The organism is Paenibacillus sp. EB106-04-04-XG159, assembly GCF_058791835.1.
In genome coordinates this window covers 57672-100270 of the sequence record NZ_JBYTDY010000018.1, presented here as the reverse complement: position 1 = coordinate 100270, position 42599 = coordinate 57672, and the positions used below count along the sequence as shown (strand labels likewise).

Annotated in this window: 41 protein-coding genes; 15 read left to right on the top strand and 26 right to left on the bottom strand. The window is 45.5% G+C overall.

What is annotated here, in order from left to right:
- Positions 1-333 precede the first annotated feature (333 nt).
- The 4 genes from AC3WTP_RS19275 to AC3WTP_RS19260 form a co-directional block, all read right to left on the bottom strand.
- Positions 334-1095, bottom strand: a complete 762-nt coding sequence (locus AC3WTP_RS19275) for an ABC transporter permease (protein WP_492396260.1) — start codon at positions 1093-1095, stop codon at positions 334-336.
- Between the two features lie 71 nt (positions 1096-1166).
- Positions 1167-1865 (bottom strand): ABC transporter ATP-binding protein, encoded by a 699-nt coding sequence (locus AC3WTP_RS19270; RefSeq protein ID WP_492396259.1) that lies wholly within the window; start codon positions 1863-1865, stop codon positions 1167-1169.
- Between the two features lie 82 nt (positions 1866-1947).
- The gene (locus tag AC3WTP_RS19265) at positions 1948-2472 is read right to left on the bottom strand and encodes a PadR family transcriptional regulator (protein WP_492396258.1); all 525 of its coding nucleotides are present in this window, start codon (positions 2470-2472) and stop codon (positions 1948-1950) included.
- A 154-nt stretch (positions 2473-2626) separates the two neighbouring features.
- Positions 2627-3334 carry a class I SAM-dependent methyltransferase gene (locus tag AC3WTP_RS19260; protein WP_492396257.1) on the bottom strand — a complete coding sequence of 236 codons (708 nt, stop codon included), beginning with the start codon at positions 3332-3334 and terminating at the stop codon, positions 2627-2629.
- Positions 3335-3484: 150 nt separating this feature from the next.
- Between AC3WTP_RS19260 and AC3WTP_RS19255 the strand changes: the two genes are divergently transcribed.
- Entirely contained in the window at positions 3485-4759 is a 1275-nt protein-coding gene (locus AC3WTP_RS19255) for a DUF438 domain-containing protein (protein ID WP_492396256.1), read from the top strand.
- A gap of 79 nt (positions 4760-4838) precedes the next feature.
- On the opposite strand, the gene AC3WTP_RS19250 is transcribed toward AC3WTP_RS19255, so the two are convergent.
- The 6 genes from AC3WTP_RS19250 to AC3WTP_RS19225 form a co-directional block, all read right to left on the bottom strand.
- Complete coding sequence (locus AC3WTP_RS19250; RefSeq protein WP_492396255.1) at positions 4839-5300, bottom strand: DMT family transporter; 462 nt, start codon at positions 5298-5300, stop codon at positions 4839-4841.
- A 20-nt stretch (positions 5301-5320) separates the two neighbouring features.
- Positions 5321-6019 carry a Crp/Fnr family transcriptional regulator gene (locus tag AC3WTP_RS19245; protein WP_492396254.1) on the bottom strand — a complete coding sequence of 233 codons (699 nt, stop codon included), beginning with the start codon at positions 6017-6019 and terminating at the stop codon, positions 5321-5323.
- 55 nt (positions 6020-6074) lie between these two features.
- A complete protein-coding gene (locus tag AC3WTP_RS19240; protein ID WP_492396253.1) occupies positions 6075-6500 on the bottom strand; it encodes a DMT family transporter in 426 nt (141 codons plus the stop codon).
- Between the two features lie 154 nt (positions 6501-6654).
- Positions 6655-8262: an extracellular solute-binding protein gene (locus tag AC3WTP_RS19235; RefSeq protein ID WP_492396252.1), complete on the bottom strand. Its 1608-nt coding sequence runs from the start codon at positions 8260-8262 to the stop codon at positions 6655-6657.
- Positions 8263-8300: 38 nt separating this feature from the next.
- Positions 8301-9221, bottom strand: coding sequence for a carbohydrate ABC transporter permease (locus AC3WTP_RS19230; RefSeq protein WP_492396251.1), 921 nt, complete (start codon positions 9219-9221; stop codon positions 8301-8303).
- Between the two features lie 17 nt (positions 9222-9238).
- Positions 9239-10162, bottom strand: a complete 924-nt coding sequence (locus tag AC3WTP_RS19225) for an ABC transporter permease (protein WP_492396250.1) — start codon at positions 10160-10162, stop codon at positions 9239-9241.
- A gap of 265 nt (positions 10163-10427) precedes the next feature.
- Here AC3WTP_RS19225 and AC3WTP_RS19220 point away from each other — a divergent pair, with 265 nt between their 5' ends.
- Together AC3WTP_RS19220 and AC3WTP_RS19215 are read left to right on the top strand one after the other, a co-directional pair.
- Positions 10428-12242: a sensor histidine kinase gene (locus tag AC3WTP_RS19220; RefSeq protein WP_492396249.1), complete on the top strand. Its 1815-nt coding sequence runs from the start codon at positions 10428-10430 to the stop codon at positions 12240-12242.
- On the top strand, positions 12239-13846 hold the full coding sequence (locus AC3WTP_RS19215; RefSeq protein ID WP_492396248.1) for a response regulator: 1608 nt from the start codon (positions 12239-12241) through the stop codon (positions 13844-13846). The genes AC3WTP_RS19220 and AC3WTP_RS19215 overlap by 4 nt, the downstream gene beginning before the upstream one ends.
- Positions 13847-13912: 66 nt before the next feature.
- Here the strand turns inward: AC3WTP_RS19215 and thrS are convergent, their stop codons facing one another.
- Positions 13913-15826, bottom strand: coding sequence for a threonine--tRNA ligase (gene thrS / locus AC3WTP_RS19210; RefSeq protein ID WP_492396247.1), 1914 nt, complete (start codon positions 15824-15826; stop codon positions 13913-13915).
- A gap of 515 nt (positions 15827-16341) precedes the next feature.
- Here thrS and AC3WTP_RS19205 point away from each other — a divergent pair.
- Positions 16342-16812, top strand: a complete 471-nt coding sequence (locus tag AC3WTP_RS19205; RefSeq protein WP_492396246.1) for a ferritin-like domain-containing protein — start codon at positions 16342-16344, stop codon at positions 16810-16812.
- 102 nt (positions 16813-16914) lie between these two features.
- Positions 16915-17934 (top strand): LacI family DNA-binding transcriptional regulator, encoded by a 1020-nt coding sequence (locus tag AC3WTP_RS19200; RefSeq protein ID WP_492396245.1) that lies wholly within the window; start codon positions 16915-16917, stop codon positions 17932-17934.
- Positions 17935-18027: 93 nt separating this feature from the next.
- Here AC3WTP_RS19200 and AC3WTP_RS19195 read toward each other — a convergent pair whose 3' ends face one another.
- The 4 genes from AC3WTP_RS19195 to AC3WTP_RS19180 all read right to left on the bottom strand — a co-directional run bounded on the left by AC3WTP_RS19195 (position 18028) and on the right by AC3WTP_RS19180 (position 24193).
- Positions 18028-20478, bottom strand: a complete 2451-nt coding sequence (locus AC3WTP_RS19195; RefSeq protein ID WP_492396261.1) for a glycoside hydrolase family 31 protein — start codon at positions 20476-20478, stop codon at positions 18028-18030.
- Between the two features lie 84 nt (positions 20479-20562).
- Positions 20563-21405: a sugar ABC transporter permease gene (locus AC3WTP_RS19190; protein WP_492396244.1), complete on the bottom strand. Its 843-nt coding sequence runs from the start codon at positions 21403-21405 to the stop codon at positions 20563-20565.
- Positions 21402-22793 (bottom strand): carbohydrate ABC transporter permease, encoded by a 1392-nt coding sequence (locus AC3WTP_RS19185; RefSeq protein ID WP_492396243.1) that lies wholly within the window; start codon positions 22791-22793, stop codon positions 21402-21404. The genes AC3WTP_RS19190 and AC3WTP_RS19185 overlap by 4 nt, the downstream gene beginning before the upstream one ends.
- 116 nt (positions 22794-22909) lie before the next feature.
- Positions 22910-24193, bottom strand: a complete 1284-nt coding sequence (locus tag AC3WTP_RS19180; protein ID WP_492396242.1) for a sugar ABC transporter substrate-binding protein — start codon at positions 24191-24193, stop codon at positions 22910-22912.
- Positions 24194-24468: 275 nt separating this feature from the next.
- Here AC3WTP_RS19180 and AC3WTP_RS19175 point away from each other — a divergent pair, with 275 nt between their 5' ends.
- Together AC3WTP_RS19175 and AC3WTP_RS19170 are read left to right on the top strand one after the other, a co-directional pair.
- Positions 24469-25497, top strand: a complete 1029-nt coding sequence (locus tag AC3WTP_RS19175; protein ID WP_492396241.1) for a LacI family DNA-binding transcriptional regulator — start codon at positions 24469-24471, stop codon at positions 25495-25497.
- Between the two features lie 42 nt (positions 25498-25539).
- Positions 25540-27288 (top strand): alpha-glycosidase, encoded by a 1749-nt coding sequence (locus tag AC3WTP_RS19170; protein ID WP_492396240.1) that lies wholly within the window; start codon positions 25540-25542, stop codon positions 27286-27288.
- A gap of 88 nt (positions 27289-27376) precedes the next feature.
- On the opposite strand, the gene AC3WTP_RS19165 is transcribed toward AC3WTP_RS19170, so the two are convergent.
- Positions 27377-27955, bottom strand: a complete 579-nt coding sequence (locus AC3WTP_RS19165; RefSeq protein ID WP_492396239.1) for a hypothetical protein — start codon at positions 27953-27955, stop codon at positions 27377-27379.
- A 263-nt stretch (positions 27956-28218) separates the two neighbouring features.
- Here AC3WTP_RS19165 and AC3WTP_RS19160 point away from each other — a divergent pair, with 263 nt between their 5' ends.
- Positions 28219-30006: a methyl-accepting chemotaxis protein gene (locus AC3WTP_RS19160; protein ID WP_492396238.1), complete on the top strand. Its 1788-nt coding sequence runs from the start codon at positions 28219-28221 to the stop codon at positions 30004-30006.
- Positions 30007-30085: 79 nt separating this feature from the next.
- Here the strand turns inward: AC3WTP_RS19160 and AC3WTP_RS19155 are convergent, their stop codons facing one another.
- The gene (locus AC3WTP_RS19155) at positions 30086-30400 is read right to left on the bottom strand and encodes a MazG nucleotide pyrophosphohydrolase domain-containing protein (RefSeq protein ID WP_492396237.1); all 315 of its coding nucleotides are present in this window, start codon (positions 30398-30400) and stop codon (positions 30086-30088) included.
- Between the two features lie 142 nt (positions 30401-30542).
- On the opposite strand from AC3WTP_RS19155, the gene AC3WTP_RS19150 reads away from it, so the two are divergent.
- Positions 30543-32090, top strand: coding sequence for an FAD-dependent oxidoreductase (locus AC3WTP_RS19150; RefSeq protein WP_492396236.1), 1548 nt, complete (start codon positions 30543-30545; stop codon positions 32088-32090).
- Between the two features lie 320 nt (positions 32091-32410).
- On the opposite strand, the gene AC3WTP_RS19145 is transcribed toward AC3WTP_RS19150, so the two are convergent.
- From AC3WTP_RS19145 to AC3WTP_RS19130, 4 genes are all read right to left on the bottom strand, one after another.
- The gene (locus AC3WTP_RS19145) at positions 32411-33100 is read right to left on the bottom strand and encodes a PspA/IM30 family protein (protein ID WP_492396235.1); all 690 of its coding nucleotides are present in this window, start codon (positions 33098-33100) and stop codon (positions 32411-32413) included.
- 82 nt (positions 33101-33182) lie between these two features.
- Positions 33183-33443 (bottom strand): PspC domain-containing protein, encoded by a 261-nt coding sequence (locus AC3WTP_RS19140; RefSeq protein ID WP_492396234.1) that lies wholly within the window; start codon positions 33441-33443, stop codon positions 33183-33185.
- Positions 33444-33488: 45 nt separating this feature from the next.
- Positions 33489-33794 (bottom strand): LiaF transmembrane domain-containing protein, encoded by a 306-nt coding sequence (locus AC3WTP_RS19135; protein WP_492396233.1) that lies wholly within the window; start codon positions 33792-33794, stop codon positions 33489-33491.
- A 249-nt stretch (positions 33795-34043) separates the two neighbouring features.
- A complete protein-coding gene (locus AC3WTP_RS19130; protein ID WP_492396232.1) occupies positions 34044-34760 on the bottom strand; it encodes an AraC family transcriptional regulator in 717 nt (238 codons plus the stop codon).
- 274 nt (positions 34761-35034) lie between these two features.
- Here AC3WTP_RS19130 and AC3WTP_RS19125 point away from each other — a divergent pair, with 274 nt between their 5' ends.
- The 5 genes from AC3WTP_RS19125 to AC3WTP_RS19105 all read left to right on the top strand — a co-directional run bounded on the left by AC3WTP_RS19125 (position 35035) and on the right by AC3WTP_RS19105 (position 38315).
- Positions 35035-36315, top strand: coding sequence for an ArnT family glycosyltransferase (locus tag AC3WTP_RS19125; RefSeq protein WP_492396231.1), 1281 nt, complete (start codon positions 35035-35037; stop codon positions 36313-36315).
- An 8-nt stretch (positions 36316-36323) separates the two neighbouring features.
- Positions 36324-37046: a glycosyltransferase family 2 protein gene (locus AC3WTP_RS19120; protein WP_492396230.1), complete on the top strand. Its 723-nt coding sequence runs from the start codon at positions 36324-36326 to the stop codon at positions 37044-37046.
- Positions 37043-37378 carry a DUF2304 domain-containing protein gene (locus tag AC3WTP_RS19115; protein WP_492396229.1) on the top strand — a complete coding sequence of 112 codons (336 nt, stop codon included), beginning with the start codon at positions 37043-37045 and terminating at the stop codon, positions 37376-37378. Before AC3WTP_RS19120 ends, AC3WTP_RS19115 begins: the two co-directional genes overlap by 4 nt.
- On the top strand, positions 37371-37715 hold the full coding sequence (locus AC3WTP_RS19110; RefSeq protein WP_492396228.1) for an EamA family transporter: 345 nt from the start codon (positions 37371-37373) through the stop codon (positions 37713-37715). Before AC3WTP_RS19115 ends, AC3WTP_RS19110 begins: the two co-directional genes overlap by 8 nt.
- Before the next feature lie 438 nt (positions 37716-38153).
- A complete protein-coding gene (locus tag AC3WTP_RS19105; protein ID WP_492396227.1) occupies positions 38154-38315 on the top strand; it encodes a hypothetical protein in 162 nt (53 codons plus the stop codon).
- Positions 38316-38489: 174 nt separating this feature from the next.
- Here AC3WTP_RS19105 and AC3WTP_RS19100 read toward each other — a convergent pair whose 3' ends face one another.
- The 4 genes from AC3WTP_RS19100 to AC3WTP_RS19085 all read right to left on the bottom strand — a co-directional run bounded on the left by AC3WTP_RS19100 (position 38490) and on the right by AC3WTP_RS19085 (position 41361).
- Positions 38490-38963: a COG4315 family predicted lipoprotein gene (locus tag AC3WTP_RS19100; protein WP_492396226.1), complete on the bottom strand. Its 474-nt coding sequence runs from the start codon at positions 38961-38963 to the stop codon at positions 38490-38492.
- Positions 38964-39002: 39 nt separating this feature from the next.
- Positions 39003-39806 carry an extracellular solute-binding protein gene (locus tag AC3WTP_RS19095; protein ID WP_492396225.1) on the bottom strand — a complete coding sequence of 268 codons (804 nt, stop codon included), beginning with the start codon at positions 39804-39806 and terminating at the stop codon, positions 39003-39005.
- A gap of 349 nt (positions 39807-40155) precedes the next feature.
- A complete protein-coding gene (locus tag AC3WTP_RS19090) occupies positions 40156-40527 on the bottom strand; it encodes a VOC family protein (protein WP_492396224.1) in 372 nt (123 codons plus the stop codon).
- Between the two features lie 105 nt (positions 40528-40632).
- Positions 40633-41361 carry a hypothetical protein gene (locus AC3WTP_RS19085; RefSeq protein WP_492396223.1) on the bottom strand — a complete coding sequence of 243 codons (729 nt, stop codon included), beginning with the start codon at positions 41359-41361 and terminating at the stop codon, positions 40633-40635.
- Between the two features lie 319 nt (positions 41362-41680).
- On the opposite strand from AC3WTP_RS19085, the gene AC3WTP_RS19080 reads away from it, so the two are divergent.
- On the top strand, positions 41681-42046 hold the full coding sequence (locus AC3WTP_RS19080; protein WP_492396222.1) for a hypothetical protein: 366 nt from the start codon (positions 41681-41683) through the stop codon (positions 42044-42046).
- A 130-nt stretch (positions 42047-42176) separates the two neighbouring features.
- Here AC3WTP_RS19080 and AC3WTP_RS19075 read toward each other — a convergent pair whose 3' ends face one another.
- Entirely contained in the window at positions 42177-42596 is a 420-nt protein-coding gene (locus tag AC3WTP_RS19075; RefSeq protein WP_492396221.1) for a VOC family protein, read from the bottom strand.
- Positions 42597-42599 lie beyond the last annotated feature (3 nt).

The window sequence follows — 42599 nt, the reverse complement described above, 5'->3', positions numbered from 1 at the left end:
ACTCGAAATAACGAGCTATTCAATGCACGAGTAATTACTGTAGGGTAGGACTCCAGATTAAAGGGGCTTAGCCGCTTCGTACAACATTTCTACTGAAATTCTCAAATCGGACAGGCTAATCTCTCTTCGATCTACCTCCTTACGATGGCAGCCGTAACGAATAAGTGCGTGGCTGCCGTCAATGGCGATCGGGCGTGCCCCTCAAGATGATGCTCGACCCACTGCGGCGAGATAGATGAACTTCCCAGCGTTAACGGAGGTTCTGCCTCAACTGTTACGATCACGACGTCAATATCACTCGCTGACGGAAGCTCAAATACTTATAGACGCCATTCACGTCACCTGAATATGCTTACTTCCGCGCGCCGCCGGACGCTCATGATCCCACCGGAAGGTTAGTGCGGCGATGACCAATAAGGCAACCGTAAATAAAGAAAGAATGCCGAGCGGCGGCCATATGTCCGAGATCGAACCCGCAGGATTCAAGGCTATCCCCATCGCCTTAACTAGATAATAGAACGGCTGAAGCTCACCGATCACACGGATCCATTGCGGCGCATGCTCAAGGGAATAGAATGCCTCACTCGTAAACAGAAGAGGAAAGCTCATCAAGTTAGAAATCATGTTGACGTTGCTTTCATCTCGGGAGAGGTTTGCAGCTATGAAGCCAAGCGAGGTAAAGCATATCGTTCCGATCAGCAGTACGATCAACATAAGCAGCAAGCTGATGGGTTCAAGCTGAATATCAAGAAAGACAACGCCGGTCACAATTACACATACGCTTACGAGCAAAGCGAGCACCGTTCTTGCCCCAGTCATTGCCGTTATAAACGATAAAGTAGAGAATGGTGTTACCCGCAGCAATTTAAAGATCCCTCGATTGCGATGAGACATCACATAGAAGGCCGTCACCATCGTAGCGCTGAACAGCAGATTCGTCGTTAGCACACCGCTAAGCAGTCGATTCGAATAGTCAGGATTGTCAAAATAGAACCCCAGCCCCACCAGCATGGCGATCGGAAAAGCGATGTTCCACACAATCGTATGGATGTCGCGAATAATACCTTGCAGAAACGTTGTTAACACAATAAACATCCTCGTGTTCCTCCTCAAAATAGGAATTAGCAAATGGTTGGTAAGCTGCTAGTCACCCTCAAGGCATCCTATCAACCTCCGGTTAACGAAATGTACAGATCTTCCAGCGTGTTCATCTTGTACTGGTCAAGCAGTGATGCAGGTGATCCCGATGCTTGGATCCGCCCATCCTTGAGCATAACGATACGATTGGCCAGCTTGTGCACCTCCTCCATATCATGAGAGGTGAACACGATCGAGGTTCCGCTTGCAGCGAGTGACTGGATCAGCTCGCGGATCTCGCGACGAGCCCGAGGGTCAAGCGCAGCGGTCGGCTCATCAAGAAACAGCAGCTTCGGTTCATGTACAAGCGCCATGGCGATAGCCAGCCGCTTCTGCTGTCCGCCCGATAATCTCAAAGCATTTGTTCGTGCGGCTTCAACCAGACCGCAGCGTTCTAAGTGAACCATCAGCTGCCTATCCTTCAATCGAAGACCATAGAAGGCAGCGAACAATCTTAGATTCTCGATAGCCGTAAACCCGGGAAAGAAAGGGGTAGACTGCAGCTGCAAGCCTATATAACGGTTAGCCTCAGACGTCCAGTAGGCTACGGAACCTTCATCTGGACGCCGAAGTCCTAGAATAAGATCTAATGTGGTTGATTTCCCAGCTCCGTTAGGACCAATGATCGCAACTACTTCCCCCTCTTCAATCGCTAGATCCAGTCCATTTACGACCTGCTTCTTGCCATAGGTCTTCACTAGCCCTTGCGCTTTAATCAATGTGCTCATTAGATTCATCTCCTTTAACCAATGTTTATTATCCAACGTTGGATATATGCTTAAAATAAAAATCGCTCTTAACAAGCGACTTTTATTGCTGTAACAGTGAAATAATCTGCTTAAGGAAAGCAATATCCTGTTCATGCAGCGCGATCGCATTATCGAAAGTGGCAATTACAATTGGAGTCAAACCATGCTGCCCCTTAATCTCCTTGCCTAATTTCCACTGTGCCAGTGATTGCTCAACTTGTGCCAGATTCTTTTCAAGCAATTCAATCGCTTCTGGTGCCGGAATATCCTCTATCCAAATCAATCCGAGCGAGAAGTCTGATTTGGCGGAATGGGGGGTATAGGTAAGCGTTTCTCGGATCATTTGTTGATATAACTGCTCGCCTTGCTCCGTAATTCCGTAAACCTTGCGAATTCTTGCGCCGGTTCGTTCTTCAGCGACAGCTTCAATAAGTCCCTCATTCTCCATCTTATTCAATGCATAGTAAATGGAGCCTGAGAGCACATTCGCCCACACATCCATTCGGCTCAACTGGATCAGCTGTTGAATCTCATACCCGTGCATCTGACGTTGTCGTAAAAATGAAAGTATGATTAGATTAATCACCCGTATTACAACCTTCCTGTATCAGCCATTACCTCATAAGCTTGAATACATAACTTTGTATATCCAACATTGGCTATTTGTGTAATAATCACACTATACTCCATTGTGGATTTTATTGTCAATCCCATAGTTTACTTTATGCATTGGCCGCTCCTTACTTATGAGCAGCTAAGACCAATGCCGGTGCTTCCGGCGTATACGGTGCCTTCTCGAAGTTAGCGTAAGCTTCGATATGATGATAACCGCACTGTTCGAGTATCGGGAGCAGTTGATCGCACGTGACCGGGAACAAGGGAACGGTATTGCTTATCGCCTGATCATTTGCAGTCAATGTTGTCGTGAACAGCACTTTATCGCCAGCCAGCTCATAGCTTCTCTCAAATGTGAAATGCTCCTTGCGAACGACAGGGAACTTGAAGCCGTCGCTGTTCAGCACTTTATCGTAATTGACGATCTGAATGAGCAATGTGCCTTCTGGCCGCAGTCTCGTATATGCATGCTGCAGGAATTGGCTGATCTCCTTCAGATCTTGAAGGTGTACAAGCGTATTCCCAACGCAGTATATGCCATCAAAGTAATCCGTCAGCTGATCCAGCTCCTGCATGGAATGAGGGAGCACTTGAAGCCGCTGTCCATAGCTCTTCGATTTCTCTCGAATACGAGCGCACATCATTTCCTCTGGTTCCGCGGCGGTAACAGAATAGCCCGCTTCTGCCAACGCACATGCCATATTGCCTGTTCCCGCACCCATATCGAGCAAGGAGCTTCCTTCTGCATAATAGGATGTTATATATCGAAGCTGTTTCTCATTCACGGGAAAGAGCTCATCATAATACGGTGTTAAATCTTGATAGAACGCCATGTGGAATATCTCCCCTCTTCGTATAATCACAGATAACTATATCGAAAAACTTTCACACAAAGTGTGATTAGGATCAAATAGTCGCAGTTTTTTTCCTGCTATCATTAAGCATGCATTGATAATAAATCTCAATGACAAAGGAGCTTAATGATGAGTGAACTAATAAACAATCGTGAGAACCACACCTTACATCATACAGAACGACAACAACTTCTCAAAGAGATCATAAAGGAGCTTCATAACGGCCAATCCGAAGAAGCTGTGCGAGAGCGATTCAAGCAGGCGATCGGCAACGTTACGGTCCAAGAAATATCGCAGCTGGAAGAAGCGCTGATGAAGGAAGACGGCATACCTCTGCAAGAAGTACAGCGTCTGTGCTCTGTGCACGCTTCCGTATTCGAAGGGTCAATCGAAGATATCCATCGTTCAGATCGCGCTGAAGATCAACCCGGTCATCCGATCCATACATTTAAGCTGGAGAATAAAGCGATCGATCAACTCGTTAATTTCAAGATCCAGCTTCATACCGAGCAGTATGCCAAGCATGCTTCAGAGCAGACTCGCTACAAGCTCTTGAATGACTTGAACTTGCTCATGGATGTAGACAAGCACTACAGCCGCAAGGAGAATCTGCTGTTCCCTTATCTCGAGAAATACGGAATCTACGGTCCGACGAAGGTGATGTGGGGTGTTAATGATCAGATACGAGCAGCGATCAAGGAAGCTAAGAGTCAATTGATGGAGAGTTCACCTAATCAGCAGGATGTCTTGGATCAGCTTCGTATCGTCATGCATGAAGTGACAGCCATGATCTCGAAGGAAGAGAATATATTGTTCCCTATGGCTCTAAACGCTCTGACAGAAGATGAATGGCTGAAGATCGCACATGAGAGCGATACGATAGGCTACTGTTTAGTGGAACCAGCGGGAGTATGGGTTCCAACACGTCATCCTATTAAAGACTCGCCTGAACAGGTTAGCTCGACTACAGAGACTGAAGAAGCGAAAGAAACAGCCATTGACGGTTATATTCGTTTGGAGACAGGGATTCTATCTGTCAAGCAGCTGGAGTTGATCATGAGCCATCTTCCTGTTGACCTTACCTTCATCGATCAGGATGATGTCGTTCGGTTCTTCTCTCATGGCAAGGATCGTATCTTCGCGCGTACGAAGGTCGTCATCGGTCGGACAGTTCAGAACTGCCACCCGCCGCAGAGCGTCCATATCGTCAATGAGCTGTTAGCAGACTTCAAGGCCGGCAAGAAAGATGTCGAGGACTTCTGGATCCCGATCAAGGATAAGTTCGTCTATATTCGCTACTTCGCTGTAAGAGATGATGCGGGGCAATATATGGGGACATTAGAGTTCACGCAAAATGTAAGCCCAATCCGCGCACTAGAGGGACAGAAGCGTATCATGTCATAGTTCAAGCGGTAAGCACAATTGAAGTATACAGTAAACGGCGAAGACACTGAGATCGAATCAGTGTCTCTTCGTCATACTCTTAACTCACGCTCACTTGCTTCACACGTGCGCCGCCTAATTTGAAGACCAGAATGCCGCACGCGATGACCATTACACCTAACAGCTGTTGAAGCGTAAATGGAACCTGCTCCAGGCCGAACAAGCCAAGTGAATCCCACAGCAAGGCGAACCCAAGCTGCGAAGTCATAACGATAGAGGTGGCATACGTAGGACCAAGCAGCTTGATCCCATTCATCATGCAAATGACCACGCCGACGCCTATCATTCCGCTGAACCAATACCATCCCTGCATATGCTGCAAGTTGAATAGATTCCCTCCTTCAACAATCAAGCCAATCGTCAGGGAAGCCGCGAATCCTAAACCTAGCACGACGGCAGTAGCGGTCCAGGACCCGGCATGTTGATTCATTTTACTATTAAAAATGTTCTGCACACTAACTAACGAACCTGCGACCAATGCCATCAGCAAACCTGTAATCATGACCATCACCCGCCTTTCCTTTATTCATAAATATTGTTACCAGCCAGCGCACGCAGCCCTTCCTTGTTCTTCACGATGATGCAATCCTTGTTACGCTCAATCAGTCCTTCGGTACAGAGCTGATGGATGACTCGATTCACATGTCTGTAGCTCGTTCCGATCAGGCCCGCAGCATCTCTCAGATTACTCGTACTAAGCTGTCCTATGAAATGCTTATCTGATTCATCAAACGAGACCGACAACAGATAGCTCGCCAATCGCACTTCGACCGGATACATCAGATTAAAGCTCAACGAATTGGATTTCATGCAAAACTTCTGGGTAATGATTCGCAATAAGAACTGCAGCAGCGGCGTATAGTCACTTCCATATCTCTTCAGCCAGCGTTGATGAATCCCGATCATATGGACCTGTGATACAGCCTCTACGGTATTGATCATGTCGTTGCCCGCTACGTATTCAATCTCCCCCACCACATCAAGCGGTTTCTTAAAGGATACAATCAGCTTCTTGCCTTCAGGCGAAGTCACATAAACTTTCACCTTACCCTTCACCAGTATATATAGAAGCTGCGAAGGTTCTCCTTGTGAACAAATAATTTCCCCTTGATCAAAGTGGTACAGCGACAAATGAGACATTAACTGTTCATTAAATATATCCTCGATACCATAAGCACGCAGATACTGCAGCAGCTGCTCCCGATCTTGAATCTCTTTCATAGCTTAGCCCCACTTTCTCTTCTTGCATGACTTCTACGACAAAATAAATACCTGTTCAAAGCCCTAATATCACTACGCCCGTTATCATCATGCCTATGCCGATGAACTGCGGCAGCCTCATCTGCTGCTTCAGCATCCCAAACCATCCCCGACTGTCGATAAGAAAGGTTAGACTTAACTGGGCAATCAATACAGCGGATATTGTAATCGTAGCACCAACCTGGTGAATAGCTGTAATATTACTAGAAATAATGATCGCCGCAAAGGCTCCGCCCGACAAATATAACGGTCGTACCTGTTTTAGCTTCCGCCATTGTCCGTCACGTCTAAACAGCAGAATTAGCAAGACTGTCATGAATCCAGTCCATTGCGTCAATGTCGCCGCTTGCCAAGTGCCAATATCTTGGCTGATCCGCGCATTGGCAACACCCTGCAGCGTTATAAAAGCTCCCGCCATGAATGCGAATAAGATACCTCTCATGCTGCTCTCCCCCATATCCGTTATTTTATTATTTAATAATGGATTCGAGGATTCAGGGAAGGACATATGTCCTCTGCTAATAATCGATTATATACAAATAATGCTGCCCCGCAGCAGCATTGTGCGGGACAGCATCATAGTTGACAAGTATATCTTATTTTACACTCATGTAACGATCATAGGCTTCCGTACGAATCTGCATCAACCGCTCAAGTCCCATATCGTTAAGCTTCTTCACATAAGCATCCCAACCTTCGTCGATCCCGCCTTTGGTTACCCACTGCGCACGCGTCGTAGTCACATAGCTGTCGATATCCGTAGTCAGGGTCGGAAGCTCTTGGAATTCCTCAGCGGTATACATAACTTGCGGGAAAGGTGTCGTTACATATTCGCTGCCCAGCTTGTCTATCTCCAGCTTCAGCCCGTCGCCTGCCTCTGGGTTCAGAACGAGGTTCTTCTCGAAGGAAGGGCTCACATATTTCGGTCCGAAATCTCGTAGAGACTGCTCCCAATACCAAGCATCTGCGCTGGTGCCTGCCGGTGGATCCATCAGCGTGTATGTTCCGTCATCGTTCTTCTTCACGACAGTTCCGATCGCTCCCCAGAAGTTCTGAATGCTTGCTTCGTTCGTGTAGAACTGGTCTGCCCAGCGTGCAGCTATCTCTGGGTTTTGGCAGGAAGTTGTGATGAGCATCTCGTTGCGTCTAAAGCTCAAACCGTTCGGATCTCCTGCCTGGTACCGTTTCCCGTCTGGCCCGCTGATCGGAGCTATCGTCATATATTGATTGCTCCACTTACCAAATACCGCATCCGGCGTCCATTGGTAGGACAAGCCAACTATCGGAGCTTCCGCATTCTGCTGCTTAGCGAGCTTCATGCTGTCGTCCTGGGTATACAGCTCTCTGTCAATTAATCCTTCTGTATATAATTGATGTGCCCACTTGAGGCCCTCTTTGTATTCCTCTGTAATAGGGATGTACGTCGGCTTGCCATCCTTGATCATCATATTAGTGCCGCTCATATCGGGGATGCCGAATGGATCTAGTAAATTGCCTAAGCCCTTCTCCGAATAAGGAATCTCATCCTGCTTGTTGTTTCCATTCGGATCTTGCTCTTTGAAGGCTTTTAGCACATTATGAAGATCGTCCAGCGTCTCTGGTGCCTTTAACCCCAATTGGTCGAGCCAGACCTTATTAATAACAGGTTGGGATTGGGTCTTAGGACGCGCGGGTAATCTCGCGGGCAACGAGTACATCTTCCCGTCAGGAAATGTGCTGATCTTTCTCAGCTCTGGCGTCTCTTCCATGGCTGCTTTAAGGTTAGGCATATATTGATCGATATAATCATCCAGCTGGCGGAAATAGCTCAAGTTATTCACGATATCGGAATCCGAGAATGTCTGATTGCCTAGGATGATGTCAGGAAGCGTGCCGCTGGCGAGCATAATCGACTTCTGCTCATTCCAGTCATTAGAAGATACAACCTGCCATTCGATCTTAACATTCGTTTCCTTCCCCAGATCTTTAAGCCACTGGTTCTCCTTGAAGCTGTCCCCCATGCTTCCCCAACGCATAGTCAACACTTTAAGCGTCACAGGCTCATTTACAATCGGCAGCCCTTCTTTGTTAAAGCTGCTTGCCTGGCTGTCTGCGGACTTAGCGGTATCTTTGCCGCCGCATCCCGCAAGGCTGAATAACATCGTGGTCGTCAACAGAATCGCAATCAACATTTTGGCTGATATTTTATTGGCTTGTATGCTCATTCATCATTCACCCTTTCCCTTTATCTAAGAAGTTGGCTCTACTCTTTCACTGCTCCGATCATCACCCCCTGATTGAAGTACTTCTGTACGAACGGATACACGCACATGATCGGGACAGTTGCAACGATAATGACAGAGTATCGCATCATGGTGGAGAGACGAAGCGCGATCTGCGCGGCTTCACCGCTGCCTAAGCTGGATTGCATCTGATTCGTGATCAAGATGTTGCGCAATATTAACTGCAAGGGATACAGATTCGGATCTTTCAGATAGATCAAGGCATTAAAGTAAGAATTCCAATAGCCAACGGCTATCCACAACCCTATCACCGCTAGAATCGCTTTCGACAGAGGCAGCACTATTTGAACAAAGTATCGAATGTTGCCGCAGCCATCGATCTGCGCCGCTTCCCACAGATCATTAGGAATGCTAGTCTGGAAAAAGGTTTTGGCTACAATAATATTAAACACAACAACGGAGAATGGAATAACCATAACTAGAAATGTGTTATACAAATGGAAGTCGCGGATCGTCAGGAAGGTAGGAATTAACCCGCCGCTGAAAAACATCGTAAAGATAAAGAACAAGGACAGAAACTTCCTCCCAACAAGGTCTTTTCTTGACAGTGCGTACGCTGCCGATATATTAACGACCAAGCCGATTGCTGTGCCAACCGTTGTGTACAAGATGGTGTTTCTGTAACCGATCCAAATGCCTTCATGGCGTAGCAGTTCTCGGTAGCCATCCAACGTGAACCCCTTAGGAAACAGCCATACCTGGCCGCCCGCCACCGCGTACGGATCGCTGAACGAAGCGATCACGATAAAGTACATCGGATATATCAAGATTATCAAAAATACAACCGCAAATACGTAAATCAGAACTTCCATAATCTTATCCGATAGCCGGTTCTTGATCTTTCCTTGCTTCTTATTTGCTACAGATGCTGCTAGTTCCATATTATCCTGCCTCCCTTCTACCACAAGCTGTTTTCACTGTATTTTTTCGATAACTGATTGACAAGAATCAATAGGATAAAGTTAATGACGGTGTTGAACAGGCTGATCGCCGCAGAGAAGCTGTACTGGCTGCTGAGAAGCCCTATCTTATATACATAAGTAGAAAGAATCTCGCTTGAGGAAATGTTCAGATCGTTCTGCATCAGATATACTTTTTCGAATCCGACACCGAGCAGTCCACCGACACGCAATATTAGCAATGTAATCGCGGTAGGCATCAGCATCGGAATATCGATATCACGAACCTTGTGCCAACGGCTTGCTCCGTCCACAGTAGCCGCCTCGTACAGGCTGGGATCGATTGCAGAGAGCGCGGCGATATAGATAATGCTGTCCCATCCGACATGCTGCCACACATCCGACCATACATACAGGCTGCTGAATAGGCCGGGGGAGCCCAGTAGATCGGGAGCCTCTTTGCCAAATAAATGATACAGGTTACCGAGCAGACCTGTGCTTGGAGAGAGCAATATCATCATCAGTCCTACCATAACGACGGTTGATATGAAATGCGGCATATAAGACACGGTCTGGAAGAAACGCTTAAACCAGTTGGTTCTCATTTGGTTGATTAATAGCGCCAGCATAATCGGAATCGGAAATGTAACTAGGCTATAAAGACTGATGACAATCGTGTTCTTAATCGTTGTTGAGAATTGATAGGAATTAAAAAACTTCTCGAAGTACTTGAATCCCACCCAAGGACTGCCATCGATTCCTAGAGCCGGGCTATAATCTTTGAATGCTATGATTATCCCGTACATTGGCTTGTACGCGAACAATAGAGTAAGCACCACAGCGGGAAGAAGTAGCACGTATAGTCCCCAGTTTCGTTTAATCCGTCCGAACGTACGCCCCATTGCTATTTGACCGGATCTCATGATGTTCCCTCCTTATGATCTATAAACCGCTTTATTGTTGTACGGGTCTATGAACATCTTCAGTATAAGCGTCCTGCTTCCGTGTTTACTGGACATGATAGAAGTGCAAAACAGACTTTTGCGTACCGCTTCGCTGCTCCGTGTTGAACCATACTCTCCATATCGGATGACGCAATAGCGGGATTCCGACTTTTCGTTGTGCTTTCCGGACTTTGATGCGAATCTGCACCATTTTGTATGTTTTTTTAGATATAGAGGTCTTATAATGAATTTGTTGCCAATAAAGCGCATTCATAATAGTAGAGTCGCACGAAAGGACGCGGGTGCTTTGGCCTCTAGTAGAACAACAGGAAACAAACCGTATCCAATCCGGCATTATGTGAAAATTATGCTCTTTATTTCATTCGTCGTGCTTATCCTGGACTTCGTCATCAGCATTGCTTCCATATCCATAGTCAAGCAGCAGTCCGCCCAACATCTGCAGGATACAGCTGATATGTACATCGATCGCATTAATCAAGATTTTACTTACTTGACTCACTATATGGGGTGGACGCTTGCGAACGATGAAAGCCTGAGTACGATGAATACTTATTCTGAGAACAGCAGCGAGTTCTTGAAGTCGAACGAGAATCTGCGTAAACGGTTCACTGAACTGCAGAAGAATTATGGGAAGGATTATAATTTCTTCTATTACTTAAAGGACAAGTCATTCTTCATGAATTGCGCGCCGCTCAGCATTCCCTATAACGACTACCAGGAATTGAAGAAGCAGGTCATGTCCTATGCGGAAGATCAAGATGTGTATGAGAAGTTCTATTCGAGGTGGCAGCCTGTACTTATAAACGATACCTACTACGTTATGAATATCGTTCCTTACTATGACAGCTACATGATTAGCATGATCTCCGCAGATCATCTGATCTCGCCTTTGCGCCAGATCAATCTAGGAGAACACGGCTATGTTTCCTTGATAAGTGAGGACTTGCAAACCGTAACCAGTCCCGTATCAAACAGCGGCAAAGTGCTGAACTTGCAAACGGAACGCTCATCGTTATTGAACCTGCTGCAGATCAGGACGACCGTTAACGGCGAATTTACGAACGCAGCTTTCATCGTGAAACTAGTCATTCAGATCGGGACGTTCGAGAAGATCATGATTGCCCAACTGCTCATTGTTCTCTTAGCTGTGATCATTGCCTGCAACCTTTGCTTCATCATGCTGTATTTCAAGAAGAAAGTATTGATACCAATAACTAGATTCTCTTATAACCTTGCACATTGGACCGATGATCATGAGTTATTGGATATCGAGAGCAGCAACCTTGTCGAGCTGGAGAAAGCGAATAAGCAGTTTATACACCTAGTTTCACAGATAAAGAATTATAAGATTGATATATACGAACGCGAGTTAGAGAAGCAGAGAATCCAGCTGAATTATATGAAGTTGCAGATCAAACCGCATTTTTTCTTGAATTGTTTAACGAATATTCACAGTATGGCGCAGATGCAGATGTATAACGAGATTCAACAGATGGCGTTGTCTACATCGAAATATTTTCGGTATATCTTCCAGAACGATCAAGACTTCGTCAGATTAGAAGATGAAATCGAACATGTCAGAGTTTATCTCGAGATCCAGAAGCATCGTTACCGAGATGCCTTCATCTATCGTATCGAGCAGGCTGAGCACATAAGGAACGTGAACATTCCGCCGTTGGTGCTTCAAACGTTCATAGAGAATGCGATCAAATATGCGATTTCAAGGGAACATGAAACGCAGATCTCGCTTACTGTAGATCGCCTGCCGACGGAGGGAGAAGAGCTAACGGTTATCCGCATATCCGATTCCGGACCTGGATTCCCGCTAGATATATTAGAGAAGCTTCAGCATGGGGAGCCTCTGGAGCAATCGAACGGTACACATATCGGCATTATGAACACGATTCAAAGACTTGCGTATCTCTACCAGAATAAAGCCAAAGTCTCCTTCTCCAACATGGAACGCAGCGGCGCATGTGTCACCTTATACCTTCCGGATCTCCCGAAGGATTATACGGAAATGGAGAACAGCATATGAATGTATTGCTTGTTGATGACGATTATTTCGTCGTAACCGCATTAGAACAGAAGATAGACTGGAAGTCGCTTCACATCGAAACTGTACTTACTGCCAATAACGTTGCTCAGGCACGGGAAATATTCAAGAAGCATCCTGTTCAGATTCTGATCTCTGATATTGAAATGCCGCAAGGAAGCGGACTGGAGCTACTGGCGTGGATACGTGAGGAGAAGTACAACGTTCAAGCTATATTTCTGACCAATTACGCAGATTTCAACTATGCCCAGAAGGCGATTGAATTGCAGAGCTTTGAATACTTTCTCAAGCCGATTGAGTTTGACAAGCTCATGCTTATCATCCAGAAAGCTGTCGCACGAGCTAAGGAACAGCAGCACAATGAGAAAGCGATACAGGAAGGCTACTTCTGGCAGAAGAATCAGTCTAAGATCGTCGAGCACTTCTGGCGCAAGCTGATCACCAGCAGTACCTCTCATCCTATTAAACCAGAGATAATAGCTTATTCTATTGAAGAACAACATCTCTCCTATCGCATGGAAGAGATCTTTCAGTCCTTATTCATCAACATATTTCCTTACAATGGGAGTATGGGAAAAGAAGAAAAGGATCTATTTGATTTTGCGCTGCTTAATGTGCTCTATGAGCTATTGATAAGTCCTAGCTTTATCGTCGAAACCATCATAGAGCATAGAGATTATAACTGGATTGTCATACTGAAATGGACTCATACACCGAGTGCAGAATCGCTTGAAGAGCTCTGTTCTTCCTTTATTCAGAAAGCGAACCAGTATCTAAAGTGTGATGCATGCTGCAGCATCGCCCTATCCGAAAGGCTGGAGAGCATCGGCCATAGAATCAAGCAGCTGCTGACGATGAATGACGACATTACGAAATGCCGCAATCACACCTATTTCGTTGATGATTTCTGCCTAAACCATCAAGCGAGCTACACACCGCCAGATATGGCGCATCTAGAAGAGTTGCTGAACCATAACCAACCCGCTGCATTTCTGAACGAAACGACTCAATATATGAGAGGCATGTTGAACAAGAACTCGATCCATACATCTGTCCTTAGCTTGTTTCGGTTGGATATCGTGCAGCTCGTATATTCCTTTCTTAAGATGAAGGGGATACAGGCTCATAAATTGTATACCGGCAGGGCCAATGATCATTTACTAACGCATTCTTTATATTCTATAGAGGATATGGAGGAATACCTAACCTATCTCGTGAATACCGCCATGGAATACCGCGACTTTGCCGCGCAGCCCAAGTCCGTAGTAGAAGAGATCAAGCTCCACATTCATACGCACTATGGAGACGATCTGACCCGAAACAATCTGGCGGAAATCGTCTATCTCAATCCTGATTATCTAGCAAGGATATTTAAAAAGGAAACAGGCATTTCATTAGGAAACTATGTGATTCAAGTCCGAATAGAGACCGCTAAGAACCTGTTAGAAACCACTAATCTATCTGTATATACCATTGCAAATAAGATAGGGTACGCTAACTACTCTCATTTCTCTAAGCTGTTCAAGCAAGAGGTCGGCCTTACTCCAAATGAATACAAGAAGGAGCACAGCTCTTGTTCGTTATAAATAGGATGTAAAATGAGCTGTCCCAATGCTAGTTATCTACCATTGGGACAGCCCTGCAGCATCTATTTACTTTCTTGAATGAATATCTGCTTTCATCTGCACGATCATCTCTTCTATACTTACGATGCCGAGGTCACCTTCACCGCGCTTTCTCACGGATACACGACCCGAGCTCTTCTCATTCTCGCCAAGCACGAACATGAATGGTACTTTCTCGAGCTGTGCTTCGCGAATCTTGTAGCCGAGCTTCTCATCGCGCGCGTCTACCTCCACCCGAATCCCGGCATCGTCCAGCGACTTCTTCACTTGGAAGGCATAGTCAACATAGTTCTCTGACACCGGAAGCAGCTTCACCTGAACCGGAGCCAGCCATAGAGGGAATGCCCCTGTGAAATGCTCGGTAATGATCCCAATAAATCGATCAATCGAACCATACACGGCTCGATGGATGACGACCGGCCGGTGTTTAAGACCGTCCTCACCGATGTATGTCAGATCGAACTTCTCAGGCATCTGGAAATCCAACTGTATCGTCCCGCACTGCCAGCTCCGCTTCAATGCGTCTAAGATGTGGAAGTCAATCTTAGGACCGTAGAATGCCCCATCGCCTTCATTGATCCGATATTGGATGCCTCGCTTATCTAATACGTTCTGCAGCGATTGCTCCGCTTGATTCCACAACTCTTCCGAGCCCATATAGTCTTCAGGTCGAGTGGACAGCTCAATCTTGTATTCGAAGCCGAACACATGATAGATATGGTCAATCAGCGCGATGACACGGCTAATCTCATCTTCAATCTGCTCCAGCAAGACGAATAGATGCGCATCGTCCTGACAGAATGTGCGGACTCGCATCATTCCGTTGAGTGCGCCGGAATATTCATGGCGATGCACTTGACCGAATTCCGAGAGACGGATAGGCAATTCCCGATAGGAATGCAGGCTGTTCTTGTATATAAGCATATGTCCCGGACAGTTCATCGGCTTCAGCGCATATTTCGTATCGTCCACGTCAGTGAAGTACATATTGTCCTTGTAATGATCCCAGTGACCGGACTGCTCCCACAGCCGATTGTTCATCATCAGCGGTGTGCGCACCTCTTCATAATCCCGCTGTCTCTGTATTTCACGCGAGAAGTTCTCCAGCTCTGTGCGAATCGTCATCCCTTTCGGCAGATAGAAAGGCATCCCGGGCGCTTCCTCCGAGAACATAAACAGTCCCAGCTCTCGGCCGAGCTTACGGTGGTCACGCTTCTTCGCTTCCTCAAGAACATGCAGATGCTCTTCCAGCTGAGCTTTCTTCGGAAATGAAGTCCCGTATATTCGCTGTAGCATCTTATTATTGGAATCCCCGCGCCAGTATGCACCCGCTACATTTAACAGCTTGAATGCCTTGATTCGTCCAGTGGCTGGGAGGTGCGGTCCTCTGCACAAGTCCAAGAATTCACCCTGCTCGTATAGGGATAGAACTTCATCCTCCGGCAGGTCGCGGATCAGCTCCAGCTTGAGCGGCTCTTCCAGCTTCTCGAATAGTTGAATAGCTTCTGCTCGGCTTACGACTCGACGAACGATCGGAATATTCTCTTGGATGATCTTCTCCATCTCACGCTCGATCGCGACAAGATCATCCGTAGACAGCGGATTAGCGATGTCGATGTCATAATAGAATCCATCTTCGATTACTGGACCTATTCCGAGCTTAACAGCCTGGACTCCATATATTCGCTTGATCGCTTGAGCCATCAGATGCGCTGTACTGTGTCTATATATATCTAAGCCCTCTTTACTGTCGAGTGTGATTATCTCAAGGAGGCAATCATGCTCAATCGGTTGATTAAGATCAACGAGCTTGCCATCCAGTTTACCAGCTACAGCCAGCTTCTTCAGTCCGGTACTAATAGATTCCCCCACTTGCATAATGGTCGTTCCTAGTTCTACCCTCCTAATTGTTCCGTCTGGCAAAGTTACATTGATCTCCATGATTGTGCCTCCATTTCTCCATTACTGGTTATCGTTGAACGCAAAAAAACGCATCTCATCCGCCAAGGGACGAGTGCGTTCAACTCGTGGTTCCACCCTAATTCGACCTCCAGCATGTCATTCGATGGCATCCGCCAACGCATGCAGCAGCAAGGTCCTTATTAGAATCCGTTAACGGGGATGACTCGGTGCCGCTTACAGCCGTGATCTATTCCGATCCACGGGTTCAACGCCACGGCTACAAAGGGGTAATTCCACAACAGATAACTGGAGAAGCTTTCAGCCTGAACTTCTCTCTCTGGACAGCTCGCATAGGGAATCATGTCTTTGGTCATTGCCTTGTATGTGATTATTGGATCAATAATACATATTACTCTTGTTAAAGTCAAGGTTAAGAAGGAATAGCTCTGAAGAAATAGTCGACTGCACCTTTGAATGCGAAATGAATAGGATAATGTGAAATGCCTAGAAATTGAGGCCTTCCGTGACATTCGATCCTTGAGGGGGTATTAACATTGTATTGGGGACATTCGTATTATTACCGTGCTAATTTTCAGCCGGTATGGGCAACAACTTATGCTCAGGCATTGGAAGCTATCTATCATGCCGTTCAGGGCGAGAAGCATGATGAATTATTTTACGATGATCTGATCAATATGGCGCCAACGAAGGAACAGAAAGACATCATCACATCGATCCGCAATGACGAACGAGGCCATAATCATATGTTCCGAGAGATGTACACGGAACTTACCGGCCACCATATTCCAGTAAGCACGAATGTGTCCTATACGAAGCCCGCTTCTTATATCGAAGGACTGGTTACGGCGCTGTTCGGCGAACTCTCAGCCGTTGAAAATTACCGGAAGATATGGTCCGGTCTGCCCGCTGGCATCTACAAAGATACGGTACTCGGAATTATTATGGACGAACAGAAGCACGCATCGAAATACAATTACTTATATGCATTGAATCATTCAACTTAATCTAATGCCAACTATTCATACCTCTCTATAGGTGTAACGTTTGCGCAATACTAGGATATAACTTATACTCGGAATATATTAAGCTAAGCGAGGGTAATCCAAATGGCAGTAACTATTGTAGATGTAGCGCAACAAGCAGGTGTGTCGCCTTCCACGGTATCGCGCGTCATATCGAATGATGTACGCATTAGCCAGAAGACGGTCCGCAAAGTCCGCAAAGTAATGGAAGAACTCGGCTACCACCCTAATATGCTGGCAAAGAGTCTTGTCACCAAGACGACCAACAACATCGGCATCGTACTGCCACGACCCGCAGATGAGTTATTCCTGAATCAATTTTTCTCCGAGATCATACGAGGTATTGTCACTAGGGCAACCGCAAGCGGCTATGATGTGCTCATGACAACGGCAACGAATCAGATTGAAGAAAAACAGGCCATAGAACGTCTTGTTCATGGCCGATACGTAGACGGCATTATCCTGCTGTCATCACGCCGCGATGACCAGATCATTTCATTTCTGCGAGATAAGAAGTTTCCGTTCGTACTTGTTGGACGAAGCGAACACTATACCGACATCATTTCGGTAGATAACGACAACGTCGCAGCCTCCTATGATATGACACGCAATCTCATCCAACGGGGGCACCGCAAGATCGCATTTGTGAGCGGTCCATTTAACCTAACTCTGTCCAAGGATCGGCTGGACGGATACAGCAGAGCATTGTTTGAAGCAGGCATTCCAGTCTGCAAGGAGCTTATGTATGAGGGTGAATTCACGCAAGAATCTTCTATACATATAGCGGAACACATTGCTAAGCTGGAAGATCGGCCAACCGCTATAATTACAATCGATGATCTTGTCGCCTTAAGTGTGATCCGCACCTTAAAGAATAACGGATTGCGCGTGCCAGAGGACTGCAGCGTGGTCGGCTTTAATAATACGCTATTCTCCGAAATGGGCTCGCCTCCGATCTCAAGTGTCGATATCGGTATCTATAAAATGGGCAGTTCAGCCTCACAGGCGCTCATTCAGTCCATAAAGGGAGACGGCTTCGACCAAGCGCGTATTATTGTCCCGCATAAGCTCGTATGGCGGGAGTCCGTAAGCTCGGTACAGTAAACTAGTAAACTATATATTCACATGCAAACAGCGATGGACATTATCGGTATAAACCGTTATATCCATCGCTGTTGTATTATTTCCTATTTATGATTACAGCGTAATGTTCAACTCATGACCGCCAGCGTTCTCTGGCAGCTTCACAAGCAATTCACCGCGTTCCGCATCATACGCCCAGCCTGTCGCCAGACCAGCAAGCTGATCCATCTCTACCTTCTCGCCCATACCCGCAATCGCGGAAGGCGCGGAGGACAAGCCGATCAGGCGGAAACGCAAGCTATCGCGCTTCGGCTCATATCCATGTGCAGTATAAGCTGCCTTCACGTTCAACGACTGTGCAGACTCTGTCACTTGGATAAGCATCGTGTTCCATTGCCCGTCTTCATAGGCAAAGGTCAGACCATCATCCTCGTACCATTCCAGCTCGGAAGTCCCGCTTCCGCCCTGCAGATAGACAGATGCCGTAACGTACTCGTCGGCGACCGTTTCCTCCGCATGCTGGCGAACCGGTCCTTCAAGCAGCACTGCGCCTGCGCGCACATAGATCGGAAGCTTCGAGAGCGGCGCGTGCACATGAATGTGCTGCTTGCCTGCATAGCGCTCTCCGCTCCAGTAGTCGACCCACTCGCCTTCCGGCAGGTAGACCGAACGCCATTCCGTATTCGGACGATAGATAGGCGCTATCAGAACTGAATCGCCAACTAAGAACTGGTCGCATAGGTTATACACCTGCGGATCGTTAGGATATTCAAGCACCATCGGACGCATAACCGGAAGCCCTGTCTTAGAAGCTTCATAGAACCAATGATACAGATAAGGCATCCATTGATAACGCAGGGCGATATACTGCTGGCAGATGCGCTCGATCTCTTCGCCGAAGGACCAAGGCTCTTGGCGAAGCATATCAATGGCGCTGTGGTTGCGAACGTACGGGAAGAAGACACCCATCTGCGTCCAACGCGCCAACAGCTCGCCGCTTGTATGATGGGCGAACCCGCCGATATCAGGACCGGCAAATGGCACACCGGACATCCCCAGATTCAGTACCATCGGCATAGCCATCGACATATGCTCCCAGAAGCTGCGGTTATCGCCTGTCCATACAGCCGCATAGCGCTGAATGCCGCTGTATCCAGCACGTGTGAGCACGAACGGACGCTTGCCGTCGAGCAACGCCTTCAGCCCTTCATAGCTCGCCTGCGACATGCACATCCCGTACAAGTTATGAAGCTCGCCATGTGTCTTGCGATCGCCTTCATTGCCGTGCATGACATTCACGTCCATCGTCTTCGTTTCATTGAAGATCGCAGGCTCGTTCATATCGTTCCAGATACCGTCGATGCCAAGGTCCGTATAGAAGCGCTGGTTCTCCTGCCACCATTCCCGCACACGAGATTCGGTGAAGTCTGGGAACGCACTCTCTCCTGGCCATACCGGCCCTGTATAGATGTCGCCCTCTGCCGTCTTGCAGAAGTAATCGTTATCGACGCCTTCCATATAAACCGCGTACAGCGGATCTTTCTTCACGCCTGGATCGACGATCGGCACGATGTGGAATCCAAGCTCACGAAGCTGATCCATCATCTGTTTCGGATTCGGGAAACGGCTCTCATCAAATGTAAATACCCGATACCCGTTCATGTAATGAATGTCGAGATGGATGACATCGCATGGAATCTCCTTCTCACGGAACGTATGAGCCAGGTCCAATACTTCCTTCTCATCCATATAGCTGTAGCGCGATTGATGATAACCCAGCGCCCACTTTGGCGGCAGCGGCATGCGTCCTGTCAGATCGCCGTATCGAACAATAACGTCCTTCAAGGTTGGACCTTCGATCCAATACAGGTCGAATTCTCCCGTCCACGATTGAAGCATCGCCATATCCGCATAGGTGCGCATATCGAACACCGTCTTACCCGGATTATCCAGGAACAGACCGTAGCTTTTACCTTCACTCAACACCGTCAAGAAAGGAATCGATTGATAGAGAGACTCCATCTCCGGCACATGCGGCGCATATACATCGGAATTCCACATCGTATACCGCTCGCCGCGCTTGTCGAGGAATCCAGTCTTTTCCCCTAGTCCGTAGATATGATCCTCTTGATTTAAATTAAAAAATGCTGTATAGTCCCCCACCGCTTCACGATTGCGCTGCAGACCTGCGATCTCCACGCTCGGCTGTGCTTCTGTTCTAATACTTAAAGTACCTGTACGACGGTTAACTTCAACCGTAGAACTGCCTATCGTGATCAACACTTGCTCATCGTTCTCCGTCCAGTGCAATGGCGATGGCTTACGAGCTTCTGAAGCGATGACAGCCTGTGTGGTCTTCCAATTCGGTTCTTGCCCACGATACGTCTTGAAACGAATGACGCCGTTGCCTACCGAAGTGATCGCCAGATTAAACTGCTGTCCGACAAGCAATACCGATTGATCTTTCTCTATAATATTCGTAATGGTGCCAAGCTGAACGCCGGTATGACCTTGCGTCTGCTGTGCCGCATTCTCAGGATGTATAGCTGCGCTTGTATCTTGCATCATATTTCCCCCTGCTCCCCAATCCTATAAGGTTTAGCTCTATTATTTTAAGTAAACTTCTGTTCTATCTTTCGTATGACTTCCTTAGCCCTTGCTCGCCCCAGCCGTCAACCCTTCTACTAGGAAGCGCTGCAGGAACAAGTAGAGAAGCGCGATTGGTATGGCGATTAAGACAGCCCCAGCCGCAAACATCGTAAAGTTAGAAGATGCGTTGTTGACCATATCCCACAGTCCGATCGCAAGCGTCCATTTCTCTTTCGTGCGCAGAACGAGTCGAGCAAAGATGAAGTCGCCCCAAGCGCCTGCAAATGTCATCAGTCCAATGTACGTAAGCATCGGCTTCGAGAGCGGCAGCATGATCTTTATAAATACCGTCCAATGAGTAGCACCGTCGATACGTGCCGACTCCTCCAAGCTCTTTGGAATCGTATCAAAGAATCCTTTTACGACAAAGGCACCAAGCGGCGCTCCCGCTGAGTACACCAGAATCAAGGCAAGATGCGTATCCAGCAAGTTCAATTGCATCAGTAAGATGTAGATGGCAATCATACTCATAAATCCAGGGAACATCCCTAGTACTAGCATACCTGACATCAGATTTTTCCGGCCGTAGAACCGGAAGCGAGACAACGCATAAGCCGTCATCACGACCAGAATAACGCCGAAGATCATATTAAACGTCGCAATCTTTAACGTATTGAGATACCATCGCCCATATTGATACTGCTCCGATGTAAACAAGTTGATAAAATGTTCAAATGTCGGCTCTCTCGGAATAAGCGTCTCGCTGTAGATGGATGTCCCCGGACGAATCGAAGACATCAATATCCAAAACGTCGGATAGAGGACGCAAAGCGCTATGAGGATAAGCAGCAGATAGCTGAATATTAGACGAATACGCGAATTTTTCTTAGCACCTACACTCATTGGATGAGATCCTCCTCTCGGAACGATTTGGTACGACGATAGCTCCAGATCGATAACGAAGCTACGATGATAAAGATGATAATACCGATGGCCGCTGCCATGTCGAACTTGTTATTATCCAGAGTCAACTTATACAACCACGTTACGAGCAAGTCCGTACTGCCTGCATACTGGTATTCACCGTTCGGTGGATTACCGTTAGTCATGAGGAAGATAACGTTGAAGTTGTTGATGTTGCCCGCGAATTGTCCAATCAAAATAGGAGCTGTTGAATACATAATCATCGGCATCGTGATGGCTCTGAACTTGTGCCAAGCCGTCGCGCCGTCGACGTCTGCCGCTTCGTACATATCCTTTGGAATGGTCGTTAATATACCGATAACGAGCACCATTGTAACCGGGATACCGACCCACATATTAACCATTAATACCGTTACCTTCGCCCAGAACGGATCAGACAGCCACGGCAGCTTGCCTAAGCCGAAATAGCTCAAGTACTGGTTAATCGGTCCAAACTCGCCATTAAACATGTTGCGCATAATCAGGAACGATAACATTTGCGGAATGGCATATGGAATGATAAAGATCGTGCGCCACATCGTCTTGAATCGAATACCCGCTTGTTGTACGAGAAGCGCTACTAGAATACCGCCAAAGTAGCAGCTAAATGTAGCGAGTACTGCCCATATAATCGTCCACGTCAATACGCCATAGAATGTACTGCTCCACGTACCAAGCTGAAGCAGATCTTTAAAGTTCTGCAGGCCAACCCAATCTACAAGCTTCGCAGGCGGGATGTGGTCAGGTGCCGAATAGTTCGTAAATGCAAGCAGAATCATAAATATGATCGGCATTATCGTAAAGAACAACACCGCCGCTGTCGGCAATGCCAAGAACAGATAAGCGAATTTCTGCTCTTTCACATATTCCAAGCTTTGCAGGAAATTGTTCGGTTTTTCGCCTTTAGACCGCGAGCGTCCTACCGCATAGGCATCCTTCACCACAAGCACATACACCCATACGAAAATAAACAGGACAACCAGCGTTATTAATCCTTTAATGATCAAGTGAATCGAATGGTCGCCAGGGACCATCTGGTATATCTTGCCGACTTTCTTCATCTGAGAAGGTGTTTCTCCGAGCGTATATAATCCCCATATCGCCCGCGGTAAATAGTTAATCAAATAAATCAAGCCTAAAGCTTCGATCAGCATGAGCAAACAACCTTTTAAATATTGACGGTTGAATATTTGCCCAAGACCCCAGAATACACCTGAAAGCAATGCAGCTCTCGTTGCGGTATTCGATCGTGTATCACTTGGCGACGGCTGAGGTGTAGAACTGTTCTTCACAGCACCGTTGGATATAGCCGAATGTATAGTTGCCATGAGGTCCTCTCCTTTTTTCGCTATCCATTATCGTAATCGCATGCGCATATCCGCGACTCTCTCATGAAACGACCCGGACAAGCATTAGACACTTCCCCGGGTCCCCCTTATCTTGTTTACTTAACTGCGTCTTTTATTTGTAGTACGGCGTTATCAAGGGCCGCTTTCGGATCTTTGCCTTTGTTAAGCACATCTGCCAGACCTGCTGCCATTGGGCTCCATACTGTACCCATCTCTGGGATTGAAGGCATTGGGTAGGAATTCTTGAATTGCTCAAGTACAGCTAATGTAAATGGATCGTTAGCGACTTTAGGATCAGCTGACGCTTCCTTATTAGAAGGAACAGCACCAGTCATTTCATAGTTTTTCAGCTGTGCTTCTTTAGTAGATGCGAATTCTGCGAACAATTTGGATGCGTTAGGATATTTCGTATAAGAGTTCACATACCAGGATTTAACGCCTGAGAATGTCTTGGACGGTTGGCCTTCAATGCTAGGAATTGGCGCAGCGCCGAGGTTCACGCCAGATGCCTTCAGGTCTGCAATCGCCCAAGGACCATCAATATTCAATGCCAATTGACCGCTTGCGAAGAGTCCTTTCTTCACGTCATTCGTTACATCGGATGTTGTCAACGGAAGCACTTGCTTCGCGAATTGCTGCAGGAACGTCGCGCCTTTGATCGCGCCTTCGTTATTCAAGCCGATATCCGTCTTATCGCTGCCGTTGTTGCCGAATACATAACCGCCAGTTGATGCTAGGAACATGTAGTCAAAATAGAAGTTGCCGATCTCCCACATGTAGGTATATTTCTTATTCTTTACATCGTTCATCGTCTTGGATAGCTCCATGACCTCTTCCATCGTCTTAGGTGCTTCAGCAATCAGATCTTTGTTATAGAACATGATGAGCGTTTCTACCGAACGCGGATAACCGTACAACATGCCGTCGTAGGAAGATGCATTAACCGCCAACTCGGAGTTCTCAGCACGCGTCTTCTCTTCGTAGAAGTCATTTGGCAATAAAAGCCCTGCTGTTACCGCTTTGCCCAGGTTATCGTGCGGGAACACGACGACATCTGCTGCAATACCAGCCGGTCCATCATTTATAAGCTTGTTCACTTGGTCAGGTGCTGCGACTTCCTCGTATTTCACTGGAACGTTATATTTTGCAGTAAATTCCTTCGCGATCGCTTCAGCGTATGAACGAGCTTCTTTACTCTCCCAGATGACAAGACTTGCTCCATCCTCTGGCTTCAACTCATCGCTTTCTGCTGCTCCATTGTCTGTCGCTGCTTCTGTTTCTGTCGTTGTCTTTGTCTCCGTAGAAGCATTCTTGCTGCCGCAAGCCGTAATTGAAAATACCATCATGACTGACAACATCATTGCTACCCATTTCTTCATGTTCTTGATTGCCCCTTTCAATTCTGGTTCATATTGTGGAACATAGCGCGCAAAGGTTAGATAGAACAGATATGATAGTTTTGCACGAAGTTTATGCAAACCTTTGCACAAGTGTTTAAAAAAATATTGTCTTTCTATTAACCCGATTGTAAGCGGTTCCGCCTAAAACGAATTATACACACAGCCCTATATCTTGTAAACCGTTTGCACAAAAAAATAATTCACTCTATACTTTGACATTAGTAGGAACAGTATTGTTAAGCGAGGTATTACCTATGGCAGTAACTATTGTAAATGTTGCAGAAAAGGCTGGTGTTGCTCCCTCGACGGTGTCCCGTGTCATCTCCAATGACTCGCGCATCAGTCAGAAAACGAGCAGAAAAGTACGTAAAGTGATGGAAGAGCTGGGCTATCATCCGAACATGCTGGCGAAGAGCTTAGTTACGAATACAACTCACAATATTGGTATCGTGCTCCCCCGTCCCGCCGATGAAGTGTTCCAGAATCAATTCTTCTCAGATATTATTCGAGGCATTGTTGCGAAAGCCGCTTCATCCCAATATGATGTCCTGATGACGACCGGAGCGAATGGAGAAGAAGAAATAAAGGCCGTAAAGCGATTAGTGCACGGTCGCAATGTCGATGGCATTATTCTGCTGACCTCACACATGATCGACGACAACATCTCCTTTTTGCGGGAAAAGAAATTCCCGTTTGTGCTCGTGGGTCGCAGTGAGGACTACACTGACATTACCTCTGTCGATAACGATAATATCGCAGCTTCGCAAGCGATTACACGCCATCTCATTGAGCTCGGCCATCGCAAGATTGCATTTGTCAGCGGCCCATTTGAGCTGACGGTATCCAAGGATCGACTCGATGGATTCAGCAAAGCGCTGATGGAGGCGGGTATTCCGTTTAATTGCGACTATGTATTTGAAGGTACATTCACGCCGGAATCGGCCGAGCAGATCACGGAACGTATTCTAGCACTGGAGGAACGGCCTACTGCGATCATCGCAATCGACGATGTCGTTGCGTTTGGCATTATCCGCGCGCTGTGGAATAACGGCTTAAACGTACCTGAAGATTGCAGCGTAGTCGGCTTCAACAACACATTGCTGGCTGAAATGTGTCTGCCGCAGATCTCAAGCGTAGATATCGGCACTTATCAGATGGGACAATCCACTGTCCAGGCATTAGTGCAGTCCATTAAGGGTGAGGGCTTCGATCAAGCGCGAATCATCATCCCTCACCAGCTCATATGGAGAGATTCCGTCAAAGCACCAGTGATCCATGCATAGTAGTCAATAATCCATAATCCAACATCAAAGGAGAGTCACATTATGCTGCTGGAAGCTATCTATCACCGCCCTAAGCAGAACTGGGCGTACGCTTATGATCGCAATACGATTCATGTTCGAATTCGCACGAAGAAGAATGATGTTAGACGCGTAACTGTGTACTATGGAGACAAGTTCAACTGCTGGGGAAGCTTGGACAAGACGGAATCGGTGTCCATGACCCGCTTGTATCAGGATGAGTTGTTCGACTACTGGCAAGCTGAGGCCGTACCTCCTTTCCGCCGTCTGGCGTATGCCTTCAAGCTGGAGTCCGAATCAGACACAATGTGGATGACGGAGCGAGGATTTCAGAAGGACGAGCCTGAGCCAACAAAGAACTGGTTTGAGTATCCTTTCCTGAATCCTGCGGACATCTTTACTCCGCCTGCTTGGGTGAAGGATGCGGTATTCTATCAGATCTTCCCTGAGCGTTTCGCGAATGGAGATAAGAGCAACGACCCGGAAGGCGTGCTGCCGTGGGGCGGCGAACCGGAGCCGGACAATTACTTCGGCGGTGATCTGCAGGGAGTTATCGATCACCTCGATCATTTGGAGAAGTTAGGCATTACGGCTATTTATTTCACACCGATATTCGAAGCGACTACCAATCACAAATACGATACGAAGAACTATCTGAAGGTTGATCCTCACTTCGGATCGAACGAGAAGCTGAAGGAACTGGTTGAAGCATGCCATTGCAGAGGCATTCGGGTACTGTTGGATGCGGTGTTTAATCACTGCGGTTATAAGTTTGCGCCCTATGTCGACGTGCTGGAGAATGGAGAACAGTCCGCCTATAAGGACTGGTTCCACGTCCGTCAGTTTCCGTTGGAGGTCATCGACGGCATCCCTACCTTCGACACGTTCGCCTTCACGCCGATGATGCCGAAGTTAAATACAGAGAATCCAGAAGTGAAGAAATACCTGCTCAATGTGGCCCGCTACTGGATCGAAGAAGTCGGCATAGATGGCTGGCGTCTGGATGTCGCCAACGAGGTGGATCACCAGTTCTGGCGGGAGTTCCGGCAGACGGTCAAAGCGATCAACCCGGATGCATACATCCTCGGGGAGATGTTCCATGAAGGCATGATGTGGCTGCAAGGAGACCAGTTCGATTCGGTGATGAACTATCCGTTTACATACGCCATGCATGACTTCTTTGCGGAAGGAACCATCGATGGTCTGCAATTCGCGCAGGCGATTGAGCATCAGTTGGCATCTTATCCACAACAAGCAAATGAAGTGATGTTCAACCTGCTGGACAGCCATGATACAGCGCGGCTTCTGACTTTGTGCGGCAATGACAAGCTCAAGATGAAGCTTGCATCGCTGTTCCAGTTGTCGTTCTTAGGTACGCCGTGTATCTATTACGGCGATGAAGTCGGGATGGATGGGGACAATGATCCCGGGTGCCGCAAGTGCATGGAGTGGGACGAAGCGAAGCAGGACCAGGATCTGTTGCAGCATTACCAGGACATGATTGCGTTAAGACATAAGTATTCAGCGATGCGAAGCGGCAGCTTCCGATTCTTGTACGCGAAGGACCAAGATCGAGTGATAGCATATGAACGCGCCGATGAACATAGTCATGTTGTGGTGCTGATCAACAACGGCTCCAGCGAGCGCTCCATACTCCTGCCGATTGCTGAAGGAAACTGGAAGAACGTGATCACTGGAGAAACGGTCGAGGTTACAGGCAGCAGCGCACTGCTCCCTATTGACCCGATGAGCGCAATCATCTTACATCGCTAATCGATTCAACCTTATCCTTCAATCACACGAAAGCCCTGAACGCCTCCTATCGGAAGCAGTCAGGGCTTTGCTTGGTGTTATATAAGAATTATTCGCTTATCTTGAAATTCTTCTGAATGTCTTTGATGCCCGCTGCCATGTCGTCGAACTTCTTGTATTCATCGGATTTTTCTTCATAAGGATTCGATTGCGGCGTAGTCAAGACCCAGACATACTTATCGTTTTCGGCTAGTTTATCGCCAACTGGGGGTCCTTCTTCTTTCAACATCTTATCGTAGTTTTCTTTAGTCATCTTACTGATGGTCACTAGAGCTTGAGCGTTTTCGTCTGCTTTTCCGTTTACAACAAGATGGAAGGATGTTTGCCACTCTGCATCTGGTATTAGTTCACCTTTTCCTTCAACAGCGCTAACGTTGTTTTTCCACATTTCCGGTTGCACCAAGGAGAAGCCGCCTTCTTTGCTGGTAAAAGTCTCAACGTCAGCCTTGTTCTCATGACCGTCCTTATGCTCTTCTTCACTTGTTTGCTTGTTGTCTTGCGATTCTACTTGCTTGTCAGGCGTTTTTGGTGTTTCTGCCGATTTATTATCCGTGCAGCCTGTGACGAGCACGACCGTCAACGCCGCTAAGATTGTGATGATCCATTTGTTTCGTTTCTTGTTATTCATTCGTATGTATCCTCCTATTAGTCCACAACATGTGCTGTTATGCAATAAATATATCAATTCATCTGTAAGGAGTTGTAACAGACCAGTTAAAGAAAGATAACAATGTAATGATAATTTGGTGAAAACTATGTAATAATTTCAGATATTGTGAAAACTTTGTTGAAATCCATCGGAAAAGCTAATATATCTCATTCTATTTCCGATAAAAAATGAGTGAAACGTGTAGAACGAAGAAACCATTAATCTGTGTGCAGGGGAGCTATATGAAACTTAAATACTTTAAAACTATTCAAGCAAGAGAGAAAGGTAAGGATTCTATGAAACAGAAGAGTTTAAAGAACTCCATTCTTAGTGTAGTGCTTGGCATTATCGTATTATTTCTAGCTTTAAGTATCACCTTGCTGTACCTCAATACTGATTCCTCCATCATCAAAACATTTCAAAAGTATGGCGAGAAAAATGCAGAACGAATTGCATCTAAAATCGATGGCGATAAGTATGAAGCCTACCTCAAAAATCCAACCGAAGATGCAACATACCATGAGTTTTCAGATCAATTGAATAAGATCCGTAAAGGTTCCGGATATCTATATGTTTACACGTTAGCGGTAGTTGATGAACAATTGAGCATTATGATTGATGGAAACGATATACCGGTTCCGATTGGTTCTCAAGTGACCGGTGCGGAGTATGAGCATGTTAAATCTGTGGTACAAGAGGGGAAGCCGAACAGCAGCGAATTAATCACCGATAAAAGCTTTGGCGCTTACCTATCATCGTTTGCTCCTATTAAGAATAAGAGCGGTGACGTGGTAGGAATCGTAGGAATCGACATAGATGCCTCTATCGTAAATGATGTGGATTCTTCCATTATGAATAAAATGTTGCCTCTTGTTATCTCGATCGTTGTCATATTCAGTGCTATTATCTTAGTCTGCATGTATCTGTATCTGAGTAAGAAGTTGAATCCATTATCACACTTGATGAAAGTTACTCAATCCATTACCATTGGCGATATTTCAGAAGCCAAACAGTTGATTAATGAAAAGGATATTAAAGACCGAAATGAAATCGGATCCTTGTATGAATCGACAAAAACGATGACCAATACCATTGAACAGCTAATCGGAAATATGAGTGTGATTTCTCAAACCTTAAACGAAAAAAGCACCTTCTTAAAAGGAGCATCTCAAGAGGTCGGCGAAGGTGCTCATCAGGTTTCGAGAACGATGGAGGAAATGGCCTCCGCTTCGGAATCACAAGCCCATCTAGCCTCTACTTTGAACGATGCAATGGTCGAATATACAGGCTTATACGAACAGACAAGTACGCAAGGAAATGCAATTGCTGACGCTACACAACAGACACTGAATGAAGCTCAAACAGGTACACAACTGATGAATGATTCAAGAGAAAAAATGGATCAGATCTATTCGATGATTCAGGATTCCGTTGCACAGATTATGGTTGTAAATAAAGAAAACCAAGAAGTATCTGCCCTTGTGGAATTCATCAAAGGAATTGCCGATCAGACCAATCTCTTATCCCTTAATGCCTCAATCGAGGCAGCCAGAGCTGGGGAGCATGGCCGCGGTTTTGCGGTGGTAGCGGGTGAAGTCGGAAAGCTTTCCCATAAAGTCTCTAATTCCGTAAATGGTATCGATACGATCGTGAAGGATATCATATATAATTCCGAAAAAATGGTTGAAATGATGGAAGCAGGATTGCAGAAAGTATCGGACGGCCGGGAGAATTTATTGCAGACTGGCGAGACGTTCAATGCTATATCAACGTCACTGGAATCGATGAACGAGCTTGCATCAGATATGCGTGATCAGCTGAGATTGGTGAAGAAGAAAGAGACCGAAATCAAAGCATCCATCGTTGAGGTTGCAGCGATATCACAAGAAAATGCAGCATCCATCGAAGAGGTAGCCGCTTCTGGTGAAGAAATAACGGCGTCTATGGAGTCACTCAATCAACTGGTAACCAGTTTGAACGATACCTCCGAACAATTGAAGCAGATGACGAATCAATTTAATCTCGAATAGAATAGTTGATACTCCAGCCCTGAAATAAATACAAGCCCTGGCCAACTCCTATCGGAGGTAGTCAGGGCTTACTTGTCGTTTATTGATAACGTGCTGAAAGTTTCTTTTTATGCGATTGAAACACATCTTCTAAAGGAATATCGTACTTATTAGCAATCACAATTAAGTTGCCTAACACATCCCCTAGTTCTTCTGTTAACTCCTGTTTATGCTCCTCATAAGAGCCTACTACCTCATCCGGTCTATCTCTTCCAATCTCAAGAGCTCTTATTGCTCGGGCCACCTCGCCTGTTTCTTCTGCCAGAAAACCAATGCGGATGAATATATCTAGGCTAGACCATCCTCTGCTTTCATAATAATCTTTCACCCATTGCTGAAATTCTGTGACGTTCATGTACATCCACCTCTCTATTTATATCATTCAGTTTAACAAATATCTCAACGTTATGCGGATCAAGCCAAGTCCAATTGATTAAACAACCTCCTCCAAGGCAATGAATATACAGACAGATCCTATTACTGGAGGTATGACCATTATGGATATGGAACCTGTGATATCTGAAGATATGCCCCAATTCCCCGAGTCTTACTGGTGGGACACATTAAGCCTTCCCTCCTTCCCTAAGCTGACTGAATCTATTCAAGCTGAGGTTGTTATCGTTGGCGGAGGGATTTCTGGAATAACGACCGGATATTTATTAGCCCAAGAAGGACTTAAAGTTGTGCTATTGGAAGCAGGTCAGCTGCTGAATGGTACAACCGGGCATACTACGGCGAAAATAACGGCACAGCATGATTTGATTTACGACGAGCTAATCAACAACTTTGGTCAAGAAAAGGCGCAGCTCTATTACCAAGCCAATAACGAGGCCCTGCAATTTATCAAGCGAACCGTTGAAGAACACGAAATTCAATGTGATTTCAGCAAACAGGATGCCTATATCTATACGAATTCAGATGATTACACAACGAAGATCCAGAACGAGCTGGCCGCCTATGAGAAGCTTGGAATTAACGGTGAGATCGTAAACCAGATCGCTCTTCCCATACCGATTAAAGCTGCCATTGTGATGCATAAACAAGCCCAGTTTCACCCGCTCAAATATTTAAGGAAGCTAGTTGAATTGTTTATTCAGTCAGGCGGGATTATCTATGAACATACCATGGTAGAAACCGTCGACAAGGAACCTCAACCAACAGCAGTAACACGGGACGGCTATAAAATAATGGCTAAGCACGTGATTTCATGCTCACACTTCCCTATTATTGACGGAATGGGTTTTTATTTTACAAGGCTGCATGCTGAACGCTCCTATGTGATTGGGGTCAAGAGCAATAAACGATATTTGGGCGGCATGTATATCAGTGCAGATCAACCGAAACGTTCCGTGCGAGCTACACCGCTCGGCAATGGGGAGCATTTGATCTTGATTGGCGGAGATGGTCACAAGACCGGTCAAGGGATATGCACGATCAAGCATTATGAGGCGCTGCAGGATTTTGCGAACACGACGTTTGGAATTGAACAATTTTCGTATCGGTGGTCTACTCAAGATCTAGTCACATTAGATAAGATCCCTTACGTTGGACAACTCTCATCCTCAACCCCTAACATTTACGTTGCGACAGGGTATCGAAAATGGGGAATGACGAATGGAACTGCCGCCGCACTGCTGCTTCGAGACTTGATTATAGGGAAAGAGAACGCGTATCGAGAGTTATTTACGCCTTCTAGATTCGATGTTGTTCCAGATGTGAAGAACTTTATCGTTCAGAATGCGAATGTAGCCAAGCACCTCATCGGAGGCAAGTTGGAATTCGTTCGCAACAAGCCTGAGAACCTAGCGAATGATGAAGGCGCCGTCGTATCCGTAAATGGTAAGAGGGCTGGAGCCTACCGAGATGAAAAAGGCGAACTGCATATCGTCGATACCACATGTACCCATATGGGATGCGAATTGGAGTGGAACCACGGCGATCGAAGCTGGGATTGTCCTTGTCACGGCTCAAGATTCTCGATTGATGGAGATGTGATGGAAGGTCCCGCTACGAAACCGTTAACTAAAATCGAAGATCACAACTGATTGGCACCAGAACGGACACAGGGGCCGCTATTTCATGATTTCGGGGTGTTTTTTGAGGGCTTGCGGACTCAGATGACGCTATTTGCTTCAAAACTAACACTAAACTGCTTATTCAGGTCAAATAACGGCTCTGCGGTCCGCTAGTATGGCGAATTAGTGGTGTTTGGTGCAAATAGCGGCTCGTGAGTCCGCTCCCGGCCCTTGTAGATAGCTATCGATTTTATCGAATAGCTGTACAACCGCATCGGCGAGCCGAAAATCAAGGGGCTTTCCCAGGTAGAAAAAATCCACTTTTAGGAGAGCCCCTTGCTGTGCTGCGTTTATTCTGTTTCTTCTTCGGACTTACCCAGCTTAGCCTTCATAGCTGCCAATTGTTCTTCCACCTTCAATTGCTTCTCCACATCAACCGGCGGTTGGTAAGCTGTTATACCCGCGCTGTAAGGTACGCGCATGACCTCTGCTTCGGCTTCTAACTGCATAATCTTTTCTTCCATGCGGTGGAAACCAAGCGATGCGCTGCCGCTTTCAATCGTATGCAGTGTGCTGATGGAAGCCATTTGCTTGCGCGCTTCAGCCATCTGTGCACGAGCAGCCAGTTCATTGCGCTTATTGCGAAGCTTGTAGAACTCATCCTTCATCATCTGCAGTTGCTGCGCTAACTCGGCTGCGTGACCTTGTGCTTGGATATGCAGATCGCCGTACTCTGCAATCTTCTGATCGAAGTATATTTTTTCTTCAAGCAGCTTGCGAGCCATCTCCTCTTGCCCCGCAGTAAGTGCGCGCTCTGCTTGCGCCTCACGCTCAGCACTTATACGGACAGCTTCCTCATAACGCTGCTTCATGCGGCGTTCTTCTGTCATTTGCTTAGCAACCGTAACTTCAGCGGCGTGGATTTCAATCTCCATATCACGCAGGTATTGGTTGAGCATCACAATCGGATTCTCCATTTTATCCAACATTTCATTCATCGAAGCCTTCGTCATATCTTTAATTCGTTTGAATACACTCATTGTTCGTATTCCCCTTTCTGGATTGGTGCGATCTTGTCGCAAAGATGATTTATTTCAATTCAATAGGTAGCAGTAATTAAGCTTAGAAATGGTATTGGTTCTGATCGTAATAGCCTTGCCCTACACCATTTCCATAATGAAATCCGTAAGGAGCAAGAGGCTCCTTAGGCACTACCAAGGCGATGATAAAGTAAGGAATCAGCAAGGTAAATCCGGTAAAGAATACCCCGAGTACAAATAGCACCCGCAGAACTGTAACATCTATTCCCATCCATTGCCCAATTCCTCCACACAACCCCGTCAACTTCGAATCACGTCTTGAACGATATAATTTCGTATTCATATGACTCACTCCATCATTAGATTTACATTCCGCGATCCCATTCGATCAATAATTCGGGTAAGAACGTTTCTTGCCTGACAACATGGATACGCCCCACACGATTAACCCTACTGCGATGATGATGCCAATCAACCAGGAGAACTTGCCTATTAGTGAAAATGCTCCAATGACGAGGAACACCCAACCAAAGAATGAATTCCCAGCCTTAATTCCATAGTACCCGAGAGCGATCATCGCGAATGGCAGCAAGTAGCTGAGCAATCCGCCAAACCAGTCCCCTAAGTTGCTAAGCAATATGAAGCCGCCTAGAACGATAAGGACAATGGCTAATGTACTTCCTTTCTTCTGCATGTCTTTCTCACCACTTTCATTGTTTGTTGTTTATGTTGATCGTTAATATCGTTTGCTTATGTCCTTATTCTAGTCTCTTTCCAATGTTCGCAAAACCGTCGTGAGTCGACATTTACACCTAGACTGAAGTTGGGGTAGAGGTCGGACCACAGATAGAGCCGAGGATATACAGGAGTGGATACCTGATAATCGCTCGGCTCGTTGGCATTGATATTAAGCTTTAGTCGCAGTCGCCTGCAATTGGATGTCCTAGGCTTCTTTTAAGGCCTCAATGATTTTGATATATTGCGTATCCCCCAGACCATACTGAGGAAACCGTTGAAATAAATGATTCAGCAATTCATCCTGAGACTGATCTAGGTGCTTTATAATAAAGGTTGTAATCTCATTATCTTGCTTTATGTATTCCATATACAGTCTGATTCCCTGAGACATGATCGGCATGAGCTGAGCTTCGGGAAGACGATGATGTATCAACACCTGTTGATACATTTCTTTAAAGCCTTCTGGAAGAACTTCCGTTGCTTCCACCTCATAAGACATTTCATTAACCGTATGGAAGAACACTTTCCCTCTATACCCCGCTTGGTCTAGATACGCCAGCACAGTCAGCACATTCATCTGACAGAACATGTCATCGCCAAACCATAGAACGATGCACTTGTAGTGCTTTTCGAGCAGCGGTTTTAAAGGAGTCCTGACCACACTCTCATATTCCTGTACAGTTACCTGATGTCCTGAAGCCCTCATTTTTATAAATTCAGCACTGAATATGGTCTCATCTGTGACATGTGAGCACATGGCTTCGTTAAAAGGAACATAATCCCCTCTTCCCATTAACTGATGTGTATGAAATTGTTCATACATCGCCTGTCCACTTAATATATGCAATGTATCTTGGCCAAACTGTTCATGAATGTGGTTCTGCAACGCTTCAATCTTTAATTTCTGCGAAATATCGATCATAACGCTCTCCTTTCTACCATTCATATTTGTCACCATCATAGCACGTTATATGTAGCAGAACAGGGATTGAGGACTTGAGATTATCCGTTCTCTCTTTTTTTGTGTTTAGAATCCACCCCATGCTCTTTCATCATGCGCCCAATTCGATTCCCTTTCCAGATTAAAGTCTTGATGTGAAATTAGGCCCGAAGACGGTGGGTGATCCTGTCAATTCATGATAAAATATCCATTGTTGCACTAAATAGAAAGATGAATACGATGGGAGAGAAGATACTTGTTTTCATATATAATAACAGACCCTAAGGAAAGACGAATCTTATATGGACTTATGGCTTTCGTATTGATGATGTCCGTATCGATCGTTCTATGCTATGGAGACTACTTTTTTTTAGGAGATCCAAACAATCCTAACAATGATGACGTAAAATATATACAGACAGCGAAGCTAATGCTGAACGAAGGTACACTTTCCTATAATACTGGAACGGATCCATCCGCATTCATCATGCCGGGTTTCCCCTTTATTCTAGCGGGGTTCATGGCGATCTTTGGACAGGATGGCGGTGGAGTTATAGCCTTTCGCCTGTTCCAGTGCCTGCTTCAGGCAGGCTCTCTGTATTTGATCTTCATTATCGCACGATATGTGTTTAACTCGAGAATCGCCTTCATAGCATGTGCGTTGAACGCACTATACCTCCCAGACTACTTCTCATCAGGCGTTATTCTCTCTGAAACGATGTTCCGCACCGTCATATTGCTGCTAGTCTGTGTATTCATAACCGCTATACAGTCCAAGCAATGGGGCTGGTACGCGCTTATAGGTGTACTTACTGCAGCAGCAGCTTACTTTAAACCACATGCTTCTTTATTTCCAGCTGTACTGCTTATTCTATGGTGGAAAGAGAAGTACACATGGAAAGAAATGCTGCGATTCACATGTATGATCGGCGTAGTATACATAATTCTGCTATCCCCATGGTGGATACGTAATATGATCACGTTCGATCGCTTTATTCTGTTTACAGATTCCGGCGGCAGCCCATTTTTGCTGGGTACTCGCATCTACAATCTGATGCCTCCTGAGGGCTTCTTTGAAGCTTATCCCCAATATGATCCCGAGACGCTCTTTAACGGCTCTGACTCTAGTGCGGTGGCCAAAGGAATCGATATATTGAAATATGGCTTTACTCATGATCCGCTCCTATATTTCTTCTGGTATACGGTAGGCAAGTTAATCGGGCTCTACTTTGAATCCTATTACTGGCGCCCTGTCCTTGGTATAGGTCTAGTGGCTATGCATATTATTCAAGCGCTGTTGATAGGATTAAGCGTAGCGGGAATGGTACTGTCTCGGAGGGTAAGCAGTTGGGAACGTCAGCTGCCTGTGCTGCTGACCATCATCTATTTTACTGTGATCTATATACCATTTATAGCTTTTTCGAGGTATGGTTACCCGAATATGGTGTTCCTGCTTATGTATACCGCTATAGCTGTTGATCGACTAATTCATACGATTAGGGTCAGAAGACATAAGAATCAAGTAACCACGTTTTAGGTGGAAGGATGATTAACGTGAATGCAGGGAAGAAGCTCGTCATTATACCAGCCTATAATGAGGAGAACAGTATTGGAGCAGTGATTCAAGATATTCACGCACATGCTGCTGATGTTGATGTGTTAGTGATTAATGATGGATCTACTGATCGAACTGCTGAGGTAGCATGCAATCACGGCGCCAAAGTACTGACGATGCCTTTTAATGTTGGGATTGGCGGCGGAATGCAGACTGGTTACCAATATGCGTTGAAATACGGCTATGACATTGCTGTGCAGATGGATGCTGATGGACAGCATTGTGCAGAAGAGCTGCCTAAGTTGTTCGAGCAAATAGAGCAGCATGATCTTGTCATCGGCTCTCGTTATGTAGAAGAAACGGCATACAGTTCGACGGTGATGCGGCGTATCGGAATGGTGTTCTTCACTGGCTTGCTGCGTGTCGTCGTGGGTCAGCGATTCACAGATACGACCAGCGGTTTCCGTGCAGCTAATCGCAAAGTTATCGCCTTGTATGCAGAGTATTATCCGATGGATTATCCAGAGGTAGAATCGATTGTCTATCTGAAGCGCAAGGGATGCAAGATCGCAGAAGTGAAGACAGAGATGCGAGCACGACAAGCCGGCAAATCTTCCATCACTCCTCTAAAATCTATCTACTATATGATCAAGGTATCGCTGTCTGTCATCATGTGCGCTGCCCGCCTTAAGGAAGTGAAACAGCCATTATGAGCATCTATTTATTATCTGTGCTGCTGTCATTAACGTTCTTGATTATCATATTTGAACTGGTTAGAAGACAGAAACTCAAGGAGCAGTATTCCCTGTTATGGATCACGTTTGGTGCAACGCTGCTCGTTGTATCATTGAATGTCTCGATCGTAGAGCAGATCGCGCAGTGGCTGGGTGTTAAATATGCGCCTGCGATACTATTCCTGTTCGGTCTACTATTCTGCTTTGCCATTATGCTGCACATGACGATCGTCATTACCAAGCTAAGCAATCAAGTGCTGCGATTGGCTCAAGAATTGACAATTATGAAGGAGAGCAGACAACATGAGTAAGACACTGAGTTATGGCTTGTTGTTCAGTAATATTATACTTTTGGTAATCGGGCAAATTTTGTTCAAGATCGGATTACAGCAGAGCGGGGGCTTACAATGGGTGAAGCTGGCCTTATCACCAGCTATCTGGGCTGGATTGATGCTTTATGGTGTTGCAACCATAGTCTGGTTTATCGTATTGTCCCGTTTACCGCTTGGCGTTGCCTATCCGATGCAAAGTCTTGCTTATGTGCTGGCCATGTTCGCTGCAGTGTGGTTGTTCGGCGAGGAATTGACACTTACCAAAATCGCAGGCGTCGTTGTTATTTTGTTTGGCGTATATCTGATTGCGAAGTAAACATGTTTACCACTCTATCGTTTCATTTTTCGATGTATAAAGCACATCTTAACAAGAACGAAAAACAACTCTTTGAATTTGTCAGCGTCTCACAAAATCATTGCCATAGATAGGCAAAAGTACCTATTACCTATTTCGGGATAACTTTACTATTAGCTTTTATTTGGTTATACTTAGTCCGAATAGCACAATTTATCAGGAATTTTGTAAGGGAGTGGAACTCATAGTAGATTAACGCTGACCAAAGGTACTACATAAATAAAACTTAAGACCCATGTCACTTTATTACTCAGGCTAATAAATTTTCTTCTCAAAAGTGTGAAGAAAATTAATAATTGAGTGAAAGCAAGGAAAATTAAGTTGGAGTCAGTTTTCATTCCGCAGATTACTAAAATATTATGATTGATGAAATTCAGATGTGGGAGGTAAATGATAACAATGAAAATAATCTCAATTCTACTTATTGTACTCGGTGTGATTGGTATGTTACTGGGTGGCATGATGTTTGGTGATATTGGTATCGCTGCTATGATTGGTTCACTGACAGCCCTATTGTCCGGTATTGGCTTTTCTATTCAGTCCAAAACAAAGAAAGCCTAATCATAAAAGGTATAAAGTCAGAATCTTTAAGATTCTAACTTTATACCTTTTTTAAATTTCACTTGTAATGAGGGCTCAAACAATACTCGGTTCCTTCTGAGTATCAAGGAAACACAGTAGGAGTAAAAGTCTATGACATGGGAACGACCGCGATTGATCGTTCCCTGGACAAGCTTATTTAAATTCTGTTTTGCTGTTTACGACAAACCATACATCTTTTACTCCTTGCCCGGTTACATCCCCTTTTTTCTGGTCTTTTACAAAATAATAGAGAGGAAAGCCTTTGTACGTAACCTGCTTCTCTTTGTTGTCTTCTCTTGTGATCGTAGCGAAATCCTTTTTATCAAAGCCTTCAGGGACGGCGAAATCCTTCTGGGCAAATGCCGGCCAGTTTACCAGGCAGTCTCCGCTGCAATTGCTTTTTCCTGCTTCGTCCTTCGTAAAGTAATACAGGGCCATTCCCTGTGAATCCGCCAGGTACTCTCCAGCTTTCTCATCCTTCAACAGCTGGAGGCTGTCAGCCGGGGCTTTTTCCGTTTGGGCTTGATTGGATTGACCCGTCGCTGCTTTTCCCTCCGTGCTTTTTCCGCAGGCAGCCAAAGCAAAAACAATCGAAAGTATCACGAGGGCAAAAATTCCTTTTTTCATGTTGGTTCCTCCTAGTTTTTTTGGATTTAAGGATAGTCCTTACTTCCAACCCCATTTTTGAAATATTTGGTGAGATTCTTCCGTTTTTAAATAATCAATAAACTGCTGTGCCTCTTTTTTCTGATCGGTGATATTCGTCAGGGCGATCGGCGTTCCACGATAGAGCTTTTCTGCTTCGGGCAGTTCGACCAGGTCGGTCACATCCTGAAGCCGGTAATGCCACGATTCATAAGTAATCCAAGCGTCCAAGCTGGAGTTCGATTTCCATCGTTCAATGGCTTCGGCACTCGACTTTACAGAGAGATCAATATTTTGGGAAATGCCTTCGATCAGCCCTTTTCTGCCTGCCATGTCTTCCCACAGGCCAAGCTGGCCAGCCCCATTCACATCGATTATTTTTACTCCCTTTTTCGTTAAATCCTCCAGGTTTTCAATCTTCTTAGGATTTCCTTTCCTCACCAATATTCCTGCAGCACGCGAATAAAGCTCCGTTCGTGATTTCGTGTCGATCATTTCGGGGTGGTTAAAGATGAAGTCCTGCAGATTATACTCGGAGCCACCGAAAATAATATCTGCATCTTGCTTGGCTTGGTCGATCCATTTGCCCTCTGGTCCGGCTGTTACTTCCACCTTGATTCCCGTTTCAGCTGAAAAATGTTCAGCAGCTTCCTTGATCGGTCCAAGTGGTCCGCCCGGTCCGTACACCCGGATGACGTGATCACTTTGGCTGGAAATTGGTGACGCTTGGGACGCCGGCTTAAGGTCCATTTCTGCATAGGCTGACCATCCGGTTGCCGTAATGGCAAAGAGCATTAGTGCTGATAGGATCACGGTCTTCTTCATCATTCTTCCTCCATTTCACACATGATTATTACCGGTATTATTAAAGGAAACGAAGGGAGGCTGAAAACGGTTTGATGATAATTGATAAATAGTTATAAAGTTCCACAAACCTATTGTAAGTTAGTCTGCTGTGCCTGCCTAAGGATGGTCCGCAAGGGTCATTGCTTGTAGGGATTCGTGCCTCAATTGTTGCAATCAACATTTGCCCCTTAAACACGAAAAGGCCCCGATTTAATTCATCAGGACCTTTCTAGCTAATTATTGTGTATATATCGCAGCAGCTATGAACGAGAAAATAAAGTCCTAGACTACCGCTGATTGAATGATCGTACCGGTTAGCTTATCTACTTCATCTGTGTTGATCTATAAGGATGGAATTACCATCAGGATCTTCAATTGTAAAACTTGCAGGTCCTTCGCTTGTTTCATCTGCTTCAGTCAGCATTTTAATTCCTTTTGCTTTAAGCTGTTTTTGAATATCTCGAATATCCGTAAACGAATTAAGATTTTCGGCATTTTCATTCCATCCTGGATTAAAAGTCAGAATATTCTCTTCAAACATTCCTTGGAATAGGCCAATTATACAACTTTCATTCTTCATAATGAGCCAATTTTGAGTAATATCTCCTCCAAAGACTTGAAATCCTAGATTTTCGTAAAATGATTTTGATTTGTGAATGTCTTTTACACTTAAACTTACAGAGAATGCGCCAAGTTTCATATTTCCTCCAATAATAAATTATTTTTAAAAGGTTTATTGCATAAAGTATATAACATTACTTTGATGAACACATGTTTTACCTAGTATTGTAACCTCTTGGTACGTTTACATTCCCGCCGCTGCTTTGATTTGTTTTCTTTGCTCCATGATCAACTCATTTAATCTTTCCGTTCCGAAGGCCCCTGCCGAGAAGGCATTCGCTTTCGGATAATAAACCATACGGAATGATGTACCGTCCTCAAGGTGTACGCGCAGAAAAACCCCAGAATCATGCTTCGTTTTCTCGTAAACCGCGTCAAAGCCGACATACGACAGAGGTAGCAGTTCTCGAACGAATTCCGACGACGCCTTCTCGCTGAAGTCGCCGATTGGGCTTCCGTCATTGCCGCTTTCTAGAGCAACCTTTGATACTTTACCCTCGATATCCAAGAGCTCCCCTATGGTCTTAGCGTTCGGATTATGATCCACCTCATAAATTTTGTTGTTTGCGACAACTCGGAATTCGGGTCTATAGCCTTTCAGTTCATAGATAACGGTTCCAATGGGAAGGTAAGCAGCATCCCCGTTCTTGGACACATAATCCGTACACGCATGATCGTCCAACATATAGGCAACTTCACCTACCTTGTTCCCAAGTTGTTTCGTAGTCACCTCTTTGGTTCCATCATAGTTTTGATGATATTTAATGTCATTGATCATAAGGAAATCAATCCAGTCAATTTCAGCCATACATCCATTGGATTCAGTCCCTTTCTGTGCCGCGCCGCAACCAACCAGAGCCAGTATAAAAAGAAGCACAATTGAAGTTCGACCCACTCGATTCATCCAACCCATCTGAATATCACCTCAATCAAGAGACGTTCTTGCTTATCTCGAAGTTTCAGATGAAATCAACTAATTTTCCAGTTTATAGCTGAGAAAAGGCCCCGATCAATTTCGGAAGCCGTTCAAGTATCGTTCTTCGTTAGTTCAATTTAGCAATAAGGAGCCGCCTATAAGCAGCATTTGACGGCAATTCCCACATGGCGGTACTAAAAAGTTATGTGCTTTATCGTGAGCCGGAGTGGTTCTACATAGAACTTCTCGCTACTTTTACACCCGAAACATTTACCATAATGTGGTGTATACCTTAAAAAGGAGAGGACCGGGGGCTATGAAAAAAATCTGCACAAATTTAATTATGATAGTCATAGCTAGTATCTTAGTCATAGGTTGTAATAGCGATAATCAAACGACTGAACCTACACAAAAAGTATCAGAATTTGACCAATCGCTTTACGATGAAAATATTCATAGTTATTCAGGGTTAAGGTGGGAAACTGCGGTTGAATCACAACAATACACTTTATATTTTAAAGCATTTATACAACGGATGTTATTTAGTGCAGATTACATATGGGTGGAAGGTAGCGAAGAGCAAAAAGACCCTATTTCGGTAATCAAACAGAGCGAGGATAAAAGAAATAAATTGTTAGAGAGTTTGTTGGACAGCATCGAAGATATCAATAGCACGCCATAATAATTAATCTTAACGAGTAATAAGATTTTGTCTAACAACTAGGGTGAACTTCAGGTGAAAAGGCGGTTTATTGAGCTATCGTGAAAGCTAGTCCAATCACTCCCGCTGTCGGTGAACGCGGATCGATAGCTCAAAAGCCATTAATATGTAAATCGGGATAGTTCGCTATATTTATAATATTGCCCGAAGGATCTGTAACATTGAATTCAGGAAATCGATCAATACCCCAAGTATATGTTATTTCGGTTACCTCTTCACCTGCGTCGACGAATCTTTGGTAACATTCAAAAACATCAGATGTTTTTATACAAAGTACCGCATAGGGCTTTCCGTCCGATACAATATGGATTGGAATGGGTTGTTCTACTCGTTTAAAAAACAAATAGGGTCCTGGTTCAAGCTTCAGGTCTGATTCTTCTTCGGTTTTCCAGCAATGTGTAAAGCCGAAATACTTTTCATACCATGCAACGGATTCATCGATATTTCTAACTGGCAGTCTAACCTGAACTACAGTATGAACAAGTGTTTTACTTTTTGATGTGGTGTTCATTTG

Coding starts and splice junctions, on each gene's coding strand:
- AC3WTP_RS19275 (WP_492396260.1), bottom strand. CDS start 1,095: ATGTTTATTGTGTTAACAACGTTTCTGCAAGGTATTATTCGCGACATC.
- AC3WTP_RS19155 (WP_492396237.1), bottom strand. CDS start 30,400: ATGAACGTCACAGAATTTCAGCAATGGGTGAAAGATTATTATGAAAGC.
- AC3WTP_RS19105 (WP_492396227.1), top strand. CDS start 38,154: ATGAAAATAATCTCAATTCTACTTATTGTACTCGGTGTGATTGGTATG.
- AC3WTP_RS19230 (WP_492396251.1), bottom strand. CDS start 9,221: ATGGAACTAGCAGCATCTGTAGCAAATAAGAAGCAAGGAAAGATCAAG.
- AC3WTP_RS19075 (WP_492396221.1), bottom strand. CDS start 42,596: ATGAACACCACATCAAAAAGTAAAACACTTGTTCATACTGTAGTTCAG.
- AC3WTP_RS19240 (WP_492396253.1), bottom strand. CDS start 6,500: ATGAGAGGTATCTTATTCGCATTCATGGCGGGAGCTTTTATAACGCTG.
- AC3WTP_RS19180 (WP_492396242.1), bottom strand. CDS start 24,193: ATGAAGAAATGGGTAGCAATGATGTTGTCAGTCATGATGGTATTTTCA.
- AC3WTP_RS19145 (WP_492396235.1), bottom strand. CDS start 33,100: ATGAGTGTATTCAAACGAATTAAAGATATGACGAAGGCTTCGATGAAT.
- AC3WTP_RS19175 (WP_492396241.1), top strand. CDS start 24,469: ATGGCAGTAACTATTGTAAATGTTGCAGAAAAGGCTGGTGTTGCTCCC.
- AC3WTP_RS19130 (WP_492396232.1), bottom strand. CDS start 34,760: ATGATCGATATTTCGCAGAAATTAAAGATTGAAGCGTTGCAGAACCAC.
- AC3WTP_RS19090 (WP_492396224.1), bottom strand. CDS start 40,527: ATGAAACTTGGCGCATTCTCTGTAAGTTTAAGTGTAAAAGACATTCAC.
- AC3WTP_RS19115 (WP_492396229.1), top strand. CDS start 37,043: ATGAGCATCTATTTATTATCTGTGCTGCTGTCATTAACGTTCTTGATT.
- AC3WTP_RS19160 (WP_492396238.1), top strand. CDS start 28,219: ATGAAACTTAAATACTTTAAAACTATTCAAGCAAGAGAGAAAGGTAAG.
- AC3WTP_RS19255 (WP_492396256.1), top strand. CDS start 3,485: ATGAGTGAACTAATAAACAATCGTGAGAACCACACCTTACATCATACA.
- AC3WTP_RS19245 (WP_492396254.1), bottom strand. CDS start 6,019: ATGAAAGAGATTCAAGATCGGGAGCAGCTGCTGCAGTATCTGCGTGCT.
- AC3WTP_RS19100 (WP_492396226.1), bottom strand. CDS start 38,963: ATGAAAAAAGGAATTTTTGCCCTCGTGATACTTTCGATTGTTTTTGCT.
- AC3WTP_RS19110 (WP_492396228.1), top strand. CDS start 37,371: ATGAGTAAGACACTGAGTTATGGCTTGTTGTTCAGTAATATTATACTT.
- AC3WTP_RS19150 (WP_492396236.1), top strand. CDS start 30,543: ATGGATATGGAACCTGTGATATCTGAAGATATGCCCCAATTCCCCGAG.
- AC3WTP_RS19200 (WP_492396245.1), top strand. CDS start 16,915: ATGGCAGTAACTATTGTAGATGTAGCGCAACAAGCAGGTGTGTCGCCT.
- AC3WTP_RS19225 (WP_492396250.1), bottom strand. CDS start 10,162: ATGAGATCCGGTCAAATAGCAATGGGGCGTACGTTCGGACGGATTAAA.
- AC3WTP_RS19190 (WP_492396244.1), bottom strand. CDS start 21,405: ATGAGTGTAGGTGCTAAGAAAAATTCGCGTATTCGTCTAATATTCAGC.
- AC3WTP_RS19270 (WP_492396259.1), bottom strand. CDS start 1,865: ATGAGCACATTGATTAAAGCGCAAGGGCTAGTGAAGACCTATGGCAAG.
- AC3WTP_RS19170 (WP_492396240.1), top strand. CDS start 25,540: ATGCTGCTGGAAGCTATCTATCACCGCCCTAAGCAGAACTGGGCGTAC.
- AC3WTP_RS19120 (WP_492396230.1), top strand. CDS start 36,324: ATGATTAACGTGAATGCAGGGAAGAAGCTCGTCATTATACCAGCCTAT.
- AC3WTP_RS19095 (WP_492396225.1), bottom strand. CDS start 39,806: ATGAAGAAGACCGTGATCCTATCAGCACTAATGCTCTTTGCCATTACG.
- AC3WTP_RS19215 (WP_492396248.1), top strand. CDS start 12,239: ATGAATGTATTGCTTGTTGATGACGATTATTTCGTCGTAACCGCATTA.
- AC3WTP_RS19250 (WP_492396255.1), bottom strand. CDS start 5,300: ATGATTACAGGTTTGCTGATGGCATTGGTCGCAGGTTCGTTAGTTAGT.
- AC3WTP_RS19085 (WP_492396223.1), bottom strand. CDS start 41,361: ATGGGTTGGATGAATCGAGTGGGTCGAACTTCAATTGTGCTTCTTTTT.
- AC3WTP_RS19140 (WP_492396234.1), bottom strand. CDS start 33,443: ATGAATACGAAATTATATCGTTCAAGACGTGATTCGAAGTTGACGGGG.
- AC3WTP_RS19235 (WP_492396252.1), bottom strand. CDS start 8,262: ATGAGCATACAAGCCAATAAAATATCAGCCAAAATGTTGATTGCGATT.
- AC3WTP_RS19080 (WP_492396222.1), top strand. CDS start 41,681: ATGAAAAAAATCTGCACAAATTTAATTATGATAGTCATAGCTAGTATC.
- thrS (WP_492396247.1), bottom strand. CDS start 15,826: ATGGAGATCAATGTAACTTTGCCAGACGGAACAATTAGGAGGGTAGAA.
- AC3WTP_RS19185 (WP_492396243.1), bottom strand. CDS start 22,793: ATGGCAACTATACATTCGGCTATATCCAACGGTGCTGTGAAGAACAGT.
- AC3WTP_RS19260 (WP_492396257.1), bottom strand. CDS start 3,334: ATGGCGTTCTATCAAGATTTAACACCGTATTATGATGAGCTCTTTCCC.
- AC3WTP_RS19165 (WP_492396239.1), bottom strand. CDS start 27,955: ATGAATAACAAGAAACGAAACAAATGGATCATCACAATCTTAGCGGCG.
- AC3WTP_RS19135 (WP_492396233.1), bottom strand. CDS start 33,794: ATGCAGAAGAAAGGAAGTACATTAGCCATTGTCCTTATCGTTCTAGGC.
- AC3WTP_RS19195 (WP_492396261.1), bottom strand. CDS start 20,478: ATGCAAGATACAAGCGCAGCTATACATCCTGAGAATGCGGCACAGCAG.
- AC3WTP_RS19220 (WP_492396249.1), top strand. CDS start 10,428: ATGAATTTGTTGCCAATAAAGCGCATTCATAATAGTAGAGTCGCACGA.